Genomic DNA, 57671 nt, shown 5'->3' with positions numbered 1-57671 from the left:
AAGGACATATCCTCATTGTCAAAGTTGGTCATTAGATAATCTGAAAACCAACCTAGCGGGTCCTGTTCAAAAGGTATAAGCCTGACGCCATCACCAATCAGATAGAGTTTACGCAATGCACTGTCTGAGATTTGTTGATTACTGCTTACTTGAAGTGACTGGCGCTGGTCCTCTGACAAAAGGTTAAACCGATAAGCAGACAGCAAGCCGACTAAGTCACCTTGCAGGGCGGTATCCTTAATAACGGTTAATTCTGGAAATGCATTGAGTTTCTCTTGGAGGGTTGTTTTACTGTTGAGCACCGCTTTTTTATCTTCGCCCTTGATCACCACCGTAAAGCGCTGACTAACATCGCTAGTTAAGTTATCAATAGCTTTCTTTAAGCCAGGTTCTCTAATTTGCGTTGGGTTCAAATCATTGAGATTCGTATCGATCTGCAGGTGTTGGATATTCAATACAAATACAGCTGCAGCAAGGATAACAAAAAGGATAAACGTGCGCGGCAACAGCAGGCTTTTCATGAGTACCAATTACCTATCAGTAGCGGGGAGGAGATCGTAAAACCTGACACCATGGTGTGTCTGAGTAATGAACCTCGCATTGTTCGTAAGCGGCTCGTTTACCATCGATATCATAATGCTCAATAGCATTAATTAGTACGGTAGTGCGCTGGCCAGTAGCATCAAGAACCTCGATATTCAATGACACTTCGTTGGTCTGGTCAATCGTTTTGCTTACTACGATAGCATCGAGTCCTTTGCGAATGTATTCACTTTCGGGGCGCAATGTTACCATCTTGCTTCGCTCGCCCTGTGAAACGACAAACTCGTCAATAAAGTAGCTAGTATCACCCTTGAGTAAACGCACAAAAAAATTCGACATTATGTATCGTGTGGTACCGGTTAATTGCGTCAGTACGCCATCGGCATCAGCCCTGAAGTTATTGCTACTGTTTACATAGAGAATGGCTTCATTAAAAGGCGTTTGGGTGTGCCAGACCAAGCCAAGATCACAGGAGTAGTAAAAGTCGCCGATTGAAGTGAGAGGTACCGGCACGCCTTGAATTTTCTTCTGTTGTGAAAAATGCCCAGAGAAATGGCAGTTAGATGGGACTATCTCCGCCAGCAACGCTGCTTCATCAGGCTGGCGAGGCGAGGCCTGTAAAAAACGTGGAAACAAACCGCATAGCAGCACATAGAGAATAACCCCCAGCCAAATTTTATTCATGCTTTTTTAGCCATGCATTAATAGTTTCGATCAGAAATGGAGGAGACTCAAACTGGGTGATTTGGTCTGGCATCGCGACTGCAAATTGGGTGGTTTTGGCTTTGGTGTATATTTCACCACTTGCCCTGTCTTTAATTGTATAGCTTATTTTGAGGCGGTTCTCCCACTCTGTCAGCCATGATTCGATAACCACTTTTTGCTCAAATAAAAGTGGCTTAACGTATTTAACCTGAATATCAACTATTGGAAAGAAGAAACCGTGTTCTTCCATCACACTGTAAGGACAGCCAATTTCCGACAATAATGCACAACGGGACATTTCAATATATTTCGGATAATTGCCATGCCATACAACCCGGTACGCATCAACGTCAAAAAAAGGAATATCAATATTCAGGCTTACTTTTTTCATGATTTTTACGCCTTAACTGATAGTTCGGCTAATACGTCAACAACGTCCTCAATGGTGCGAACCTGTTTGAACTGTGCAGGGGTAAGCTCCACTTTGGTAGTCTTTTTTAGATCAATTAACAAGTCTACGGCATCAATACTATCGATATCTAAATCTTCGAAAAGCTTTGCTTCAGGTACCACCTCAGACGGCTCAAGATCAAATAGTTCAACTAGGGTTTCACGCACTTGGGTAAGGATAATTTCTTTTTCTGTGTTCATATTATTTCACTAATTCTTATTTTTCAGAGGAATGTTTGTATCTGAAACCGCAACAAGCTGACGTTCGTAATAACTTTCCAGATAACTTGTGAGTTGCCTGTATTGTTTCGGCCTTGGCAGGCTTGTGTCAATACAATCTTCAAGGGTAATCAGATTTTTCGAGACTAACTTAAATTTCGGACCTCCAGAGGGAATATTGTACCACTTATCGCCTTTTTTAAGTGCCCTTGGGTTGCATTCAATCACAATGGGCAGAATAGCCGCATTAACAGCAACGGCCATATTAGCTGCACCGCGTTTAAACCTAATAACGTTATCTTCCTTTGTGCGAGTGCCCTCAGGAAAAATCAGAATATTTTCTCCTGCTTTCAGCTTGGCGGCTGCCATTGGCAGCACTTGCTCAGCGTTATTGGGGATGTAGCCCGCCTGGCGAACCACTGCGCCGGTAAAAATGCTTTCCCACACCGCACTTTTCACAAAGCAGCACATCTGCTCATTGACCGCCAGTAACAATACGACGTCGATAAGTGACGGATGGTTGGCAATCACTATATGCCCAGTGCGAGCTTGCTTCATTGAGTTCACGTCAAAGGAGTATCGAATCAAACCAAAAAAGCGCATGATCCTAATAAACGTTAGACAACCTTTATGGACGCTCCAACGAATCATATGTTGCCTTTTGGCGGCTGGGATAAAAGGCAGTGGGCTAAGCAAACGGAAAAAAATGCCCACAATCAAAGCGCCAAGTCCAAACAGAAAGTAACAAAATGCGGCGGAACTAACTTGCCACACTTTAAGCAAGCGGTTGAGTTGCGTCATCAGGCCCTTCCGTTGCAATGCTGGCAAATTGTCAAATACAAAAACATTCTACTTCGACCAGTAATTCTTTGCGGCATATGTCTGCAATGGTAATCAGCATTGCAACGCTCGGATATCGGGCTTCCAGCCAGTCCCTTACGAATGGCACATCCTCAGGGTGGCGGACGTAAACTTTAAAAGTTGATAATGAAAGATTTTCAGGGTTAGCGCTAGAGAGCAGATGCTCGATATTACTTTGTGTAACCTCTAATTGCTTTTCAAGGTCATTTACCCCGAGCGTCTGATGACCAACAATACTCGCTGTACCAGAAATAAATAGATAATGCTTATTATTAAGTGTTATCGAGGTTGCGCGAGCAAATGATGGACTGCTTACACCATACTGTCGCGGATATTCATACGCATTAATTTGCTGATTATTTTTGAAATGCCGTGGTGTAACTTTACTTGCAAACATATAAATGACAGCACCATCTGAATGATGACCTAACGCTGAGGCTGCTGGGAAATTCTCAGGAGTTAAGCCAGCGTTCTCAAACGCCCTGAGGCGACCCGTACAGAATTTTTTGTACAGCTCCTCATCACCGGTTCCTTCATTAATAGCGGGTAAATAATTCCAAAAACGGAAAGGATAAGTAAATCCATGATCAGTCATAACTGACAATATTGATTCATATGCGTTTTGTGTGTTTCTCTCAATATTTTTGCAATCGTTTTTGCTGAGCCAGTGCGCGACGCAAATAATCTCATTGTTTTTTGACCAATGTGTTTTTTCTGTCTGACCTCGAACGGTAGAGGTTGAAGATATCCACTGCTCGTTCGTTGACATAAAAGTAGCGTCTTCGAGTCCAGTAGTAATCATTCTTGGTTCAAATGGTTGGCACTGCTTAGCTGAAGGTATTATGGATAACGTGGAGTCGTCAGCAACTAATTGTTCTACTGACGCGGCGTTGAATTGATGTTTTAGCATGACAAAACGAAATGTGGTATTACCTCTACAAAGAGCAATTTCCAGCTAATAAATGAAGAAACCATCCTGGTATATATGAGGTCTACTCTCGATTTAGTCAGCAGAAATTTCGCAATTATCGAGCAACCATTCCTTGATTCAATGTTAGGTTTTAGTTTTGTAGTAGTTTAAACTAGCGCCTTTGGAAAATAAAGCGAATACGGTAATGGTTACTCAACTGTTCGCTATTTAGGAACACTTTTTAAATTATAATTTCATGTCAAATACATTTCCCTTAGTTTCACGCCGACCAAATGATCACATTGCCTACTTGACTCACCCAATTGAAGTGATTGGATTAGAGCACCGCTTAATCAGTACAACTCAATTTGTTACGCACGTCTATCAAGTTGCAGAGTGTTTGCCAACTGGCAAATATGCAATTAACCTTTGCGAAAATCGCTATCTTTTTTTAGTGGGATTTTGCGCAGCAATTTTGCGCGGCGATGTTAATTTACTGCCCCCGAATAAAAATACCGCTACACAAAAAGAACTCAGTGAAGATTATTACGGATGCTATATCATCCACGATGGAAGCGATGCTGTGAGGGGCATGCCTGCCATTAATATTCTGAGTGTTTCTTTCGCATCAGATGTCCACCCTCAATGTTCTGTACCAATGATTGCCAATGATCAGCTCGCCTGTATAAGCTTTACATCGGGGTCTACGGGAAAGTCCAAGCCTAACCTTAAGTACTGGCATACCTTGCATCGCAGTAGCGCCATTAATTATAAGTTCATGATGCCGGATAGTCCCGCGACGGTCTATCAACTGGCGACCGTGCCCGCACAACACATGTGGGGACTTGAGACGTCTATATTGCTGTCAATGTTCAGTGATATCTGTATGAGCGATGCAAAACCGCTTTTTCCTCAAGATATTCTGGCGGGTCTTGAGATGCTCCCCGAACCCAAAATGTTGATTTCCACGCCGGTCCATTTGCGGGCACTGTGTGCCAGTGTTGAGTCTGCCAAGCCTTTACATTCCGTATTATGTGCCACTTCGCCACTCACGGCTGAGCTTGCAAAAGAAATTGAAGAAGCCTTTTCGGCACCGCTAAGAGAAGTGTATGGATGCAGTGAAGTCGGCTCGATGGCGGTGCGTCAGACCGCCGTTGATAATAACTGGTTGAAGTTTGATGAATTATTTTTTGGGCAGCAGGCAGGCACAACAACTGTTACTGCAGAACACCTGCCGGAAGCCACTGTTTTACAAGATGTTATAAAGTTTCAGACTGATAATCGCTTTGTGCTAGCCGGAAGAACGTCAGATTTGGTGAAAATTGCCGGAAAACGGGGCTCGTTATTTGCTATTAATCAGACATTATTACGCTATAAAGGACTAGAAGATGGCATTGTATTCTATCCACAGGAAGCAAATCAGGTTACACGACTGGTTGCTATTGTGGCGTTGAAAGAGGGTGTTGAAAAAGCCGAATTGCTAGCGTTCTTAAAGCAGCACTTGGACAGCGCGTTTGTGCCACGCCCGGTTTATGTGGTGGATGTTTTACCGCGGGAGCCTAACGGGAAATTGCTAAGAAAAAATGTTGATGCGCTCCATGCATCGCTAAGAAAATCGCGCATTTGAAGTAATATAGTTTAGCTTTACAGGGAGACTTATTTTCCCTGTAAAGCTAAAGCGAAGTTATATGCGCTTTATAATGAGAGAGGTGTTAATGCCACCAAAGGCAAGATTGTTACTCATAAAGTAATCAGTGGTTATCTCTCTGCACTCGTGCTGGATATAGTCTAATGGTGCGCATTCTGGGTCAATGTTATCCAGATTAAGCGTTGGCGCAAAACACTTGTCCTTCATCATGTTAATCGTTGCCCATACTTCAAATGAGCCACAAGCGCCCAGAGTGTGTCCGGTGAAACTCTTAAGCGAACTTACGGGTTTTGCCCCTAAAACTTGATAAGTTGCCTGACTTTCAACAATATCGCCGTGTTGAGTAGCTGTACCATGTGCAGACACGTAGCCTATTTGCTGAGGCGTTACCTCAGCATCTTCCATAGCTTCTATCATTACCCGGGTAACGGTTTCTAGGTTTGGTTTTACCAAGAAGGTGCCATCGGTGTTAGTGGCATAACCGCTCACTTCTGCCAGAATGTTTGCGCCTCTGGCTTTAGCGTGTTCGTACGATTCAAGGATCAGAGTACAGGCTCCTTCGCCCAAAACTAAGCCGTCACGGTCTCGGTCATAGGGGCGGGGGGTTGCCTCTGGTGTGTCATTTTTAGTACTTGCCGCAAACAGCGTATCAAATACGGCGGCTTGTGAAGGACATAATTCCTCAGCTCCACCAGCGATCATGACATCCTGTTTGCCAAAACGAATTGCTTCGTAAGCGTACCCAATGGCCTGGCTACCCGCAGTACATGCGCTCGATGTGGTATGCATACGCCCCTGGGTACCGAAGTATACGCTGATATTGACCGCAGCAGTGTGAGTCATCATACGCAAATAAGTACTGCTGTTAATGCGCGACGTTGACATGTTTTCAAGCATGGGCGCGAATTCTAATGCTGCCTGGCTGCTACCTGTCGCTGAGCCATAGGCAACTCCGGTGGCCTTTGAGCGAATGACAGGATCATCAAGCAGGTTTGCATCAGCAAGTGCTCGTTCGGTGGCCAGAACGCCCAACTGTGCAACTCTTCCCATGCTACGCTTTCTTTTCTTAGTATAGTGCGAGGGCAACTCGAAATTGTGCACAGGCGCAGCGAGGTAAGTGCCCAGACCTTCATATTTTTGCCAGTCTGGCATATAACAAACGGCAGATTTGTTAGACTCGATAGTGGCTTTGACTTGTGCCCAGTCATCGCCCAGCGCAGAAACAACGCCTGCACCAGTAATGACGACACGTCTGAAATTATGGTTACTCAAAGTACATCCTTTTTATATCTGACGGCGAAATACCGATAAACTGGCTGTCGCCAGACACTTTATTGTTTGTGAAGTTTTGTCGTAATTTTCGATGAAGCAGTCAAACGTTGCAAGCCCGTCACCGACTATCGCTTTTTCTTCGCAACGCACCGAATATTCACCTTTTTCAAAGTAACTGCACTCAGCTTTATAAGCGCGGGTCCCTAGAAGAAAGCCTAAATGGGGCGATACCAGCCCCTTTTGCAACTGATGACCGGCAATCAACGCAGCTGTTTGCCCCATATATTCAAGGCCTATCCAGGAAGGCACACCATGACCAGGTTCAAAAAAAGATGAATCCTCATCAACCAGTACTAACGATGAAGAAGACCTTTCATCGACCTTGAGCACTTTATTAATGAGTAACATAGGCGGTCGATGAGGTATTAGTTCAAACAATCGACTGTCAAAGCGTGAATCAAGCAAAACTAAACCCCTTCCTGTTTGTGGCCGGTTAACTGTGAATAATCAGTGCCGGGTTGCCAGAAGTCATAAAAATTAAAAAACTGGTATGGTGACGCAGAGCAGTGCTCCTCCAATTTATCGGCAAACTTCTGGGCATAATCGGTAAGGTCCTGCTGCCTTGTTTTGCGATTGATTTCCAGTTTGTCACACAGTTCAAAGACATCGAACAAGACTTTTTGGTTAACGTTAGGGCTGCGATAAGCAAACATCAGTTTAACCGGGCAGGCCAGCGCTTTTGCCAGCATATACGGGCCAATTGGCAGCGGCGCTGGGGCGCCCAGAAAGTTAATATTGACGGTACGGTTTATGCCACTCAGTGGAATTCTGTCTCCGGCTATAAATATCCATTCGCCAGCGTCGACTTTCTCCTTGAGCATCATAATTGTTGTGACATCGAACTCATCAACCTGAAAGACATTCATACGAGAAGCATCATTCTGGCTTTGCATCATCCTCACAAAGTTGCCTGCATGTTTGTCGTAAAGCAGAATGTTGATGACTTTATTGTGGTGGTTATAACGGTGCATAAAGCCCCGGCAAAACTCGAGATTGCCAAAGTGTGAGCCTATAATGAGTTGACCGCGTGAATCATTTAAAAGTTTATCAACGGTTTTCGGAGAGGCCAGAACAAAGTCACTTTGTTTAATTTCATCCAGCCAGCCGAGTAGCTTATCTAAGATAACTTCAGCAAAATGGTGAAAATGCAACAGCACATGATAGTAGCCCGGTTTCTTCGGCCACGCTTGTGGCTTGCATTGATAATGGGCTCTCAGATATTTAAGCGAAGCTTTGCGCTGATCTGGCCGACAGAGCACAAAGTACAGTGCTACAGGATACATGATCAGGGTAAATATCCAACGGCCGAACAAGCGGTAGAGAAAGTACACAAATCGCATGCCTGCTAGGGTGCCCGCTTCTTTGGTTTGTGACCAGTGATCCTGGTTGATATCGTTATTTTTTCCCACCACTGTCATGACTTACCAAGTAATGAACTCAGGCGGACATAAAGCAACTTGGGCAGGCGGACCAACATGCCAAACATCAGTCTGACGTGAAGTCTGATAAGCATCAGGTTGTCTTTTAGGTAGTGAAAATGCGACACGGTATTTTCGTGATAAATGACTTTGGTCTGAATAAAGTGAAGATCAATTCCTGTCCACACAGCCTTAACTAATAATTCAGGGTCAAAATCCATGCGCGGGCCGAGATAGTAATTATCAAATACGCGCTCAATCTGCTTTATCGGATACACGCGAAATCCACATAACCCGTCTTTAATTTTAAACGACAAAGTCTCTAGGGCGACCCAGAAATCTGTGATTTTGCGTCCGTATTTGCGGGCAAACGGCGCAGTTTCATCAAAGTAAGGCTGACCAGAGATAAATGAATCAGGATGCTGATTACTGTAATCAAGCAGTTTTTGCGCGTCATTAATATTGTGTTGACCGTCGGCATCGAGTTGCAATACATGGCTAAACCCCATGGCACTGGCATGGTAACAACCTGTAATCACTGAAGCACCTTTGCCGCGATTAGTCTGGTGTTGCACTAAATGAAAGTCGGGATATTCGGCCAGCAGCTTTTTCACTGTTCCAACACTCTGCTCGCCGCTGCCATCGTCAACAACAATACATGGCAGCTTGAGAGATGCTAGCGCCGGAAGAAATTTTTCAAATAACACTTCGTGTTTATAATGTGGAACGATTATGCAGTATCTCATGACGGAATAAACTTAAAACTGCCCGTAGAAAACGAGTCAGTTTCGTTAAAAAAAGTAAATTTGATGCTATGTTTTGCCGTGTTGAAACTTAATTCAAGCTGCATGGCGGTATCCGGCATCACCATGGTTTTAAATTTTATATTAGACAGTTGTTGAAAGGCATAATCCTGAACAAACAGTGCCCGGGCAATTTTACCTGCCCAATCAACCTGTACAACGCCTGGCAGTACTTTTTGTTCAGGGAAGTGGCCGTCAAACCATTTTAATTTATCTGGGACACACAATGTAATTAATACAGTATTATTAGCCGAATCAACGCTGAAGATTTGTGGCCCTTCAGAGGGCTTAAACAAGGCGTCTAAAGCCTTCGCTTGGTTACTCATTGACAATATTATGCTTCTTTTTATAGTAATTTCGGTACACCAACTCAATCACAACGAGTCCGGCAATGAGCAGGTAGGATAGTAACCCATTATATAAGGTCCATACAGCCAGACTGGCAAACCACACAGTCCAGGCCGCCACTGCACCATTAAACAACAACAGCACCCCCCATACTATGCAGAGTTTATGTAAGTAGCCTCGAGCTTGTGTTGGTGGCTGTTTGCCTCCGGCAGCGGCAAACCGTTCAATAAGGTTGCGTTTGTCATTTAGTGAAAAGAGAAATGCTAGGCCCATGCTAAGGCTCATCATCACAGGGTAGCATTTCAGCAATGTTTCACTTTCGAGAATGATAATAGCGCTGCAGAAAACTGCGATTACCGCGGTGATAAGCCAGTCGCTGCTTTGGCGCTTTGTTCCCGTCACTACAAGGCGAAATATTGCCAGTAACAACAACACCACACCAAACCAACCCGGCTCAATCGAATCGATGTTTAAGTACACTAAAAATGGATAAGCGAGGGTAGCCAGAAAAATTAACCCTGGTAGTAAATCTCTTGCGCTACGCGGTACACCACTGCTCATCAGGCTAGTACGCTTAACCTGTAATCACCCAGAATAGCCCTTTCTTCCTCATTGATATCCATTGATGCATTGTCACTTAGCATGTCTTCAAAATACGGCACCACTTTTTCCATTATGGCGATGTTCTTTGACAGTGTTTTGGCTACATCAACATTCGGCTTTTTCAGAATATCATTCAGCTCGACTAAACAAGGCACTAGGAACTGATCCATAAATACCCCTTTAGCTGGCAGGACCAAACGCTTTTTGGCACGTTCACTAAGCAGTCTTTGCATTCTTTGATTAAGCATTTGCGTTTTCATGAGATCCGGCGTGATTCTGCGCATGGTTTCAATATTGCCAATAGCATCGGTAAAGAAGAGCAGGGCGAAAACCCCCCAGTAATAGGTGTAATCCCAAACCAGTTTAACCGACATCATTTTGCGATCGCCAAAGCCACCATACTGATCTTTGTAAAGAGACAGCGTATTAGTAAAAAAGGAGTCGTAAAACTTGTGGAACAAAACACTTTCAAAGCGGATGTCCTGATCGTTAAAGTCGCGCTCGATAAGATGCGTAATAAACGTATTGTTCAGTGCAATAAAGTCGCTACCCGGTGAGTAGAATGGATCGGCGAATGCGCCGGCTTCCCCGGTCATTGCCCAGCCCTGATCACTAAACATCTGTTTACAGCCGTAGGAATAACCCTGCATCACTTTAAAGTCGAGCAACTCAGCACCCTGAATAGCTTTGACGCATAGCGGATGCTCTTTTTCGAGCCAAGCCATTGTGTCTTCAAATGATTCAATACCACTTTCAGCTAGGGCCTGATCATCCATAACAATGCCAAAGCTGGTGGCACCGGAAGCCAGTGGAATTATCCAAATCCAGTAACCCGGCCCCATCAAATGGTTGGTACTAAGCCAACGTTTGCCTGGTTCACTAACGCGGCTCTGCCAGGCCGGATCCGTAGACCACTCATCAATGATAACGCGCCTGTCAATTCGGAAAAATACCGCGTTGCCCCTATGGCCTGTTGAGCTTTGCAATTGTAACTTATTTCTCAGCAGGGCCTGACGACCGGCGGCGTCTATCAGCCAGCGAGCAGTGAAAGAAAAGGCTCCGTTGTTTTGGGTACATTCAATGGTGTGTTGTTTATCACCAAGTGATATGTCACCCAGCATGGCGCCGTCAACAATATTCACCCCTTTACTGGTGAGCAGTTCATGAAGGTAGTTTTCTAATGTACCGCGCTCAATCTGATAAGCCGGTATACCGAAAAGTTCACTTACCCCGAGCTCATCGTACTCGCTGTAATCGCCATCCACGTTGCCAAAAAATAGCCGTAGTCCGTATTTACGCAAATGCTTTTCTTTAAAGTGAGCGTCGAGGCCCAACACGTCTGTAAAGTAATGGGCGCCAATCTCTACCGTCGATTCGCCGACCTTTGCGGTGGTATCGTGGACGGGAAAAGTATTCTTTTCGATGATTGTAATGCTTAACGATGGCGTGCGGTTCAGTATTTGCAGAGCCAGGCTCATTCCGGCCAGCCCAGCGCCCGCGATGATGATATCCGTATTAATGTGTTTCATAACTTACCTACGTACGGGTGAAAGAAATTGACGTGCCCTGACTCAGGGGCATGGTCACTGACTTGCTGCCGTTTGAAGTTGTTATTAATTCTGCCAGACATAAGATCTTAGCGCTTGGATTGTCTGCGTACATTGAAGTGATGTAATCACTGTTGCTTTGTAGGGCTGGCCAGGCAAGTTGGTCTGCTGCGGTTACCTCAGCGGTAACCTCAATGCCATCTATTTCTGCGTCCGCAGGTAAAATAACCAACGAAAATGCGAAAGTCTCCTGATTACTCAGAATTGGCCTAAGGACTTCTGCTACCGGTGCATCGTAGAAAGTAACAAGCATCGGTTTGTGTTCAGTAACACACTGAATGAAGGCTTCAAGTAACGTTAAAGGGACTGATTCCTCATATCCCGCGACAGAGTTGGCTGCACTCATAGTGCCGGTGCTGATTGTCCAGTAACCTGCCGGCGCATTATGAACAGAGTTATGGAATTTAGTTGGTGATAATTCCTTATATTCAGACGCTAGGGTTTTGCACATGTAGTCGGTGAGTTCTGTATCACCAAGTCCTGATGCAAATACGCATGTAAGGGTATTCGGTTCAAGGCCGGCCGATTGGGTTGCCTGACATGAGCTCTCTACCGCAAGACGCACAGGTAATGGTGCCCGGCGACGTTCATTAGCAGGAATGATAGAAGGTTTAGGGCCTTTGTTTTTTGTTTCTGGTAATGGTTCGCCACCAAGTAATTGCTGCAGTGATTCCCAACTATTAAAGTAGCTGCCCCAGGCGCCGGCGCCTACGATTTTGCATTTTAGTTCTTTTGCTTGCATTTTATTCTGACCTGCTAAACAAGAGCGTGCAATTGTTGCCGCCAAAACCAAAAGAGTTAGTCATAACGTGCTGGCACACTTTATGTTCATCAGAAGCCTTAATTGAAAGAGATAAGGCTTCATCAAGGGTTTCGAGGTTTTTGGAGCCTGGAATGATATTGGTATTCAGGGTATCCATGGCTATGATTGCTTCGGTTATACCAGCCGCGCCGAGGGTATGTCCCATCCATGCTTTGGTTGACGAGCATCGGGTTGTATTCGGAAATAATTCAGAAATTAACTGCCCTTCGATCAGGTCGTTAGCACGACTTGAAGTACCATGTAAGTTGATATAATCAATTTCAGCAGCCTCTCGATTTGCCTGTTTTAATGCCTGAGTCATTGATAGTCTGGCTCCTAATCCTTCAGGGTGAGGATGCGACATGTGATAAGCGTCTGAACTCTCACCGTAGCCTGTCAGATTGATACCACTACCGTTACTGCTTTCTGAGGACCTTTGTAAAACGGCAAAGCCTGAAGCTTCACCAAGGTTGATACCATCACGGTACTGGTCGAAGGGCTTACATGGATTAGGAGACAGTAACTGCAGGGAATTAAAACCATGCAGTACACTTAAACACAATGTATCCACGCCACCTACCAACACGGCATCAACAATACCAGTTTCCAGCCACCGAGCTCCAGTCGCAAAGACTTTCGCTGAGGATGAGCAAGCTGTATTAATAGTGAGTGAGGGGCCGGTAATCCCTGTCAGGTGAGCCATAAACAAACTGAGAGCATGTGGATTATGAACCAAAGGCTGTTTAAATTGCTCAGTTAAGTTGCCCGACTCATCCAATTTTGTATAAGCCATTTCAGTACGGTCGATGCTTGAGGTACTTGAGCCCATGACCAGCCCCACTCTGGCTGCACCAAATTTACCAATTAGTCCTGAGACGGTCTGGCGGATAGTACCTTGTTCGAAACCCAGTGCAGCCAGCGCATTGTTGCGACTCTGCCAACGGCCTAAATCACTCACGTTGTTGACCTGTTCGACAACACCTATCCAAGTATCTAGATCTGAACCGGGAAGATTATTTTTAACAAGTCCACTTTCGTGATTTTTAAGAGAGGTTCTTAGCGTCTTGAGGTTTAAACCTGCTGCTGAGCAGGTTTCGTAGTCGATTATGTGTATTTTCATTTTCTCGTGGGTCTACGTTGGCACAGGAATTAACCTTTAACCATATTAGACTTCTTATTATTTTTTATTTTCAACAAACGCAGTTAAGCTTCTCAGTGTGGCAAACGCTTCGCGAGTACCCTCGTCTTCTGCTTTAATTTGAACGCCATACTCCTTAGAAATTGCCAGAGAGATTTCGAGTGCATCTATAGAATCTAATCCAAGTCCGTCACCGAACAGCTGCTCTTCCGGATCGATCTCTTCTGCGTCCATGTCTTCAAGATTTAAGGCCTCTACCAATAGCTGAGCCATTGTTAGTTCGGATTCTGTTTGTGTAGCCATAGTTGATACTGTCCTTACTATGATCGCTTTAAAGTGAAAAGACGGTAGTTTAAACTAATGTTACAGTAAAAACTATTCTAACGGATTGTATGTTCTCCGATTTATCTCTTTCAACTACCGCTAATGGTTTAGGCTTCAATGAGGTGATTCTCAAATATCTGAGTATCAAGCAAGTTTTGAGTAGCCATACCATCAGCAGTTTACGCGAATTACTTAGCGATGAGGAGCGTTATAGGGTGACAACTCTTCGTTCGGAAAGTCGCCGTGATTCTTTTATTGTAAGTCGTGCGGCGCTCCGTCTAATGCTAAGCAGTCTCATGAAAGAGACGAATCCAGAAGCCATTAGTTTTTCATTCAATGCAAATGGAAAGCCTGCGCTTAACCATGTTTCCAGCCTGCTTCAGTTTAATCTGTCACATTCGCATGATTACATTGTTATTGCTATCTCTAGAAATCTTCCTATTGGAGTAGACATTGAGTTGATGAAAGCCCGCTTGACAATGAGAAAAATTGCGGAAAACTATTTTCATCGCTGTGAACAAAAAGCTATTGATTACGCGCTTAAAGCCGAAGGAAACTCTGCCGCTTTGCGTTTATTCTACAAAATTTGGACATTGAAGGAAGCCTTTATAAAAGCTGATGGTAAAGGTATGGCCATACCAGGAGACTGCTTTTATTTTAATAATATTTGCCAATTTGACCCTCTTATAGCGTTTGACGGCTATGCATCTGATGAACCCCAAAATTGGCATTTTGAACATCACATCATAGACGATCTCTACAGTATCGCTTTGGCATTGGATACTTCTCATAGCAAAGGCAAGCTCATAGTTTCAAAGGAGCGCTTTACTTTCTAGTAAGCTTGTCGAATAGCTAACCTTTCGATATTTTTTGATGCTAAATATATGAAATTAGTATAAATTGAAAAACAAAAGGAGTAGCCGCTCAAAAGGAGTTTGTGGTGAATCAGGTAGTTCAATTAGTCAAAGCGGCTATAAAAAAAGCGGATGAACCAATGCTAGTGAATTGGTTTACCGATAATAAAAATATGGCGTTGCCCCAAGTTGAGTCTACTCGTTACTTTACCTTTTCCGATTATCGCACTCGTTTAAAAGCTTTTAACGAATTGCATGACTGGCACGAAGATTATCTTCATCCTTGCTTTCCGCAAATGTTGGGATTATCACAGCACATTTGCGCTTTATCGCATCCAAATTCACCATTTTCTCTTATTGGCTTAGTCCATATTGAAAATGAAATTAGGCAATATCAGCCACTCACTTGCAAAGATCTATCTTTACACTGTTACTTTGACAATATAGTGCCACATCCTTATGGCGTTCAAGTTGACATAATTATTCTAGTTAGCCAAGAGGGAGCGCGCTGTCAGACAGTGCGTAGCAGTTATCTATACAGGCTGCCTTCTATTGACGCTATTAATACAACGGAAAAATCAGAATTAATCGATACTCAAGTGGAATGGTCACCACTAATTGAGCATTCTAAATTACATTTTGAATCTGGAATTGGGCGTAGGTATGCTCAAATTAGTGGCGATTACAATCCTATTCACTTAGCGAAATGGAGCGCAAGACTAGTGGGTTTCAAAAATGTTATGGCTCATGGCAATTATGTCTTGGCATTGGCTTTATCCAAGCTGAATTATAATTGGCGTTTACCGACTGAACGAGTCGCTATCAGCAGCCATTTCAAGCGTCCAATCATTCTGCCTTCAACCGCAATCCTAAATGCGACTATGTTACCGTTGAACTTTGAAAAGTCAGTGAGATTTGAGTTGGCTAATACATCAGCCTCACGCCGAAAACGCTCAATGATGTTTGGGGAGGTAAAAGCTATTAGCGACAAGTAAATTTTCAAAGCAATACTAAAAATTTTAAAAACAAATATTTTCATAATTTTATACAAGGGAAGAAGATGATAAAAAAAATCGGATTAGTTGGCATTCTAATTGTGGCATTTGGCCTTGGTGGTTGCGCGGGTTTAGCGAATATGAAGGAAGTGCAGTTTCAAAATATGCCAGATGAGAACAAAGCTACCGTAAACTTCGTACGTCGTTCTATCCTTATGGGAGATGGTGTAAAAAGTGAAGTTTGGGACAGTGAAAATCTAGTGGGAACGCTCGCTGCTGGTCGTCTATTGCAATACCAGACTGAACCAGGAGAACATACACTTATGATCAACTTTCAAGGACATTGGGCAGTGGCGCAAGGTGTATTAGAAGCAGGCAAAAATTATTATTTAAAATTAAATATGACAGGTTGGGGACCAATTATAATTGGAGCAGCTGAGGCCAGCGATCCAAGAATTGAAGAGTGGAACGAAATGACCACTGTAATTAAAGACGACGTTAATTCTAAGCAAGTTCCACAGAAATACGTAGAAGAAGCAAAGAAAGTCCTAACCCGTATAGAAAATGGTAACGCTAACGTAACTAAAATCACTGAGCAACATGCATACTGATAGTGCATACCAATTTTAAAGTTACTCTTTTAGTACTGCGTTAAAACATGTTGCAACACAATTTGCGCAGGAGTTAACTTACCTGATTGGCAAGTTAACTCCTATTTTAATAAAAAGGAATCAAGATCTCGATACATAAAAGTAAGCTGCGTGTCAGTAATATTCAAACTGGGACGAATTGATAAGCCAATTCAAACTTAAACTATGGGTTGTTTAGCCTAAACACCACAAATATTATGGTTGTTACGCGACAGCTAACGTTAAAACTATTCAAAACAACTTTTACCTCACTTTTAGGTAGTCAATATATAATACTCAGTAAAACTGTTGTGACTGCTGCAAAATTATATCAATTTTTTCGCTTCTACAGCACTGTTAGTGATAGTGTTGTGTTTACCAATTGAACTCAAGACACATTTCAGCAGTCTAGATTAGCGCATAATCCGAATCAAAAGTCCCTAACTGATAAGAGTAAAAAGCAGAAAGGTCCCATCTTTCGTTACTTATAGCTTTTTAAAATAAAGATTTCGAACCCGACCATTAGATATCCTAAAACCATTCACTGCGCCGCTATCATCACGTTCAAACGAGATATCGCCTACTTGTGATCTGAAAAAGTCACCTTTTACTGGCGCAATATGATGATCGCTAAGACGATAATGAGAAATTTTGAGCTGATCGTTGTCCGGCGAAAAATGATAAGTAGAAGAAAGTTCAGGGCTGTAGTAACTGCCTGCAAATTGAGATAACCAGGTTTCAGTCACTTTAATTGGCGTGTAAGCAACTGACACATAGGTGTCTATGTTGTCTACTCGCACTGTCATTAGGTTTTGCTCGCCATCTTCAGTAAACTCAACGAAAATTTCGCCCTCTACATTTAGCATTTTGAAGGTGTTTTCACTCACGGGAGCGAGGGGGCTCGTATCGTCTTTGCCTCGTGAATACATGAGTCTACCATTGTCTAAATAGATCTCTCTTGAATAGGCGTCTGGCTCATTCCAATAGTGACCCACATATGTATTTAATATGTCTTCACTTAACTCAACTTTGCTAAGTTCAAAAGAATTAGGTGTTTGTTTTGGTGACATTGACTCCATAAACGCGTCAGCAATAGCATTCTGAGTGGGAGGGGTATCTATTTCTAGAAAGCGTTCAGCAATTTGCAGAGCCAATTCCCAAGGTCTTGCATCAGCGCCATTGTTCAATATAGCAATTGCTAAATTCTGCTCAGGAAATCGAGCTAAATATGAACGAAATCCTGCATCTCCGCCGCTGTGCTGAATATACTTGATGCCGTTGTAGTAACTAATGAATTGTCCGTATGCACCACCAAATGTGTCGCCGTTATTTAATGTGGCAAGCGTATTCATTTGTTTGATAATTGAAGGGCTGCCTACAGTAGGAGCGGCGAAGTTTTCCGACCATTTAAGAAGGTCTTCTGCGGTGGTAAACAAACTGGTTGCGCCGACATTTGCATAGTTCAACACACTTTTTTGATAGCCATTGTCAATTGGCTCGTAGGAATAAGCCCTGTTGCTAACAATTTTTTGATGGTCGTCATAAAATAAGCTGTTTCTCATATTTAATGGCGTGAACAGTCTTTCTTGTGTGAATTGTGCAAAGGACTTACCGCTAACTCGAGCAACAACCTCTGCTAATAGTGTGAACCCAGTATTCGAATAAAGGAACTCTTCTCCGGGTTTGAAGTTTAGTTCTTTTTGTTTCGCTACCATTTTTAATACATGTTCGGTAGTGATCACATCATCTAAACGCCAGCCAGCCATACGCAACAAATTCCATTGATCTCGCATGCCGCTGGTGTGCGATGCTAAGTGTCGTAAGGTTATGGTTTCACCAAAATCAGGTACTTCAGGTATATATTGTCGTATGTCGTCGTCAAAATTTAACTTACCTTCTTCAGCGAGTAACAAAATGGCAAAAACGGTAAATTGCTTCGATACAGATGCAACGTGAAACATGGTGTCTGGCGTAACAGGTATATCGTATTCGAGGTTTGCACTGCCATAACCTTTTGAGAAGACAACCTCTCCATCTTGTAATACGGCAACCGAGGCTCCCGGCTTGTCAATATCATCAAATTGGGCAAAGAGTTTGTCGAACTTTGAGGTTTGTTTCGCAGCGGCATCATCAGGCATTGTAGACTTTGACGAAGGTTGGCAGGCAGATATAGAGATGAGTAGTGATAAGCTAATAACTATTTTAACAGCAAGATGAGACACAATAACGATTCCTTGTTAACTCTTGTTTTTCGATATTCCCTGACGACGAGCCTTGAAAAAGTGAAAGCCGTTCAAAAGCAAATAGTAGAGTAAAACTGTTTTGGGCTATCGGCAATTATATTTTCTATGGACGTCTCACCTGTTGTACTCACTTCCTCAAAGCTTCTGCGTTCTAAAGAAAAGTGTTTAGCAAAGCTCAATACAGGCTATTTTTCAGAGTGATTTTTTGCGCTTGCGTTTATTTAACACCGCATCGCCGTCTTCTTTTGAAAGCAAGATGCTGTCTGTAATGCTAACCAATGCCAGTATTGCCATAAATACCATGGCGATGGTGAATGTTGTTATATCTGGCGTATCGGCAGATTGACCGAGGATTAACGAAGCCACCGCTATGGCCAGTGCCGACAGTGTTATTCCCAGCCCGCGATTCATTTGCATCAATATTGCCCCAAGGGTATTTGCATCGCGCATCTTATCTGGGGGAACGTCTGCAAAAGCGATGGTATTTAGCAAAGTGAGGTGCATTGAACGGGTAATGCCATTGATGAATAGCAGGGCTGCAATGTTAAAGGACGAGGTGTTAGCATCAATCATGGCCAAGGCGACAAAACCTAGCGCAATGAGTAATCCGTTAACAATCAATACCGGTTTAAAGCCAAAGGTATTCATAATCCATGTTGTAGCAGGTTTAATAGCAAGGTTACCTGCAAACAGCCACAGCAAGATAGAGCCAGCCTCTACAGGTGTATAGCCCAAGCCTAGTTGCAGCATTAGGGGAATAAGAAAAGGCGCACTGCCTAGCGCAATACGTACAACAGAACCGCCATACACTGATAAGCGAAAGGTGCGATGCTGCATTGCATCAAATGAGAAAAGCGGATTGTTTGCCCTTTTTATGTGCCACATGGCAAGGAGCATACCCACAAAACCCACCGAAATAATGGTGGCACTTGCTAATAGTCTGTCACCGTTACTGGCTAAAAACTCAATACCAGCCATAAAAAGTGCAAACCCTACGCCGGTGAGCAGAAAGCCTTTTACATCGAATGTGCTTACTTCGCCTTTTGTATTTTGAAGTAAATATGCTGAGGCAATAATCGCAATTAAGCCCAAAGGAATATTCATATAGAAAATCCATTGCCAACTGAAATGGGTGGCAATATAGCCCCCTAATACGGGGCCGAGTAACGGCGCACTCAGCGCAGGCCAGGTAATTATGGCTACCGTTTTAACTAACTTTTCTTTTGGCAGGTCACGAAGTACCACTAACCGCCCAACGGGCACCATCATTGCCCCGCCAATTCCTTGTAGTATTCTCGATAGGGTAAATTCAACCAAAGTGGTGCTTAAACCACATAGCACAGAGGCAAGGGCAAATACCCCAATGGCAGCAATAAAAATGGTTCTAGCACCAAAGCGGTCGGCCACATAGCCACTGAGGGGGATGAACAGGGTAACCGCAACTAGGTATGCCGATACACCAATTGAAAGATGCGCAGCGGGGATCCCAAAATCTGCGGCAATAACTGGGAGCGCCGTGGTGATAACCGTGGCGTCCAGAATTTCCATAAAGAGCGCCCCCGCCACGAGAAGGGCAGTGGCAGCGTCTCTATTGATTAATTTCAAAGGCGCGCACAACTCTCGCTACGCCAGTCACATTACGAGCAATGTCTACCGCAGCGGTGGCTTCTAGGATAGATAATCTGCCCATAAGAAATACTTCAGAGTCTTGTACTACTACCCTTACTTGTAATGCGGGTACACGCTCGTCAGCAACCAGCTTTGTTCTCACTTTGGATGCGAGCCAAATGTCGTTGGCTTGAGTACCTGCACCTATTGGAGTAGCAACGCGCACTTGGTTGTGTATTTTCTTTAAATAATCCACGTTTTGGGCGCGTTCAACCGCTTCGTTAATGAGCGCTTGATTTGGCGCTTGACCGGTGAGCAGCGCTACGCCGTTGTAAACATCAACCTGTAGGTTAGCTTGTTCTTTCAACGCGTCGCTTTTAGACCATTGAAACGCTACCGCATTGTCGGCATTTTGATCGTCAAGCTGGGTGCCCACGGTTCGCCGGTCGTTAGCTACCTTTGCCGCAACAGCGCCTGCAGCGCCAACCGCCACTACACAACCTTGTAAGGTCATGGAAAAAGTAATCGCTAGAATGCTTACGCATTTTGTCATTGGCTTCATAAATTAATAATTACTCGTCACCGTGATCAGCTGGGAATAAGCTATCGTCAATGCACTCGCATAAATTGTGAATGACCAGCAAATGCACTTCTTGAATTCGTGCAGTACGGTTTGACGGTACGCGAATTTCTACATCGTGCTCACTCAAAAATCCGGCCATTTCTCCACCGTCTTTACCAGTCAATGCAACTATCGTCATGTCGCGCGACAGTGCGGCTTCCATGGCGGCGGTAACGTTACGCGAGTTTCCACTGGTAGAAATAGCAAGCAGGATATCGCCGGGTTGGCCTAGCGCACGTACTTGCTTGGCAAAGATTTCATCGTAGCTGTAATCGTTGGCAATAGACGTAATTGTTGAGGTGTCGGTACTCAATGCTATAGCAGGCAGGCTAGGGCGATCTCTTTCGTAACGATTTAGCATTTCAGAAGAAAAGTGCTGTGCATCGCCAGCCGAACCGCCATTACCGCAGCTAAGCACTTTATTTCCACGAATAAGCGCTTCAACCATCATGCTCGCTGCTTTTTCAATCGACTCTGGCAAAATTTCAGAGGCAGCAATTTTGGTTTGAATACTTTCAGTAAAGTTAGCTTTAATTTGTTCAATCATACTTCTTCTCTTTTTAAGCGAGCTGCTGATAGAAAATCTTCAGCGCTGGTGGGTGCGTATGAGGCGCTTCGAATGCTAAGGCTGGCATTAGCCAATATTTTTTAGCCATTGAAGACGATTACCGTCGATAGCAATAACGTCGATCCGCAATGAGGTAGACGTTGAATTGAGACCATTATCTAACAAATAGAACTCAAACGCAGCTTGAATTCGCTGCAGTTTTTGTGCGGTAACGAATTCTGCTGCATTGCCAAATTTCGTACTCTTACGATACTTGACCTCAACACACACTATGGTATCGCCGTCTTGCATAACAATATCTAATTCGCCTCGGCGGGTGCGATAGTTTTGACAGCGTAAGGTGAGGCCTTGTTCCAACAAAAAATTGCAGGCTTGTTGCTCTGCTGCATTCCCTTGCACTAGCGACATAATGATCCTCTATTCTGTGAGCATTTCCACTTTTTCATTGCGAATAATAGCTCTGGGTTGCTGTCGTTCTACTTCGCCATTTTCGTTAAGTGACAGCGAGCCTGTAAGCCCATCGTGATTTAAATATTGTAGCGTGTTTAATATACCAAGCTGGGGGAGTAGCTCATATGCGTCATACCCAAAGGCGAATAAACGCTTTTGCATGGTACTTTGTGCTGCAAAGGCTTGGTCTACGGTTTGGGCTAAACCTTGCCATTTATGCTGCGGCATTAACCAGGGCATATCGATAAAGTGAATGTTTTTCAAATCTCGCCACTGGTTTTTGCCGCTGTCGTAATCCATAGAGCGAGATGAGGCATAAACGGGTATGGGCTGCCCATCAAGAGGGTTAAGGCTTGCTTCAATAATCGGGTTGAGTAATTCAGTGTCTTGTGGTGATGCAAAAGCGATAATCGCGTCTATGTCTCGTCTGCTACGAGGCATGTTGTACACTTCGTCATTAGTCATGTACTCAATTTGATTAATTCGTTCGTTGCTTTGCGCCACATCTAGCGCTGAAGTAATGCCTTCTCTCAGCGAGTTGCTATCATTAAATGTTACCGACGTAATGTTGGTGCGGCGTTTGCCTTCTGCCTTGTTCAGCGTTTCCCAATGGGCTTTAAATGTGTCGTCCATACGCATGTAAAGAGAGCTCTGCTCTGCAATAACAATAGGGGCCCTGAAACCTTTGTTAAATATAAGCTCTGCAAGCTGTTTGGCTTCATCTTCTGGTGCTAGACCAAAGAAGTTAGCTGCGATAGGTTGCGCTACAGACGTTTTCTCAGATAAACCTTGCTCTGCAGATAAGGGGGGCATCGCGCTTTTTTGTTCTGATAGCGAGCCGGCTGCAGCGTTCCCCGAAGCATCCTGCTGTGCAAGCAACTCAATGGTTCTATCAAGCTCGCCCATTGCCTGCTGGAAATTATCAAACCGATTTAGGGCTAATACGTTTACCCCAATAGGTAGGGCAGGCACTATGCGTTCAACGTTATCTTTAAGTAGCGGGCCAATAACAAATTTTGCTTCTCCGATGGCACTTACAATACCCTCGACATCTTTGTCTGTGGTATCGACAAAGCTAAGCTGAGGCAAGTCGCGCTCGCTCTGATTATCTTCAATGCTCTGATAATACGCAGCCATGATGCCGTTTTTAATGGTGTTTCCCGTTGCGCCAAGGCGCCCAGATAGTGGGAGCAACACGGCAATGCTGTCGATACTTGGGCGAGAAAGCTGGGTAGCGCTATCTACATTTTTAGGGAAAGCCTTGCCTAGACTGTGACCTGCGTACACACGTTTGAAATTACGTAGGTTAGCAGCAAGCTGTTCAGGGTTAGACCGATATTCTTGCGTTAATTTTCTTAAGCTAACAAAGGGAGAAAGAGCGGGATACTGCGAGCTTACGTCGTCAAGTGATGAGAGGGACATTGACGTTACCCATGCCCAAACTTGCTCTACTTTTTGTTCGTCAGAGAGGTCGGTTTTCAGCAGGCTGTTTGCTGCGGCAGCATAATTGCCTTCGCGGATAAATAACTGTGTCTGGAGGCGTGCTTTTTCGACAGCAAATTGGCTTTGGTCAGGCACTGCCTCAAGCATAGTCAGTAGGGTTTGAGGCGACGCGTCAGGGCTGTTCACATACACTTTTGCCATAAGCAGTGCGTAAGCAGGTTGGTTAGCAGTAGATACGCCGTCTTGCTTCACTTCATAAAGCACTTGTTGGGCTAACAGGGGCTTTTGATTTGCGATATACAGCTCAGCAGCTTCTAGAAGTAAAGTATCTCTTCGCTCTTTATTGCGAGTTTCAAGCCACGCCTTTTTTGCCTCAACAAGCTTGTGTTCAGGTGTAATCTCTTTTTGGATAACAGGTTGCTCGATAGGCGATTTTACATTTTTTGAGACACTAACCGCTTTTTTGGGCGTACTCGTGCAGCCAACTAACAATAACGGTGAAAGCAGTAATGAGGTTACCGCAAAACGCGTGATGTGTTTTCCAGTGGTTCCGGTATGGCGCACAGTTTCATTCCTTTTACTTCGATATGGGCTCAGTTTATCTCAACCAGTGTGAAAATCTACGCTTGACGGCATAAACTGGACTATTGGCATGTTACACTTACCGCATTATCACGTTTCTATTATTATTTATGACTAACTCTGCCAATTCTATGAATGACGTTGCTACGCTATACATTGTACCCACCCCCATCGGAAACTTAAACGATATAAGCGCTCGTGCTATCGAGGTACTTGGCAGTGTGAGTTGGATTGCGGCAGAAGACACCCGCCATAGCTCAAGATTACTTCAGCACTTGAGTATTACTACCAAAACATTATCGCTGCACGATCATAACGAAGATAAGCGTGCAGCCATGTTATGCGAGCGATTAAAAGGTGGCGAGGCGGTTGCATTGATCAGTGATGCAGGAACACCGCTTATAAGCGACCCTGGCTTTATCTTGGTACGTCGCTGCCGCGAGCAGGGCATTCCTGTTTGCGCATTGCCAGGCCCCTGCGCCGCCATTACTGCACTAAGCGCGTCAGGCTTACCTACAGATAAGTTTATCTTTGAAGGGTTTTTGCCAGTAAAAGCACAGGCCAGAGAGAGTGCGGTTTCTGCGCTACTCGATAGACCTTACACCAGTGTGTTCTACGAAGCGCCGCGCAGAATTTTAGACACAGTAATGCTTATTCAGCGCGTGCTCGGGGAAAGGCATATTGTGGTGGCGAAAGAGCTGACCAAAACATTCGAAACTTATGTAAGCGGCAGTGCCCAAGATGTTATTGATTACCTAACATCCGAAGCAGCTCACCAAAAAGGCGAATTTGTGGTGATGATTGGTCCAGCTCACATTAGTGAACAGGAAATTCCCTTTGAGGCAATGTCATTGCTGCACACCCTTTGTGAACATATTCCACTGAAAAAAGCGGCTGCAGTAGTTGCAGGCCACTATGGATTAAAGAAAAACGCACTTTATCAAGCGGGGTTGGACGCAAAAGAATAAACCAGAGGTGAAAAGGGCTAGCACTGATCTTAACTGTCTTTTAGTTGTTACCAATTAAGAGAATGTTAAACAGCAGCAAATGGAGGCGTAAATGAAAAAAACTCTGAAAATCACCATGGCAGAAGGCAAGTGGCTGGTAGATGTTTTCTCAAAGGCCAATGATTCGGGAGTGTTCGATTTAATTCACCCTAATACCAGCGCTGAAGTATCGTTTAATGAAGGCGAGATGTATGGTTTTCGTTATAGTGTAAGCGGAAAACAAGGTAACTCATTTACCATCGAGCTGGATGATATCGTGCTAGTGGAAGGGGAAATAGATGAAAGCGAAACCGCAAAAGGGAGCGGTGTTATATAAGCGCTATCGATAAAGTCCGGCCAAAATGTCGGTAGTTAACACCGACACGTTTGCTGGCCTTTGACTTACGACAATTAAACGATGAGGTATGCAATGCCGTTACCCCTTTCGCTTCTAGATTTGGCGCCTATTTCAGAAGGCCAGAGTATAAGTAATGCACTGAGTAATTCGCGAGAGCTAGCTCAACAAGCAGAGCGCAGTGGATATCAACGGGTTTGGTTGGCAGAGCATCACGGTATGTATGGCGTGGCAAGTTCTGCTACTGCAGTAGTACTAGGGAATATTGCTAATGCGACCAATCATATTCGAGTTGGAGCGGGTGGTGTGATGTTGCCCAACCATTCGCCTCTGGTCATTGCTGAGCAATTTGGCACATTAGAGACTTTGTATCCTGGGCGTATTGATTTAGGACTTGGGCGAGCTCCAGGTACCGATATGGCTACCGCTAAAGCATTACGTAGAAACCTTAGTAATTCAAGTGCTATAGACACCTATCCTGACGATATTAAAGAGCTTCAGCGTTATTTAAGTACTCCTGAACCCGCCCAAAACATTGTTGCGGTGCCAGGCGCTAATACGCATATTCCTTTGTGGCTATTGGGCTCTAGTTTATACAGTGCGCAGCTTGCCGCATCGTTTGGACTTCGCTATTCATTTGCCTCACATTTTGCACCAGACCAGCTTTTTGATGCTTTGCATCTTTATCGTTCTACGTTTACTCCGTCCGAAAAATTAGAAAAACCTTATGTTATGGCAGGGGTAATGGCGGTAGTAGCCGATACCGATGAGGAAGCGCAATACCTTTTCACTTCGGTTCAACAACAGTTTATGAATATGCGCCGAGGGCTTAATAAGCCTTTTGCTAAACCAACAGACGACTTATCTACAATGTGTACGCCTACTGACCATGCAATGCTGTCTCATGTATTGCAGTATGCGCTGGTCGGCTCAAAAAACACAGTGACTGAGCAGCTTGCACAGTTTGTAGGGAAAACTGAGGTTGATGAGCTGATTGTTTCAATGCCCATCCATAATTTAGACGCTAGGTTAAAGAGTGTGTCGCTGCTAGCTGAGATAATGCATTAGAAATGCTGGACTGACGTGTAATTAAAACGGTTTCGATTACATCGAAATTCGTAGATAAAGGCCAGCATGGTAGAACACAAAAAACACTAAGAAAAAGTCGGCCGATGTAGGCCGACTGTTCTTAGATTTATTGGCTTAAGACAAGCGCCCTTTAAAGTCTTCGTACGTGAAACTTCGAACTAATTCAAACTCACCGTTCGAGCGCAATATGCCAATGGACGGATGGTCAACACCATTAAAAAACGTGGTTTTTACCATGGTGTAGTGCATCATATCTTCAAACTGAACACGGCTTCCTGCTACGAGAGGTTCATCGAAGGAGTAGGTGTCTATAACATCTCCAGCGAGACACGAGTTGCCGCCAAGCTTATAATTGTGGGCTTTTTCATTTGGTAATGCCGCATTTAATACGGTAGGTCGATAGGGCATCTCTAACACATCTGGCATGTGCGCAGTTGCCGAGATATCCAATATGGCAATATCACCTTCGTTATTTACCACATCCACCACTTCCGATAGTAAAGGGCCTGTTTGCCACGCTACCGCAGAGCCCGGCTCTAGAATAATATCAAGGTGGGGGTAACGCTCTTTAAATGCCGACAATGTGTTGATTAAGTGCTCAACGTCATAGCCTTCACTTGTCATTAAATGACCGCCGCCTAAATTCAACCATTTCAATTGATGTAGCCATTTGCCAAATCGTTTTTCAATGGCCTGCAAAGTACGCTCTGTGGCAAAAGAATCACATTCGCATAAATTGTGGCAGTGAAAACCTTCAATTCCATCAAGGCTGATACCCTCTAACTCATCCGCTCTTATCCCTAATCGCGAACCGGGTGCAGCGGGGTCGTAAAGTGGTGTATCTGCTTCTTGATGCTCTGGATTAATTCTCAAACCAAGTGATACGTTTTTAAGCGCCTCACGGTGGGTATGCCATTGGCTGAGGCTGTTAAACGATAAATGATGTACCAGTGAAGCCAGTGCTTTTGCATCCTCGGCTTTATAAGCAGGGGAATAGGCATGAACCTCTTTGCCCATTTCGGCTGCTAACTTTGCCTCCCACACTGAGCTTGCGGTGGCACCCTGAAGATATTGTTTGACGATATCGAAGCAAGACCACATGGAAAAGCCTTTGAGAGCTAAAATAATTCGCACGCCTGATTCGTCTTGAACCCGCTTCATCAGAGTTAGGTTACGAATTAATTTTGCTTCCTCAAGAACATAACAGGGTGAGGGAATATCAGTGCGTTGGGTAAGGTCGGTCAAGGTGTTCACGCTCCGGTCAATAACGTAAAAAAGGGGCACTTAACATAGCGCCCCTCGTAAATATCAATAAGTATTTGTTTAAAGCAATCTACTTAGTAAATGGGCTGCTATCGCACTCTAGTACATGCCACGGCAGTCCGTGTTCATTAAGCATATCCATAAACGGGTCTGGATCAAACTGTTCCATATTCCACACACCGGCTTCTTTCCACGTGCCGTTTAGCATAAGTGCAGCACCAATCATCGCAGGAACGCCCGTGGTGTAAGATACCGCCTGAGCACCCACTTCCTCATTACACTTAGCGTGTTCGCAGTTATTGTAGATAAAGATGGTCTTTTCTTTGCCATCTTTTACACCTGTAATGTAAGTTCCAATACAGGTCATGCCTACATAACCTTCTGCAAGCGAGCCTGGGTTAGGTAATACAGCTTTTAGAAACTCTAAGGGCACAACTTGTTGGCCTTGAAATTCGATAGGCTCAATGCTCGTCATACCGATACCTTCAAGCACGCGAAGGTGGTTAAGGTAAGCTTCACCAAACGTCATCCAAAAACGGGCACGTTTAAGGGTTGGGAAGTGTTTAACCAACGACTCAAGCTCTTCGTGGAACATAAGGTACGAAGCGCGCTCGCCTATATTTTGATAATCAAGGTCTTCTCGAACGCTAAGCGGGTCGGTTTCTTTCCACTCACCATTCTCCCAAAATTTACCACGCTGAGTAATTTCGCGGATATTGATTTCTGGATTGAAGTTAGTCGCGAATGCTTGCCCGTGATCGCCGCCATTACAATCGACGATATCAAGGTAGTGAATTTCATCAAAGTAGTGTTTTGCTGCATACGCAGTAAAAACGTTGGTAACACCTGGATCAAACCCACTTCCAAGGAGTGCCATGATTCCGGCATTTTTAAACTTGTCTTGGTACGCCCACTGCCATGAGTACTCAAATTTTGCTACGTCTTTCGGTTCATAGTTTGCGGTATCAAGATAATGAGTGTTGGTTGCCAAACACGCATCCATGATAGGTAAATCTTGATATGGCAATGCCAAGTTAATCACTAGGTCTGGTTTAACTTCATTTATCAATGCTTCCACTTCTTTAGCATTATCAGCATCTAAAGCAAAAACGCCTTTCACGCGGTCTTCGCCAACTTCTTTCTGAAGCGCTTCGCATTTAGACACCGTGCGGCTTGCTAAGAATATTTCATCAAAATGTTGTGGCAAACGAGCACACTTTTTAACCGTTACTGAGGCAACGCCGCCAGCACCAATGATAAGAACGCGAGACATAGTTTTAATCCCTAAATTTTACGAGTAAATTTTTGCTGAATGCTAGCAGACACCGACAATTTGGCAAGCAAAGTCAGTGTCTGAAAGTATAAATAGTATAAATTTTCCTGCTAACGATAGAAAACGTTATGCACGTTTTAACTATCGCAGGGTTTACAAGCTTGTTTGTCAAGCTTCGGTCGTGCATAGATTTCAGTTAGGGCGCCGCAGTATTAATGGGCGGCGATACCACCACAGAACCGTCAACCTTATAATAAGGATAAAGAAGCAATCGTTCTTCCTGATCAGGCGACGATGTCACTACCGCTATGGCATCAACATTTTTACTGTTCTGTGTATTGATAGTAGCAGCATAGACTAAAACGCTGTAACTGTTGGTATCTGTGGTTGTGTCGATGATCCTCCACTGAAGTTGCTCGATAAGCTGTGATTCACGCTTACTCTCGGTGGTTTCATCTGCAAATATACAACCGTTTTTACCGTCTTGGTTTATAGCCGCAAAAGGGTAAAACACGTCGCTGTTTAGCAGCATTAGCCTACATATGGAAAGTGATTTGGAAACAAGTTCTTTTAAAGGGGTTGGCAATGTAACTGGTCGGTCGATCATGTTGTATCTCCTCAAAGTTAGCGTTGCTTGCGATGCTATAGTTAAGACTCTATAGGTCATCGCTATTATTTTACGATTGCTGTTTTTAGATACCCTGTACTTTTTTTCCTTTCATCATTGATTACGGTGTATTGGACTCATAGGTTTACTATCACTAAAGAGATGAGCACTGTGCAATGTGCTTAGCGAGCACCCTGAAGTCCGCCGGTGTGTAAGACAATAATCTTACTACCTGATTTAAATGTGCCCTTTTTAAGCATATCTTTCAATGCGAAAAATACTTTTCCGGAATAAACAGGCTCAATATTAAAGGGCATGGCGTCGTTAAAGTGCTCACAAAACGCCTTTAAGTAGGGCGGCGCCTTTGCATATCCACCGCAATGGTATTCATGGTTAATATGCCAGTTACTGTTTGTTTTTCTCTCTTCGTCATTGTTCGCAGGCGCTTTTGCTGCAAATTCTTTTGGCATAAGTTTTTTTGTCAAAATTTCTTTTGTCAAAAGGTCGGCGGGTAAGAATTGGTTAACTAAGGATTCCAAGTAATCTTGGCCTTTAAGCACGCCAATACCAATAGCATGCTGGTTTGGCCTTAACGCACTGACAATACCTGCCATTGTGGCACCACTGGCTGCGGGGGCAACAATAGTGTCAAACTCGGTATTGTGATTGGCAGCGAGCGCTTCAGCAATCTCATAAACTAGCTCTGCAACCCCTCCGATTGCCTGTTCTTGGCTTCCCCCTTCTGGGATGATAATGGCAGGGGAAAAGCGCTCTTTTAGTGAGTTGAGGTATTCGGCAGAGTCACGTTTTTTATAGGTTATTCGGTCAACATACTCAATATCGACGTTCCATGAAATTAGGTCGCTAATCATTGGTGTTGGTGTAGCAGAATAGTCACCACGAATTATGGCTGTAAGCGGAATGCCGAGGGTATGACATACATATCCGAGTGCATACAGATGATTTGAAAAGCCACCACCAAAACTGATGAGTCTGACAGAGCCTTTGGCGGTGAATGAAGAGCCTTCAGCGTAAAGAGAGCCCTCAGCGTTGAAGGAGCTTTCAGCGTAAAGAGAGCCCCCCTCAGCATTTTGAGGTAGTTCTTCCTCAAGTTCAGCGCCGTCTAGGTGTTGCTCTGCGTATTCGTAAATAAACTGCTTCAGTTTCCGCCACTTATTACCAGACACCACGGGATGTATTTTGTCGTCGCGCTTTACAAAAATAGTCACATCCTCGGCACCAGGCCAGTCAGGTGTGAACAATTCTAAAGGTGAAGGCTGGGTAAGTGTTTGCTCAAGCGCTGTTAGTTTATTCACAGGGATGGTGGCCACAATTGATCATTCATTATCTGCTCGCAGTATAACTAATACGACCACAAATCAAAAAGTATGGAAATGTTAAAGGCGTCAGTTCGTCAAATGGGGCGACTAAAATTAACGCTGGACAGTCATACAGGGAAAAATGATGAAACCTAAATTAATAATGAAAGCTAAATTGATGACGAAAGCTGAATCAATGACGAAAGCTAAATTAGCGTGTATCAAACACGCAACCTCAAATAAATCGCAGGTAGAGAAGATCTCGCTGTTGAGTTCTTTAGCAAATAAGTTTCGCGCTGTCGTGAAACGGGCTGCTTTTTTAAGTTTAACAATGATGAGTATTTCTTTGATGAGCGTATCTTTTGCATCAAATGCTGCTTTGCCTTCGCCAGTATCCGAAAGTGTCCCCAATGCAGAAGTTGTGGGCAAAGATATGTTTACTTATTACCTATTCGACGTTTACGAGGCTACCTTGTTCGCTCCCAAGGGAGAATATGAGAAAGGAAAGCCTATTGCCTTAACGCTAAAATACCAACGTTCGCTAGACGGTAAGAAAATAGCTGAACGTTCTATCGATGAGATGAAAAAGCAGGCAAAGCTTGATTCAGATAAAGCTAAGCGCTGGTTACAAAACATGGTAGATATTTTCCCGGATGTAAAAGAGGGAGATGTATTAACAGGCGTAGCCACTGAAGAGGGCAACGCCTTATTCTATTTCAACGGCGAAAATGCTGGGGAAGTTAAAGACCCAGAGTTTACGCAAAAGTTTTTTGATATTTGGTTAGGTGAGGATACCTCAGAGCCTAAGTTTAGAAGAGCGCTGCTAGGTATCAAGTAAATAGCGTAGCTTAAATACTATTTTGAATTTTAGCATTAGAGTAGAAAACAGGATAATTATGAAATCATTAAAACGCGCTGCGTATGCACTAGCAGGGTTGGGAATAAGCGCAGTAACACTCAGTGGTTGTTCGGTGTCGGTGGAAGGTAAAGACTATACCTCTGTACAACCAGCATTTAACATCGAGCAGTTTTTTGATGGTGATGTGAAAGCGTGGGGCATCGTTCAAAATCGCTCCGGAGAAGTTGTGCAGCGTTTTAAAGTGGATATTGATGGTTCTATTGACGGTAACACGTTAACACTCGATGAAAGCTTCGATTATGGTGTTGGTGAAGGCCCAATGTCCCGCACGTGGAAAATTGTTAAACAAAGCGACGGCACCTTCGTTGGAAACGCTGGCGACATAGACGGCCCTGCTGCAGGCACCTCTTACGGTAATGCTTTCAACTTCCATTACCAGATGGATTTACCCGTAGACGATACCAGTTATTCTGTGACCTTTGACGATTGGTTTTGGGCGTTTGACGAGACAACCATGATGAATCGCTCTTATATCCGCAAGTTCGGGATTGTTATGGCAGAAGTGACTATATTTATGCAAAAGCAAGAGTAATTGCAGCGTCATGCTCGTGGTACACATTGCATTGACTTATTGTAATAGCACTTGAAAAACATTCAAGCGAAGGGGAGTAGCGTCTAACTCTTTTTGAAAATTAACGCTACTCAACTGTCCCCTTTTCAGTGATATCTGGCTGTTCGCTGATTATTTGATCGCCAACGGCCTGCTCAGCTAACTTTTCCCTCTCAGCTTTAGAAACATAAACTGGCTTACTACTTTTATGAAGTTTAGCGTTCGCCTTTTTGTCTTTTTTCTGGAGTTTCTTGATGATTTTTTTGCGACGGTTCAAAACCAATTCCCTCGAACTGACAACTGAATTTGCACATTATATCGTGTTGATAAGCACTCGTGCCAGACGCATGTGGCCAGTCACGGTTAATTGAGGGCGAAAGCCGTATATGAGTAGTCTAACCGCCTAGCGCTTGAAGCTAAGCACCACGCCCAAGCCCGTTCCATTCATGAGCGGGTCGTGTACAAACCACACTCGGCCTTCGTGTAGCTTAACAATGGCAGAGACAAGAGACAGCCCCAAGCCGTTGCCTTTACTTGTTCTGCTGCCATCTGCTCGATAAAAACGACGTTCTAAGCTTTCCAGCTCATGCTCCCCTACGCCCATTCCTGCGTCGTTGATGGATATGACGTGGTGAGTTTTCGTCGACGTTAATTGCACTACCACACGGCTTCCATCGGGAGAGTACTTTAAGGCATTATCAAGCACGTTCGCTACAGCTTGAAACAGCAAATTGGGGTCTGCAATCATTGTGATTGGCTGCAAGGAGCTTGTAAGCGTTATATTCCTATCTTCCGCTAGCGGGTGGTAAAGGTCTACAACATCTTCAACGATTGCAAGAACATCGGTTTCGCAAAACCCTTCTTTTTTGTTGGTGGTTTCTAGCCCGCTTATTCTAAGCAAACTATTGAACATATTGAGCAGGTTATCTGCTTCGTGGGTTGTTTCATCACGCAGTTTTTCGTCGTCTATTTGCTCTAATGTATTGCGTAATCGTGCTAAAGGGGTACGAAGATCGTGTGCAATACTGTCAGTTACCGTCTTGATATTGTTCACTGAGCTTTCTATGGTATCTAACATTTGATTGAATACCGCTGACAAGCTGCTTAAATCATCCCAGTTACTATCTATTTCTAGACGTTCTTCTAAACTTCCCGTTTTTATTATTTTATCTGCGGTTTGGGACATTCGATTAATACGATTTACCACATAAACTGCAATGGCAAAGCTGAGTACGCTCAACATTGAAAGCAGCACCACTATAATCCAGCTAAACGCTCTGCCAAACCATTGGGCGCTATATAAGTCGTCAATTCCACGACCTACAATTAACGTGTGTTCGCCTAAGCTCACTTCCCGAACTAATGCTTGTCGAAGGGTTTTGCGTTCGCCGCTATCCGGCAGCGAAATAACAATTTCGGCCGTGTTAAAGTTTGCGTGCTCGTGACGCTCTAAGATAAGGGGAATACTGGCAAGGTTTCCGGTGACAAACTGTTCTTTTTGACTTAATACCACAAAAGAGCGAACCGACCTGCTAGATTCGTTGGACAAGGAAGCTGAGTTGTTCGCCATTGTGGAGCGAGAAAACTCTCCACTGTCGATGGCTTCTTTTACAGCATCAATACCTAAAGAACGGTGTATCTGAGAAAGGGCGGCAATTTTTGCGTTAATTGCCGCTGTAGATTCTGTTATGAAAAGATCACTGCTTGTTAACCGCCAGAAATAAACAATGAGAATAATTGCTACGCTGGCTAGTGTGGTAAGCAGCGCGCCAACACGAAAGCTAGAACTTCTCGTGAAGTCGCGAATTGCAATCATGTAGCGCTATCGGCGATACGGTACCCCGTACCCCTTACTGTTTCAATCAGTGGAACATTGAATGCTTTGTCCACCTTTTGACGCAAGCGGCTGATATGCACGTCGATCACGTTGGTCTGAGGGTCAAAGTGATAATTCCATACCTGCTCGAGCAACATACTTCGAGTCACTACTTTGCCTTTGTGACGAAGCAAGCACTCGAGTAATTGAAACTCTTTGGACTGTAAATCTATTTCTTGATCGCCGCACAATACTTTGCGGTTAACGAGGTCGAGGGTTAAATCGCCAACTTTGATGAGCGTTTTGTCATCGCCTTCTTTGCCGCGACCTGCTAGTCCCTCAATACGGGCAAGCAACTCCTCGAAAGCAAAGGGTTTGGTCAAATAGTCGTTTGCGCCAGTGCGAAGGCCGCGTACTTTATCCTCCACCTGACTTTTTGCGCTAAGTAACAAAACTGGGGTGTTATTGTCAGCTTCTCTCAGTTTTTCTAACACTGTGAAGCCGTCGTATTCCGGAAGCATTACGTCGAGTATCACAACATCGAGTTCATTTGATGTTGCTTCCCTATAGCCTGATGCTCCGTCACCCGCAGTAATACATTCATGGCCTTCGCCCAACAGTCCATTTACGATGTGCGAGGCTACCTTTGGATCATCTTCTACAAGTAACACTTTCATGATTACACTTCTACTTTTAGGTTAAAACGATACGTAAGGCCGCTATTGGCTTACGGTGTCTTTTACGTGTCAGTAGATAAAAAGCGATCACTTTTCCCCCAGGTGAGTGATAAATAATCCGCCAAGTTAAGCCAGTTTTGCAAAGTCTGTGTTACCGGATTATGACCCGTTAATGCATAACTGTGTGCGACTGTATGCATTAATCGCGGGGAAAACGCTTACTCGCTGCGTAGGGAGTGAAGTGTTGTACATCGCCACGCTCACACTTCATCTGCACATCGCGCCAGTATTCTTGGGTCATTAGGTCGCCATGAAGGCTTTTTAAGATATCTTTAAATTTGCGTTTGCCCACAATGAAATGTTCAAACTGCTCCGGAAAGACGTCGCTTGGCCCCACTGAAAGGGTGTCAATTGCATAGGGATCGTCAGATTTAGGTAAGGCGCGGAAGTTTCGCTCATTCATCAAACAAATTTCGTCGTAGTCATAAAATATGACCCGACCGTGGCGAGTGATCCCAAAATTTTTATGCAGCATATCGCCTGGGAAAATATTGGCCATTGCAATTTGTTTTATACACATTCCAAGTTCATCTAGTGCGTTCGTTATTTTGTCATCATCGGTTTCTTGCTGAAGATATAGATTGAGCGGCGTCATCTTACGCTCAATGTACATATGCTTTATAACGAGTTCATTCTCAGTAAATTCCAAACTGGAAGCACACGTCTCTTTGAGCTCTTCAATCAATTCTGGTGCTATCCGGTCAAGTGGAAATCGAAAGTTCACGTATTCATGGGTATCGGCCATTCTGCCAACACGGTCCGACATCTTCACGAGTTTGTAGCAGTCTTTCACGTGCTGGCGAGTGATTTTTTTACTCTCTGCAAATTCATCTTTTATAATTTTGAACACAACCCCATAAGAGGGAAGGTGAAACACCATCATGACTAAACCGCGTATCCCAGGCGCCGCTTCAAAGTGGTCTTCTGAGGTTTCTAAATGAGAAAGGAAATTGCGATAAAATACGGTTTTACCGTGTTTGTAATGGCCTAGCGCCATGTACAATTCAAAGTTCTTTTTATTCGGCAGCAGTTCTTGTAGAAAAGCGACAACTTCTGCTGGATTTTGTGTGTCGGCCATAAAATAACTGCGCGCAAAGCCGAAGATAACGCTTAAATCTTTCCTGTCTGTAAGTAATGCATCTACAAACATATTTGGCGCGTTGTAACGACGCATAGCAATGACAAAGGGCAGGGTTTCGTCCGGCATACAAATCCTGCCGATTAAATATGCCGCTTTTCCTCTAAAAAACGTAGGTTTAAGTATTTCTACAGCCTGCACACTGGCGAGTTGCGAAGTAGTGAGGCGAGCGCGAAGCGCGTCTTCTAGGTGCTGCAGGTCTCGCTCGAAATCTTGAAAGGGGATATTGTATCGGTAGGTTTTAAAAATAGCTTCGTACATCTCTCTCACGGTGGTGGTGGTGTCGAAACTATTGATCACTTTGTCTCTATCCTGGCCGGGCAAAAAGCAGCGGCTAGGGAGCACATACATCATGTCATCATCAATTTTTCGATGTTTGAATATGCGGCCAATTACCGAATTGAAGAAGGTCTCAGCAAGTTCAAATTGAGGGTGCCCTTCCAACTGAACGGCAAATATTTTCTTTAACTCTTGCCAAAACGCATCATCTTTTTTGTGCACCGACGTTAAGTGATAAATCTCAGCAACGGCATCAGATAAACTTTGTTCATATATATTGATGCGCTCTCTCGATGCTAATTGGGTTTCTTTCCAGTTGCCTTTTTCAAACCGCTGTTGCGCACCTCGAGTAATTCGAGTGAACCACCGGTAGCTTTTGTCGAAATGAGATAACACCAAATAGGCAGCCTTTTTGGCCAAGCTTGTTTCTTGGGGCGATAGGGTATTTTGCATTACTAGGTTCCTTAGAAATAACAAGCATTACTTGCCTATTTCGACGTCTTCGAACTTCTCAAATGATGTGCACTTACAGCACGCTATCTGTTTGAGGTCAACGTTGGCAATAGAACGCAGACAACAGGTTGAGGCGCGAAATACATCGCATGTTTATTGCCAAAATAATGCAGATGATACACGGATGCCACTTGTTTCAACGGTAAGTTGTCGATAATCAGCGACTTATTTTGTTTTCTTATACTTTAGTTTAGGATAAATTTAGTGGTTCAAAAAAAGCAGTATAGAGTTATCCATGAGTTTCAATGTCCTAATTTGCGATGATTCACCGTTGGCGCGTAAGATAATGAAAAAAAGTCTGCCTGCTGGTTTTGTTGAAAATGCTTACGAGGTGTCAAACGGCGTAGATGCCCTTGAGGTATTGGCCCATCACTCTATCGATTTGATGTTACTCGATCTGACCATGCCTATACTTGGTGGAATAAGTGTTTTAGGGGAAATTAAGCGAAGGGGTCTGGAGACTTTCGTTATTGTTGTGTCAGGCGATATTCAGCCAGTGATACACAGAAAAGTCGCTTCGTTAGGCGCTCTTGATTTTGTTCAAAAACCACTGCAGCCCGCGCGTCTACAGTCAGTGCTAAGGGAGTTTGGCTTCGTTACCACCGGTGAAGAAGAAGCCCTAGCTGGCTAGCTTTTGAGGATTTGGCTACGCCGCCTCACAGACCGCTGCTAAAATGTACAGCAAAGATCAACGCGCCCTAGTGTGAGCGCCCGCTAACATTGACTATTTACGATGGGTTATCAAACCAATGCCGCGTTTTATTTGCAAACCAGACTAGTGACAGCATCACGGGAACCTCTACCAACACGCCTACCACCGTAGCCAACGCAGCACCACTGTGTAAACCAAACATTGAGATGGCCACTGCTACTGCCAGTTCAAAAAAGTTCGACGTCCCAATCATACACGCCGGAGCGGCGACGTTGTGCGGAAGGTTGATTTGCTTCGCGACAAAATAAGCAATAGCAAAAATGCCATACGTTTGGATAAGCAGAGGTACGGCAATAAGCGCGATATTCTGAGGCTGAGATAGTATGGTTTTTGCCTGCAGGCCAAACAATATTATGATGGTAAGCAGTAAGCCACAAACGGAGAATGGCTTAAAGTTATTAACCAGCTTGGTAACAGCCTCCGGCCCTTTCGTTTCAATACGTTTTCGAGTGAGAAAGCCTGCTATGAGTGGTAGTACTACGTATAACGCCACCGAGAGTAATAGAGTATTCCACGGAACGGTAATATCAGTAACACCAAGCAGCAGGGCAGTCAGCGGTGCAAACGCAATCACCATGATCAAGTCATTGATGGACACTTGCACTAGCGTGTAATTAGCATCGCCTTTAGTGAGGTGGCTCCATACAAAAACCATAGCCGTACAGGGTGCAACACCCAATAAAATCATGCCTGCAATGTATTCAGTTGCCGTTTGAGGGTCTACCATATCGGCAAAAATAACTCTAAAAAACAGCCAGCCAAGTAGGGCCATGCTAAAGGGCTTTATTAGCCAATTAATCGCTAGCGTTAATACTAAGCCTTTGGGCTTTTTACCCACGTCTTTGATTGAGCTAAAGTCGATTTGTACCATCATTGGATAAATCATTAACCAAATAAGCACTGCTACCACTAAATTTACATGGGCATATTCTAATGCTGCTACTGACTCAAAAAATTGCGGCACGGCGTAGCCAAATCCCACGCCAAGCGCAATGCATAGCCCAACCCATACAGAAAGGTATCGTTCAAAAAAGCCCATATCACGCTCCTTCCAGTGTTGCGCTCTCAATCATTAGCGTGCCCCTAATTTTACGAGTGCGTTTTTAAGTTGCTCTCGTGAAAACGATTCGTCGGATAATGACCGCTTAGCGAGTTCAGCAAGTGCGGCAACGCGCTGCTCAATGATATCGATAGTGTGGTAGAACGCTAAGGCTTTATCTTCGTCACTGCCTTCTAACTTAGATGGATCTTCAAGACCCCAGTGCATTTTCAATGACTTACCGAAATATACCGGGCAGCTTTCGCCGGCAGCAGAGTCGCACACAGTAATAACAAGGTCTGCTTCATAATCTTCAAACTCATCCCAAGACTGACTTTTAAGACCCTCTGTGCGATAACCCTTTTCCGCCAAATATTGTAACGATAGAGGGTGAACTTCACCAACGGGCTGGCTGCCTGCACTTTGTGCTTGTAGAGGACCTGAAGCGGCGTTGGTAATCGCTTCACATAATACGCTGCGACAGCGGTTATGAGTACAGATATAAAGAATTTTCATGGTAAACCTTCTAATAGGTTGAAAATAAATGAGAAATTAAACGTGTTGTAAGATTAGGCGTCGCATCCCACTGACTGGCAGCACGCTAGATTTTCCTTAGCTTCGCTAATGTACTCTTCGTTTTCTTGGGCGGTGTTGGTAATGATGTTTTTTGCCCACATAGGTAGGGCAGGATTAAGACTGTAATAAACCCACTTACCTCTGCGTTCATCAACCACTAGCTCACATTTGCGTAAATCGGCAAGGTGTCGAGATATCTTAGGTTGACTCAGTTTTAGTGCATCGGTTAAGTCACACACGCAGAGTTCATCTGCAAAGCTCAATAGCAGCAATGTTTTAAGACGGCTGTCTTGTGATAGGCATTTGAAAAAGCTAAGCGGTGAGAAGTCACATGTTGCTGTCATAATTGTTCATATACGTTATTTCATATGTTTTTTATGGTATATGGAATTCCGTATATATCAAAACATATTTGAATTTTCATATGTGATGATGCAGTGGATGGGGAGAATGGGTTATTTTGCTCTAAGCCAGGGGTATGGCTAAGCTGCATATGCGGCTTAGCCATTGGCTATCGCTGAGCTAAAGGCGGTTATTAGCTTTCGGTTTTTGGAATAGCCGCATCAAAAGACATCGCGTTATCCGTTCTATTTATTGCATTGTAGTGAGCAATTACGCCTTCCATAAAGGCATACCAAGTTGGATTAGGTTGCCAAATGGCTAATAAGTCCTTTTTGGCCATATTTTCGTCCTCACCGAGCACGTTCACTCTGTAAAGGTAAGTAAATGAGGCGCCGCGCCAGTTTAATTTGCAGTGGGTAAGCACTTTTTCAGAACCTTTATCTACCCGCTGCATAAACGCAGAGTAGTTTAAAAAATCACTGAGCACCGGCTTTTCCCATTCAACGGGAACGTTGAAGTAGCTTAATCCCAACTCAGCAGTATTCATAATCTCCTGAGAGCGATCGCCTGGGATCAGGTCGACAACATAGGCAACGCCATCTTCTTTTAGCAGCGCTAAATGGGCTTTAGCAGGTAATCCAGAGGAGACCATGAAGTCGTTATTGTTTTGTAAGTTGGTCAACGACGTTAAACTATTAACTTGCTGATTTTCTTCACTCTGCTGTTGAGCTGTAGCCATGGCGGGTGGGTTAGTCCCTAAGGACGCTAAAGCAAATAAAGACACTGCCAACATCGACGCTTTTTGAAACGGTAGCCTCTGCAAAGACGGAGCTGATAAATAAGACATCGTTTTTTTAACTGTAACCAAGTTCATAAACTTTCCTACACGATTAATGCGTTATCAATACTATGGCATGAATACGCAGTAACAGCTAAAAACGTGATTAAAATCTCTTTTTCAATTCGTAACACATTGTGAAAATCAGTGGTTATTTTGCCTAGTGTTGTGCAATAAAAAAGCCCACCTTGTTAGCAAGACGGGGTTTTTTTAGCGGTTATTTTAAAAGCATCATATTCTTATGAGCTATTTATCTATATGAACTGCTTATTCCTATGATCTACTTATCCATATGAACAACTGAGCGAATGCTTTCGCCTTTGTGCATAAGGTCAAACGCCTCATTGATTTCGTCTAGTCCCATAGTGTGTGTGATAAATTCCTGTAGACCGAACTCACCGTTAAGGTATTGTTCTACGATGCCAGGCAGCTGCGAGCGACCTTTCACGCCACCAAAGGCAGAACCACGCCACACTCGACCGGTAACGAGTTGAAATGGTCGGGTTGAAATTTCTTGTCCAGCGCCAGCTACACCGATAATTACCGACTCTCCCCAACCTTTGTGGCAGCACTCTAGTGCAGAGCGCATTACATCCACATTACCGATACATTCAAACGAGTAGTCTACACCACCATCGGTAAGCTCGACGATAACGTCTTGAATGGGCTTGTCGTAATCTTTCGGATTCACCATATCGGTAGCACCCAGTTGCTTCGCAAGCTCAAATTTACTTTCGTTAATATCGATGCCAATAATGCGTTTTGCACCCGCCATACGCGCGCCGATAATTGCTGACAACCCAATACCACCTAACCCGAAGATAGCTACCGTGTCGCCTTCTTGTACTTTTGCTGTATTTAACACCGCGCCCATGCCGGTAGTAACACCGCAACCAAGTAGGCATACCTCTTCAAGTGGAGCACTCTTATTGACTTTTGCCAAAGAGATATCGGGTAAAACAGTGAATTCAGAAAATGTAGAGCAACCCATGTAGTGATAAATTGGCTCGCCGTCTTTTGAGAAGCGGCTAGTGCCGTCAGGCATTAAGCCTTTGCCTTGCGTGGCGCGCACTGCTTGGCATAAATTTGTTTTGCCAGAAGTACAAAATTTACATTCGCCGCACTCTGCGGTGTAAAGAGGAATAACGTGGTCGCCCACTTCTACACTTGTTACCCCTTCGCCTACCATCTCTACAATACCGCCACCTTCATGGCCAAGTACCGATGGAAAAACGCCTTCTGGATCTTCACCTGACAAGGTAAATGCGTCGGTGTGACATACGCCAGTCGCTTTTATACGAACTAATACTTCGCCTTTTTTAGGCAACTCGACATCTATCTCTTCCATTTTGAGTGGCTCGCCAGGTCCCCATGCCACTGCTGCTTTGGATTTAATATGCGTTTGACCTGCTTTTAATGAATCTTTAAACGAGCTCATACTTACTCCTGTCATTACAATTCGAGTTTGTGATATTTGATAAGACGAGTATAGGAGAGGCAGGACGATTGATAAATACAGATTTAGTAAATCACTATTTCTTATTTGTAATAATAATGAAAGCGTCATAGGCTTTAAGCTGTTAGGTACTTTATTTTGCCCAACCAAGGCTGGGTCAAAATCGAGCCAAAAGTCAGCCAAAATTGAGGGAGGGGTCAAGTTAGTCGCTGAGTAAGAGAATTATTGAAGTACAGGGGGAAACGCTCGATAGAACGTTTGCTTTTAAAGGAATGGTTTGAAAAGAGTAAATTAAAAAGGATGGTTTTAAAAAATTGAATAGGTTGATACATGAGGCACAGTTGTGAAAAATCTAGATGGTATTGTTGAATTCTGTAATGTCGCTAACGTGGGTAATTTTACCGGCGCGGCAAACAAGCTAGATACTTCAGTGGCACAAATCAGTCGAAAAGTTGCTGCACTAGAGAAGCGACTTGGGGTAAAGCTACTGCAGAGAACAACGCGCAGTGTATCGCTAACCGAGGCGGGTTCGCTTTATTTTGAGCAAACTAATCCGGCGTTAACCATGCTCGAAAACGCACAGCTAACGGTAAGTGCGCTGCAACAATCTCCACAGGGGCTCATTAAGTTGACCGCGCCAGTAGCTTTTGGTGAAGCATTCATAGCGCCCTTATTGAACAAATTTCTAGCTACCTATTCCGGCATCAGTGTGCAGTGCACGTTTTCCAACGAGAAATTGGATATTATTGAGCAGGGACTCGACTTAGCAATACGTATCGGCAAACTTGAAGACTCCTCGCTGATTGCTAAAAAGTTGGCTACACGCCAGTTGTACGTGTGCGGCAGTCGAGAATACCTCAAAAGCACATCGATGCCAGAAACGCTTGAAGACTTAAAGCAACACAGTTTGCTGGTAGGTTCTCAGCCCCAATGGCGCTTTCTTATTAATCAACAGGTTCACACCCTAAATGTAAATGGTCGCGTGCGGTATAATAGTGGCAATGCACTTAAAGCTGCTGCACTTAATGGACTGGGGTTAACACAGCTTCCCGGCTTTTACGTGAGAGATGCCATCACCGAGGGGCGTCTCATAGAGGTCTTACCAGATTATAAAGATAAGCAAGAAGCCATCTGGGCAGTGTTCCCCTCTAACCGCAATGTGGCACCTAAAATTAGACTTCTTGTCGATTTTTTGTCCGAAAACCTTGCAGATGACAGCTAATGATAACCATAATCGGCTTTTTATATTCAAAAAAGAAACGTTTTGTCTAGAGTGTTGCGTTTTATGCAATACAGTGTGGTGAAAACTGCGGTTGACAGATAGACGTCTATACGGCAAATTGAACCCATGAAACAGATTCTAGCGATTCGCACCATGACCATGTTAATTACCACCTCAAGTAGGGCGGTCGGTGACTAGTGCGAATAAGCAAAAGACAACGAAAGCCCGCCTCAAACAGAGCGGGTTTTTTTTTATATACGTTTTAGCATGCGCAACCTTAAGGAGTAGCATATGAAAGTCTTAAAGTTTGGAGGGTCTTCTCTAGCCGATGCACCGCGATATTTACGCGTTACAGAGATTAGCATGGATACTCACCAGACCGACGGTGCTGCCGTTGTTCTCTCGGCCCCAAAAGGCGTAACGAATGCGCTCTCATTATTGTGCGAACAAGCAGCCGGTGGCGAAGATTTTCAGCCGCTTCTTGATAAGCTAAACGACACAGTGACCGGTATCGCTAATAGCTTAAATGATGAATTAAACGGGTTTGAATACAACCGAGTTATCGCTTTTATCGACAGCCAGCTTGCAGTATTGAAAAAACATCTACAGGGCATTAGTTTGCTAGGTGTAGCGCCTGATAATGTGGCCGCGGGCATTTTAAGTATTGGTGAGTATATATCGGTAACGCTTTTTGGTGCCATTCTTACTGCAAAGGGCGTGACTAATCGAATTATTGACCCCGTAAAATATATTCTGGCTGATGGCGAGTACTTAGATAGCATTGCCGATGTGTCGCTTAGTAAGGCACGATTTACTGACGTTCCTGTTGATGGCAGTGAGTTTCTTATCATGCCAGGGTTTGTAGCCGCAAACGAAGAAGGGCAAAAAGTCACCCTAGGTCGAAATGGTTCTGATTACTCTGCGGCTATTCTAGCCGCGTGTATCGACGCAAGCTGCTGCGAAATTTGGACTGATGTAGACGGCGTTTACAATGCGGATCCGAATCAGGTTGAGGGCGCAGTACTACTTGATAAACTCACCTATCAAGAAGCCATGGAGTTATCCTATTTCGGCGCAAAAGTTCTGCACCCAAAAACAATAGGCCCTATTGCTCAGCATCATATACCGTGCCTTATTCGAAATACCCTTAATCCGGCGGCTCCTGGAACGCTTATCAGCAATGAGAAAAGCGAGAAATGGACATCGGTTAAAGGCATATCGCAGCTTGATAATGTCACTATGTTTAACGTGGCGGGACCTGGCCTTAAAGGCATGGTGGGAATGGCAAGTCGCGTATTCGAAGTTATGTCGAACGCCAATATCTCAATCAGCCTTATTACCCAGTCGTCTTCTGAATACTCCATTAGCTTTTGTATACAGAGTAAAGACGCTAATAAAGCACTAAACTTGCTTGAAGATGCGTTTGCGCTAGAGTTACAAAATCAATTACTTGACCCAATTGAAGTGCGCAACGATCTTGCCATCGTAACGCTAGTGGGCGACGGTATGCGTCAAACCAAGGGGCTTGCGGCTCGTTTCTTTAATTCACTAGCGCAAGCACGAGTGAATAATGTAGCAATAGCGCAGGGTTCATCTGAACGCTCTATCTCTACCGTTATCGAAACTAAGCGAGCGAAAAAGGCGGTGAAGATTATTCATCAAAACTTTTTTTCTAACAGACATACTATCGATGTATTCCTTGTAGGCTGCGGTAATGTGGGTAGCGAACTGTTAGCACAAATTGCGAAACAGCAGCCTTCGCTGCTTGCTCGCAACATACAGCTACGCGTATACGGTATGGCAAATAGCCGCAAGTTATTACTTAATAGCCAAGGTATTGACTTAAACGGTGATTGGAAAGCAGCACTAGAGTCTGCCCGCGAAGGATTGAGTGTTGAACGCCTAGATCAGTTTGTGAATGACAATAGTTTAGTTAACCCAGTAATTGTGGATTGCACTAGTCATGAAGCTATTGCCAATCAATATGTAGACATGATGGAAAGCGGGTTCCACGTGGTAACGCCAAACAAAAAGGCGAATACCTCAGCCATGGAATATTACCGCAAGCTTAAAAAAACGGCTCAAGCGACCAACCGTCAATACCTTTATGAAACGACCGTAGGGGCTGGCCTACCGGTTATCGATAACCTTCAAAAGCTATTTAGCGCTGGCGATGTGCTACATCGTTTTGAGGGCATACTTTCTGGCAGTTTATCCTATGTTTTTGGGAAACTGGACGAAGGTATGACGCTTTCTCAGGCTACTGAAACCGCTAAGCAAAACGGCTTTACTGAGCCAGACCCCCGTGACGACTTAAGTGGTATGGATGTAGCACGCAAGCTTTTAATTATGGCCCGTGAAGCAGACCTTGCGTTAGAGCTGTCTGACATTGAGATTGAATCTGTTTTGCCGCCAGGCTTTGCAGAAAAATGCTCGGTTGATGAGTTTATGACTCAACTACCAGACCTTGATGAGGCGTTTGCAGCGCGTGTTGAAGATGCTAAATCAGAAGGCAAAGTACTGCGTTACATTGGCAGCATAGAAGATGGCAAGTGCAAGGTAAGTATTGAAGCAGTATCACCAAGCAATCCACTGTCTCAAGTGAAAGATGGCGAAAATGCATTGGCCATCAATAGCGATTATTACAATCCTATTCCTTATGTAATACGCGGCTACGGCGCCGGCGGTACAGTAACTGCGGCCGGTGTGTTTGCAGATATTCTACGAACGATGCCTTGGAAACAAATGGCGTACTAAGCGTATAGAGAAGTGATAAGCAGGAATACGAATATGAAAGCAATACGTGCCTATGCGCCGGCCTCAATTGGTAATGTTAGTTTGGGCTTTGATGTCCTTGGTGCTGCACTTGCGCCGGTGGATGGCACAAGACTCGGTGATGAGGTAGAAGTTAAAGAAGCGGCGCATTTTTCACTTGAAACCATTGGTGCTTTTGCGCACAAACTACCCGGTGATGCCGACAGCAATATAGTGACAAAATGCTATCATTATTTTTGCGAAAAAATGTTGAATGACGACAAAGCGGTATCACCTGTCGCTATTACGCTGCATAAAAACCTGCCCATAGGTAGTGGATTGGGCTCAAGCGCGAGCTCAATTGTGGCTGCCTTTGCCGCTTTAAATGCGTTCTTTGACAATCCTTTCGACAACGATACCTTGTTAACGATGATGGGGGAGTTAGAGGGGCAGATTAGCGGCAGTATTCATTACGATAATGTGGCGCCGTGCTTTCTTGGCGGTATGACGTTAATGACCGGCTCACCATCGCCGGTAACGTTATCGCTGCCGCTTAATGACCAGTGGTACTATGCTATTTGTTATTCTGGTATCAGTGTATCGACGGCGGCGGCTAGAGATATATTGCCCAAGCAGGTGGACATGGCTACTGCACTGACCTTCGGTCGTCAGCTAGGCGTGTTTGTTCACGCATTGCATTCAAAAGCATTCTCTCTGGCGGCCTCAGTAATGAAAGATGTGATTGCTGAACCGTACAGAAAATCATTGTTGCCAGGTTTTGATGAAGCGCGTGCATTCAGTGAGCGTGAAGGCGCATTAGCGTTTGGAATTTCGGGGTCTGGACCTACTGTATTTGCGGTATGTAATAGCCAAACTCAAGCTGAAAAAATTGCAGCTTACTTAGATAAAAATTATGTGCAAAATGACGATGGTTTTAGCCATGTATGTCAAATTCCAAAGCTCGGGACGCTAGTATCAAAGGCCTGATACAATAGCGCAAAGCTTAAACCCAAAAAGGGCAAACAGTCTCAAAGATGACTGACACAAAGCCTGCATGGGCGTGGTAAGAATTAAAGAAGGTAAATAAAAGTGGAATTGGTAAATTTAAAAGATTCATCAGATACGGCAAGCTTTGCAGAAGCGGTAAAACGCGGCTTGGGCAAAAATCAGGGACTGTATTTTCCAGAGAAAATTCCAGCCTTATCCGATATTGATGGACTATTGGAAAAGCCCTTTGTTGAACGCAGCATTGAAGTACTTCGTACCCTTATTGGTGATGAATTAGCTGAAGGCGAGCTAAATGCCATCGTTGAGACGGCCTTCTCATTTGGCGCACCGGTTGAGCAAGTCAATGACAATGTTTATTCACTTGAGCTTTTCCACGGCCCTACGCTGGCATTTAAAGATTTCGGCGGGCGCTTTATGGCGCAAACATTATCTCGTATCAGTGAAGGTAAGCCGATAACTATTTTAACCGCAACATCAGGTGATACTGGTGCTGCCGTAGCTCATGCATTCCACGGTATTGAAAATATTAACGTGGTTATTCTTTTTCCAAAGGGAAAAATCAGCAAGCTACAAGAAAAGCTATTCACTACGTTAGGCGGCAATATTCACACGGTTGCTATTGAAGCCGATTTTGATGCTTGCCAATCCTTGGTTAAATCGGCATTTGACGACCCTGATGTACGCGAAGGCCTGCACCTAAACTCTGCTAATTCAATCAACATCAGCCGTTTATTGGCTCAAGTGTGCTACTACTTTGAGGCGATAAGCCAGTTACCAAAAGAAAAGCGTGACCAGGTCGTTATTTCAGTACCTAGCGGTAACTTTGGTAACTTAACTGCAGGTATGATTGCTAAAGCGATGGGTCTGCCCATTAAGCGCTTTATTGCTGCGACAAACCTCAATGATACCGTTCCACGTTATTTGAAGACGGGAGAATGGGATCCTAATCCAACAGTGGCGACTATCTCCAATGCCATGGACGTAAGTCAGCCAAATAATTGGCCCCGCATTGAAGCGCTTATCGAGCGTGGTTATATCGACAAAGCGTGCTTAAAGGGCGAGATGGTTGACGAAGAGTACACTCAGCTTGCTATGCGTCAATTAGCACAGCAGGGCTACACGAGTGAGCCTCATGCGGCTATTGCTTATCGCGCAGTGAGTCACGATTTGGAGGAGGGCGAAATTGGCCTTTTCCTAGGTACTGCTCACCCTGCGAAATTCCGCGAGACGGTAGAAAACGTGTTAGGAAACCCGATTAGCTTACCTAAGCCCCTTGCTGATGTGGCGGGAGAAGATAGCTTAGCCGTAGATTTGCCGGCAACGTATGAGGCATTGAAGCAGCATATGATGAGTCTGTTAAAACCATGATGACGTGGACAGAGGCATTAGCACAAGAAAAGGCAACTCCCTATTTCCGAGAGCTAATGTTGCATGTTCAGGCAGAAAGGGAGGCGGGTAAGGTTATCTACCCGCCAAAAGAAGATGTGTTCAACGCCTTTGCCATGACGGCGTTAAAGGACATTCGTGTGGTTATACTGGGTCAAGATCCCTATCACGGTCCAAATCAGGCACACGGGCTGTGCTTTTCTGTTCTGCCAGGCGTTAAAATTCCACCGTCTCTTAGAAATATTTATAAAGAATTGGCCGACGATATAGACGGGTTCACTATTCCAAACCACGGCACATTGTCGCCTTGGGCCGAACAAGGGGTATTGTTATTAAACACGGTACTTACGGTTGAGCAGGGCAAAGCGCATAGCCATGCAAAGCTAGGGTGGGAGACCTTTACCGATAAAGTGATAGAGGTTGTAAACCAGCATTGTTCGAATGTGGTTTTTTTGCTGTGGGGCAGTCACGCTCAAAAGAAAGGCAATACGATTAATCGTGAAAAACATCATGTTTTACACGCGCCGCATCCTTCTCCGCTGTCAGCACACAGAGGCTTTTTTGGTAGTAAACCTTTCAGCCAAACAAACCAGCTACTTATTGAATTGGGCAAGACGCCTATTCAATGGCAGGTCTGAATACAAAAAAGCTAGGTATGTAGAAAGAAAAAAGCCGCCTGATGATTCAGGCGGCTTTTCATTATCTTTCTAGTGTTTCGAGTTCGTACTCAAAACCACAGTCTAACTCAGCGAGTTCTTTTTCCAACTTGTAGCGATCTTGTAGCGCCTCGATTTCTCTCCACTTTCTTTTTTTGCTTTTTGTTTTTGCTGGACTTGCTTCGATGTCTAACATGGCAAATAGATCTGATTTATCCATTGGGATCTCCTTTGTACACCACTACAACTAATACAGAGCAATTTAGTAAATTCCTTCTGTACGTTTTTTATCACAGCCACCTTCAGAATAAAATAGTTTTATTTACTTTTTATTAACAAGGCGTTGCATTTATATGACATTAGTTAGGGAAACAAGACCTGTTATCAGCGAGTAAATCCAGTTAGCTTTAGATGTTGACTCAAAAGCAGGCCAAAAAAAACGACCGGGATTAGCCGGTCGTTCAGTTTGTTATTTGCACCAAGGTGAAGTGAATTACTACTCCATACTTTCCTTATTTTGGTGCATTCGCTGCTCTGAAGCGGGCAATCAATTGTTGCGTTGAAGCGTCAAAGTTGTCTTTGTCTGCTTCGCCTTGAATGCCTGCAAGCACTTGGTTTCCAAGTGCTTTCCCTAACTCTACGCCCCATTGGTCGAATGAGTTAAGGTTCCAGATAACGCCCTGAACGAATACCTTATGTTCATACATTGCAACCAACGCGCCAAGAGTTTTAGGCGTAAGGCTATCAAACAAAAAAGTATTGCTTGGTTTATTACCCGGCATGGTTTTATGAGCAGCTAAACGCTTGCGCTCTGCGTCGTCAAGGCCCTTACCTTCAAGGTCTGCATAGCATGCTTCAAAGGTTTTACCCTGCATCAGTGCTTGGGTTTGACCAAAGCAGTTAGAGGCCAACATGGCATGATGAGTGTCATCTTGATTGGGCACGTTAAGCGGCAGCATAAAATCAGCTGGAATGATGCCAGAGCCTTGGTGGATAAGCTGGTGAAAACTGTGCTGACCGTTAGTGCCTTCACTTCCCCAAATAATTGGCCCTGTAGGGTAGTCTACGCTTTCACCTGTTTGCGTCACCTCTTTACCATTACTCTCCATGTCCAGCTGTTGTACATAGGCTGGAAGGCCACGCAAGTAATGATAGTAAGGAAGAAGAACATGAGACTGTGCATCAAAGAAATTGCGATACCAAACGCCAAGAAGGCCTAATAGTACCGGCATGTTCTCTTCAAGAGGCGCGGTGGTGAAATGGGTATCCATTTCAAAGGCGCCTTCAAGCAGTGCTTTGTAGTTATCAAACCCAAGTGCCAATGAAATAGGAAGACCAATGGCAGACCACAATGAATAGCGCCCGCCAACCCAGTCCCACATTGGGAAGATGTTGTCCTCACTAATTCCGAAATCGGTAGCCGCTTTAACGTTTGAAGATACCGCAACAAAGTGTTTAGCTATGTCTTGCTGCGTGCCGCCTGATTTTAAGAACCATTCTTTTGCCGTGAGGGTATTTTGTAGCGTTTCTTGCGTCGTAAATGACTTAGAAGACATGACAACAAGGGTTTCTTCAAAATTAACGCTTGAGAGCACGTCGTGAATGTGACAGCCATCAACGTTAGCAACGAAGTGCACCTTAACGGCATCAACAGTGTGAGGCTTAAGCGCCTCAGTCATGATCTTAGGGCCTAAGAACGAGCCGCCGATACCAATGGCAACAATATGTTTAACGGGCTTGCCGGTGTAACCTTTGTGCTCGCCGCTGTGAACCGACTCGGTGAAGGCTTTCATTTTTTTAAGTGTTGCATGCACTTCAGGCATGACATCTTCACCGTCAACCATTACTGGGCGATCAGAGAAGTTGCGCAGTGCTGTATGCAACACAGCACGGCCTTCGGTGGTATTAATGTGTTCACCTTCGAACATGCTTGTTCGAATTGTTTCTAAATTACATGCACGGGCTAACTCAAAAAGTGATGAAAGTGCATCATCGTTTACGCGGTTTTTAGAATAATCTAGGTAAATGCCGCATGCGTTTAGCGTCATTTTGTCTGCGCGTTCACTGTCAGACGCAAACCAGTCTCGCATGTGTGCGCTTTTAACCGTCTCGGCTATCTTACTTAACTTTTTCCACTCGGGGAGTGATGTTAATACGCTCATCGTAGTTTGGTCCTTACGCATTCAGTTTTTCGCGCAGCAGAGTCTCAAGCTTATCTTGGTCTGCAGCAAAGTTACGGATACCTTCAGATAATTTTTCTGTTGCCATTGCGTCTTGGTTCATGTCCCAACGGAATTCGCTTTCAGTTAAGCGCGGACCAGGCGTTTGTGTAGCGCCATTGTCTTTTAGCATAACTTCCAACCCACCAGGCTCGTTAGCTAGCTCTTCTAGTAACGCTGGGCTAATGGTTAGGCGATCGCAGCCAGCAAGGGCTTGAATTTCACCGATGTTGCGGAAGCTTGCGCCCATAACGACAGTCTTGTAACCGTGATCTTTGTAATAGTTATAAATGCTTGTTACTGATACTACCCCTGGGTCTTCACTGGCAGCGTAAGACTCTTTGCCCGTAGATTTCTTGTACCAATCTAGAATACGACCCACAAAAGGAGATATGAGATAAGCGCCAGCCTCAGCACATGCTCTTGCCTGTGCGAAACTAAATAACAAAGTAAGGTTGCACTGAATACCTTGTTTTTCTAAAACCTCAGCCGCTTGAATGCCTTCCCAAGTCGATGCAATTTTAATAAGAATGCGTGACTTATCGATACCCGCGTCTTTATAAAGCTGAACTAGGCGTTCTGCTTTTTCGATAGTGGCCGCAGTGTCGAAAGATAATCGAGCATCCACTTCGGTAGAAATGCGACCAGGAATAGTGCCTGAAATTTCTTTACCAATAGCGACCGCGAGTTTGTCTGACGCATCAATAAGCTGCTGGTCGGCATCGTTAGACTGCAATTTAGCCCAGGCTACGGCGTCGTCAATCAAGCTTGCATACTGTGGTAAGCCAGCCGCTTTTAACAATAAAGACGGATTAGTAGTAGCGTCGACAGGCTGGTATTTTTTTATAGCGTCAATGTCACCGGTGTCGGCAACAACGGTAGTGATATCACGTAACGATGCTAGCTGATTGCTCATAATTCTCTCTATTAGTCATTCAAAATTTGTTCAATTTGTCAGGAAGACAAGCTGAATAAAAGGGTTCATTTTTCTGCGAGTAGTGAATTAACGTTTGATTACGTTAATGAAATTCTTATGGAACATAGTTATACCAAAATCATGTGACAAATTATAGCTTACAGAAGCTAATTTACACCTAATCGGATTTCTCTGTTAAGCCAATTTGCATGTTTGTTGCGGGGTATTATTTTTTCACAATCAGGTGGTGATATACTCAAGTTTATAAGAGCTAGTCTGTAGAAACCTAAGGAGTTGACATGTTAGTGGTAGTTTCCCCAGCAAAGAATCTTGATTTCGAAACTGAAATTCCAGTGAGTACGTTTACTCAGCCAACCATGATGGACGATACAAAGCGTCTTATGGATGTATGTCGTACCTTGTCGCCAGCAGACTTATCGTCACTAATGAAAATTAGCGATAAGTTAGCAACCTTAAACGCCAATCGTTTCGCTGAATTTTCTACTCCTTTTGATAAAAACAATGCCCGTCAGGCCATGTATGCGTTTAACGGCGACGTTTACACCGGGCTTGATGCATATACCCTCAGTGATGAATCGGTAGCGTTTGCGCAAGATCATTTGAGAATATTATCAGGGCTTTACGGACTGCTGCGTCCCCTCGATTTAATGCAGGCATATCGACTGGAAATGGGGACAAAACTCGCCAACTCTGAAGGTAAGGACTTATATGCGTTTTGGGGCGACCGCATTACGAAAGTACTTAATGAAGCCCTCAGTGCTCAAGGTGACAATGTTCTTATTAATTTGGCGTCCAATGAATATTTCAAAGCAGTAAAGAAAAAAGAATTAGACGGCATGGTGATTACCCCTACGTTTAAAGACTGCAAAAATGGCCAATATAAGATCATTAGCTTTTTTGCTAAAAAAGCGCGAGGCCTCATGGCCCGTTATATTATTGAGAACAAAGTGGATGACGTAGAGGGATTAAAAGTCTTTGATACTGATGGTTACCAGTTTAGCGAAGAGCAAAGCTCGTCAACTGAGCTTGTCTTCTTGCGCAACCAAGAAGCGTAACTCAAGAAGAGTAAACAAGAAGCGTAACCTTGAAGCTAAACCAGAAGACTTAATACTTAGCCGGCACGCCAGATCGCGTGTCGGTCTTACTGTCTGCGTACATCCGATTATTTTTATACTGATACCTCTACCAACAAACTCTCTTTCGTACAGATACCTAGTCTTTCAAGCCAGCTTTCTTCTTAAACAACACCGTTCGTCTATATTGCGTAACAATTGATATGAACACATAAATAGCACTTTGCGTTGATAAGACCTAAAGTAGGCTTTAATCAATTGAGTTTGTAGTTTGCGGAGGCAGGGGCCAGATGCACTGTTCTCGGCAAAACCTAATTAAAAATAAAACGACAAAGGAAAGAGTATGATTATCAAAAAGATGCTGTTGATTAGCAGTGCAGTAGCGCTGGCGCTAGGGACATCAGTTGCTATCGCAAATTCTCATAATGACGCTTTAAAAGAGCCAACCGTTATGCAAGAAGCTCAGAATGAGCATGAAAAACTCTTTGCGCTTTTTGCAGCATCCGATGAGCGTAATTTAGCGCTGAACCCCGTAATGGCCATATTCCGCGGTGATATGCGACGTGCAGATCGCTTGGGCGATTTTTTAACTGATGCTCATGATTTAGCAAGCCGTACCAATACACAGCTCAATTTATCGGAACTTGCGCAGATTGATAGAAGCAAGCTAGATGATACTGATAAATTGGCTTATGACGTTTTTAAGTACAATCAAGAGCGCGCACTTGAGATGTCCTCTCCTGAGATAAGCGCCTTAACCGAAGTACGTCCTGTTAATCACTTCAGTGGGTTCCATACATTTTATCCATCATTTGCAAGCGGTAAGGGCGCAGCTCCTTTTAAAACCGTTGAAGACTACGAGAACAACTTATCACGCCACAAAGACTATATTGCCATTTCAGACCGAGCTATAGGGCGTTTTCGAGAGGGAATGGAATCTGGCGTGTTAGAAACTACGCTTACCATAGACCGCGTTATTAAGCAGTTTGATACGCAGCTAGCAATACCGCTTAAAAAATCGCAGTTTTGGGGGCCTATGACGATGCTTCCAGATTCATTTTCTGATGAAGAAAAGTCTCGCTTAACGAGTGAATATGAAAAGGCTACGCAAGACATTTACGATGCAACCACACGTATGCGCGACTTTCTTCAAACTGAGTACTTACCTGTTGCTCGTGAAACCATCGGTTTGAGCGACATGAAAGGCGGAGCAAAGCTTTATGAGCTTATGGTAGAAGGCTCGACTACGCTACCTTTGACTCCTGAGGAACTGCATGAACTTGGTCTTAGAGAAGTTAAGCGCGTTAAAAACGACATGCTAGCAATAAAAGACGAAGTTGAATTTGACGGCACGTTAAACGAGCTGTTTGATTTCGTGCGCACAGACCCGCAGTTTAAGCCTGAAAGTCGTGAAGCACTGACCCAAAGTTACTATCGTATTGGCAAAGAGGTAGACAAGAAAATTGGTGAGTATTTCTCATTATTGCCAAAGTCAGAGCTAGAGATAAAGCCTTACGATCCGGCTATTGAGCAATTTAGCGCCGGTGGTTCTTATCAACCGGGGACGCCAGATGGGTCACGTCCAGGAACGTTTTTCTTTAACGCCTATGATTTACCTAGCCGTTTAACTACCGGGAACGTGACGCTATATCTTCACGAGGGAGCACCGGGCCATCACTTCCAAATAAGTCTTGCTCAAGAAAATGACTCACTGCCGTCGTTTATGCGCTTTAGCTTTTTACCCGCTTTCGGCGAGGGATGGGCGCTATACTCTGAAACGCTAGGATACGAAATGGGCTTTTTCGATGATCCGTGGAACCGTTACGGCACATTGCAAGATGAGCAGTTAAGAGCCATGCGCTTGGTGGTTGATACTGGTATTCACGCGAAGGGCTGGAGCAGAGAAAAAGCCATCGACTTTATGCTTGATAACTCTGGCATGACGCGCACTGAGGTAGTGGCAGAGGTTGAGCGTTATATTGCTATTCCTTCACAAGCCTTATCTTACAAGGTTGGCGCATTAAAAATACAAGAATTGCGCGCACGAGCTGAACAGGCCCTTGGCAAGAATTTTGATATTCGAGAATTCCATGCGCAGGTATTAAACACAGGTGGCATTCCGCTGGCTATTCTTGAACAAAAAATAGACCGCTGGATAGCCAGTCAAAAAAGCTAGCCCCTTAAAAAAGCACGCACAAAGCCAGCCTTTGCTATCTCCAGCTTTTGCTATATAGGGCGTGTTGATCTTTGCTGTACATTTTTGCAGCGGTCTGTGAGCTATTTAGACAAGGCGAACGGTTGAAGGTCTAGCGGGCTAAATCGAAACCATTCAACGCAGGATAAATAGCTCACAGGCGCTGCCCGAAGGGGGCGTCATGGAAGCATTTTACTCTTTGGCCCCGCTTTTTTACTTGGGCCCTTTGACTTAGCCCACTAGGCCTACAGGACTGTTTCGCGATTAAAATGCTTCCATTTAGCCCAAAACTCGTACAGCAAAAATCAACACGCCCTCGTGAAAGCTGGTTTTTTGATCTCACTTCCTCTATTCTAAAATTCAGCCCGCTAGGACTGGAAAGTAAAATATGGGGAACGCTATGAAGCAAAATAATGGATTTTTCGCGTCTTTAGCCGCTATTGGCTTTGCCTGTGTAGCGTTAAGCCTTTCTGGATGTCAAAGCACCTCACAGCAAGTGAGTAGTAGCGATGATGTTCCTAGCAATCTGTCTTCTTCACTCAACTGGCAAAGCGACAAATTTAGCCAAACCAATGTTATTAAGCCCCATGAGATATTGGTGCTCACACCCAACCAAAAAGCGGAATTTTTATCCTTTTTCAATAGCGACGAACAGCAAGACGTATCCCCCAATTTTCGTATATCCAACTTTTTAGAGAAATGGGCTACGGATTTTAGCTACGCAGGAGACACATTTACTGCAACAGAAGCGTTTGAAAAAAGGTCGGGAAATTGCCTGACGCTGGCAATATTAACCACTGCACTCGCTAACGTTGTTGGGTTAGATGTGTATTATAAGAAGGTGTTCACGCCGCCAATTTACCAGCGCCACAATCATGTTTTGACCACCTCTGCCCATGTTAAAACCATTGTGCTTGGCCCTGAGGCGGAAGAGAAAAAGCTTGGCGTTGTATTTTTTCGCAGCCGAACCGTTATAGATTATTTCCCGTCATCGCTTAACGACACAGGAGAATACGTAGCTTTTAACGATTTTATTTCTATGTATTATCAAAACAAAGCGGCAAAGGCGATGGCAGTTAATAACTCGTCGCTAGTCTACAGTTTACTCTCAAGGGCAATGCGCCAAACCCCGCTCAATTCAGAAACCCTTAACGCTTTGGCGGTGTTTTATCGTCAGAATATGCTGCATAAAAAAGCGCGAGACATATATGAATTTGCGATTGAGAATAACGTTGAATCTATACACACCTTATCGAACTACGCCGTGCTGTTATCCGAGGTAGGGGATACTGCGACGTTAGCGAAAATAGAAAGTAAGCTATTGGACGTTGAAGAGAACAATCCCTATCAATGGTACGACCAAGGCGTTAAATACTTGAATCAAGGCGAAACAAGAAGGGCGGTTGCCCTTTTCAACAAGTCGATAAAAACCGGGCCGTACCTGAGTGAAGGTTATATGGGGTTAGCAAAAGCATACTTTTTACTTGGCGATATAGAACGTGCAGAGTCTAAGCTTAAAAAAGCAAAGGAACTCGCCTTTGGTGAAAAGGAAAGAGGATTATACGCTGCAAAGCTTGATGCCCTGCAGCGTGTTAATAAATTTACCGATTAAATAGCAAAGTAATTTTATTACTTATACGACCAAAAACGCTTAGATTTTCGCAGCCAATTCGGCGCCCTGACGAATGGCTCTTTTAGCATCAAGTTCTGCTGCTACGTCGGCGCCACCTATGATGTGTACCGTAAATCCAGCTTCTTCAAGAGGGGCTTTTAATGGTGTGAACGGTTCTTGGCCGGCACATACAATCACGTTATCAACCTCCAGTAGTTTTGGTTTGTCGTTAATAACAACATGAAGCCCTTTGTCATCAATTTTTTCGTAAGATACGCCATTAATCATTTGCACGTTGTGAAGTTTCAGAGACTGACGAAGGATCCAGCCAGTTGTTTTGCCTAAGCCCTTACCTACTTTTGTGGTTTTACGCTGAAGTAAAAACACTTCGCGCGTCGTGGGTGTGAGCTCTTTTTCCTTGAGTGCGCCGCCGGCAGTATAGCTTTTATCAATACCCCAGTGATTGAGCCACTTGTCTTTATTCTCAGACAGATCTGCATCTTCAACTAGGTATTCAGCGACATCAAATCCAATGCCTCCGGCACCGATCACCGCTACGCGTTTGCCCACTTCCATATGGTCCCGCAATACGTCTAGGTAACCCAATACTTTAGGGTGGTCGTGGCCTTCAATAGTTAAGCTTCTCGGTTTAATACCGGTGGCTAAGATAACCTCATTGAAATTTCCATCCTTTAATGTCTCTGTGTTAGCAAGAGTATTTAAATGAATAGTGACATTAGCTCGCGTTAATTGGTGTTTAAAGTAACGAAGGGTCTCATAAAATTCTTCTTTTCCCGGTATTTGCTTAGCGTAATTAAATTGACCACCAATCTCATTAGCTTGGTCGAATAGATGTACATCATGCCCGCGGTCGGCGGCGTACATCGCAAAAGACAGGCCTGCTGGTCCTGCACCAATAACCGCCAGTTTTTTCTTGTTAGCGGTTGGTGAGAAAGTGAGTTCGGTTTCATAACACATATGAGCCTCCGGGCTGTCAATGAAAAAAGATAGCCCTTTGACCGCTATTTCAAGATCAATACCGTTGCCTTTTTAGAACTCGTTTACTTCGTCTGTCATGGTTGATGTTAGGCAAATTGC

The 57671-nt window shown here is 44.2% G+C and carries 56 protein-coding genes and 1 pseudogene (1 of these 57 running past the window's edge); 18 read left to right on the top strand and 39 right to left on the bottom strand.

What is annotated here, in order from left to right; all coding sequences use genetic code 11:
* The 6 genes in view from O9X84_RS06380 to O9X84_RS06355 are tightly spaced (at most 31 nt apart) and all read right to left on the bottom strand, a layout consistent with a single transcriptional unit that may run on beyond the window.
* A protein-coding gene (locus O9X84_RS06380) for an MMPL family transporter (protein ID WP_269518820.1) crosses the window boundary here: on the bottom strand, window positions 1–521 show its 5' end (the start). It extends 1792 nt beyond the left edge of the window; the window shows 521 of its 2313 coding nt (coding positions 1–521); the start codon lies at window positions 519–521; the stop codon falls past the left edge of the window.
* A 16-nt stretch (window positions 522–537) separates the two neighbouring features.
* Window positions 538–1227 (bottom strand): LolA family protein, encoded by a 690-nt coding sequence (locus O9X84_RS06375; RefSeq protein ID WP_269518818.1) that lies wholly within the window; start codon window positions 1225–1227, stop codon window positions 538–540.
* Window positions 1220–1639, bottom strand: a complete 420-nt coding sequence (locus tag O9X84_RS06370; RefSeq protein WP_269518816.1) for an acyl-CoA thioesterase — start codon at window positions 1637–1639, stop codon at window positions 1220–1222. The genes O9X84_RS06375 and O9X84_RS06370 overlap by 8 nt, the downstream gene beginning before the upstream one ends.
* A gap of 5 nt (window positions 1640–1644) precedes the next feature.
* Window positions 1645–1899, bottom strand: a complete 255-nt coding sequence (locus O9X84_RS06365; RefSeq protein WP_269518815.1) for an acyl carrier protein — start codon at window positions 1897–1899, stop codon at window positions 1645–1647.
* Window positions 1900–1908: 9 nt separating this feature from the next.
* Window positions 1909–2718 (bottom strand): lysophospholipid acyltransferase family protein, encoded by an 810-nt coding sequence (locus O9X84_RS06360; RefSeq protein WP_269518814.1) that lies wholly within the window; start codon window positions 2716–2718, stop codon window positions 1909–1911.
* A 31-nt stretch (window positions 2719–2749) separates the two neighbouring features.
* On the bottom strand, window positions 2750–3688 hold the full coding sequence (locus O9X84_RS06355; RefSeq protein ID WP_269518813.1) for a chorismate transformation enzyme, FkbO/Hyg5 family: 939 nt from the start codon (window positions 3686–3688) through the stop codon (window positions 2750–2752).
* A gap of 256 nt (window positions 3689–3944) precedes the next feature.
* Here O9X84_RS06355 and O9X84_RS06350 point away from each other — a divergent pair, with 256 nt between their 5' ends.
* Entirely contained in the window at window positions 3945–5315 is a 1371-nt protein-coding gene (locus O9X84_RS06350) for an AMP-binding protein (RefSeq protein ID WP_269518812.1), read from the top strand.
* Window positions 5316–5372: 57 nt separating this feature from the next.
* On the opposite strand, the gene O9X84_RS06345 is transcribed toward O9X84_RS06350, so the two are convergent.
* Genes O9X84_RS06345 through O9X84_RS06300 form a run of 10 tightly spaced genes read right to left on the bottom strand, consistent with a single transcriptional unit; the run spans window position 5373 to window position 13690 of the window.
* Complete coding sequence (locus tag O9X84_RS06345) at window positions 5373–6608, bottom strand: beta-ketoacyl-ACP synthase (RefSeq protein WP_269518811.1); 1236 nt, start codon at window positions 6606–6608, stop codon at window positions 5373–5375.
* Window positions 6609–6620: 12 nt separating this feature from the next.
* A complete protein-coding gene (locus tag O9X84_RS06340) occupies window positions 6621–7073 on the bottom strand; it encodes an ApeP family dehydratase (protein ID WP_269518810.1) in 453 nt (150 codons plus the stop codon).
* Window positions 7074–7075: 2 nt separating this feature from the next.
* Entirely contained in the window at window positions 7076–8086 is a 1011-nt protein-coding gene (locus tag O9X84_RS06335; RefSeq protein ID WP_269518808.1) for an LpxL/LpxP family acyltransferase, read from the bottom strand.
* A complete protein-coding gene (locus tag O9X84_RS06330) occupies window positions 8083–8832 on the bottom strand; it encodes a glycosyltransferase family 2 protein (RefSeq protein WP_269518807.1) in 750 nt (249 codons plus the stop codon). Before O9X84_RS06330 ends, O9X84_RS06335 begins: the two co-directional genes overlap by 4 nt.
* A complete protein-coding gene (locus O9X84_RS06325) occupies window positions 8829–9215 on the bottom strand; it encodes an ApeI family dehydratase (RefSeq protein ID WP_269518806.1) in 387 nt (128 codons plus the stop codon). Before O9X84_RS06325 ends, O9X84_RS06330 begins: the two co-directional genes overlap by 4 nt.
* The gene (locus tag O9X84_RS06320; RefSeq protein ID WP_269518805.1) at window positions 9208–9798 is read right to left on the bottom strand and encodes a hypothetical protein; all 591 of its coding nucleotides are present in this window, start codon (window positions 9796–9798) and stop codon (window positions 9208–9210) included. Before O9X84_RS06320 ends, O9X84_RS06325 begins: the two co-directional genes overlap by 8 nt.
* Window positions 9798–11369: an NAD(P)/FAD-dependent oxidoreductase gene (locus O9X84_RS06315; RefSeq protein WP_269518804.1), complete on the bottom strand. Its 1572-nt coding sequence runs from the start codon at window positions 11367–11369 to the stop codon at window positions 9798–9800. Before O9X84_RS06315 ends, O9X84_RS06320 begins: the two co-directional genes overlap by 1 nt.
* Window positions 11370–11376: 7 nt before the next feature.
* Entirely contained in the window at window positions 11377–12189 is an 813-nt protein-coding gene (locus O9X84_RS06310; protein ID WP_269518803.1) for a beta-ketoacyl synthase chain length factor, read from the bottom strand.
* A gap of 1 nt (window position 12190) precedes the next feature.
* Window positions 12191–13369 carry a beta-ketoacyl-ACP synthase gene (locus tag O9X84_RS06305; protein ID WP_269518802.1) on the bottom strand — a complete coding sequence of 393 codons (1179 nt, stop codon included), beginning with the start codon at window positions 13367–13369 and terminating at the stop codon, window positions 12191–12193.
* Between the two features lie 57 nt (window positions 13370–13426).
* Complete coding sequence (locus O9X84_RS06300) at window positions 13427–13690, bottom strand: phosphopantetheine-binding protein (RefSeq protein WP_269518801.1); 264 nt, start codon at window positions 13688–13690, stop codon at window positions 13427–13429.
* Window positions 13691–13779: 89 nt separating this feature from the next.
* On the opposite strand from O9X84_RS06300, the gene O9X84_RS06295 reads away from it, so the two are divergent.
* The 3 genes from O9X84_RS06295 (at window position 13780) to O9X84_RS06285 (ending at window position 16171) form a co-directional block, all read left to right on the top strand.
* The gene (locus tag O9X84_RS06295) at window positions 13780–14547 is read left to right on the top strand and encodes a 4'-phosphopantetheinyl transferase family protein (protein ID WP_269518800.1); all 768 of its coding nucleotides are present in this window, start codon (window positions 13780–13782) and stop codon (window positions 14545–14547) included.
* Between the two features lie 104 nt (window positions 14548–14651).
* Complete coding sequence (locus tag O9X84_RS06290) at window positions 14652–15560, top strand: MaoC/PaaZ C-terminal domain-containing protein (protein ID WP_269518799.1); 909 nt, start codon at window positions 14652–14654, stop codon at window positions 15558–15560.
* 65 nt (window positions 15561–15625) lie between these two features.
* Entirely contained in the window at window positions 15626–16171 is a 546-nt protein-coding gene (locus O9X84_RS06285) for a hypothetical protein (RefSeq protein WP_269518798.1), read from the top strand.
* Window positions 16172–16674: 503 nt separating this feature from the next.
* Here the strand turns inward: O9X84_RS06285 and O9X84_RS06280 are convergent.
* The 6 genes from O9X84_RS06280 to O9X84_RS06255 all read right to left on the bottom strand — a co-directional run bounded on the left by O9X84_RS06280 (window position 16675) and on the right by O9X84_RS06255 (window position 23687).
* Window positions 16675–18411, bottom strand: coding sequence for a serine hydrolase domain-containing protein (locus tag O9X84_RS06280; RefSeq protein WP_269518797.1), 1737 nt, complete (start codon window positions 18409–18411; stop codon window positions 16675–16677).
* A 213-nt stretch (window positions 18412–18624) separates the two neighbouring features.
* A complete protein-coding gene (locus O9X84_RS06275) occupies window positions 18625–19980 on the bottom strand; it encodes an MFS transporter (protein WP_269518796.1) in 1356 nt (451 codons plus the stop codon).
* 40 nt (window positions 19981–20020) lie between these two features.
* Window positions 20021–20593 carry a BON domain-containing protein gene (locus O9X84_RS06270; RefSeq protein WP_269518795.1) on the bottom strand — a complete coding sequence of 191 codons (573 nt, stop codon included), beginning with the start codon at window positions 20591–20593 and terminating at the stop codon, window positions 20021–20023.
* A 19-nt stretch (window positions 20594–20612) separates the two neighbouring features.
* Window positions 20613–21209, bottom strand: coding sequence for a phosphoheptose isomerase (locus O9X84_RS06265; RefSeq protein ID WP_032097399.1), 597 nt, complete (start codon window positions 21207–21209; stop codon window positions 20613–20615).
* Between the two features lie 87 nt (window positions 21210–21296).
* Window positions 21297–21638, bottom strand: coding sequence for a YraN family protein (locus O9X84_RS06260; RefSeq protein ID WP_269518794.1), 342 nt, complete (start codon window positions 21636–21638; stop codon window positions 21297–21299).
* Between the two features lie 9 nt (window positions 21639–21647).
* On the bottom strand, window positions 21648–23687 hold the full coding sequence (locus O9X84_RS06255) for a penicillin-binding protein activator (protein ID WP_269518792.1): 2040 nt from the start codon (window positions 23685–23687) through the stop codon (window positions 21648–21650).
* A gap of 149 nt (window positions 23688–23836) precedes the next feature.
* On the opposite strand from O9X84_RS06255, the gene rsmI reads away from it, so the two are divergent.
* The 3 genes from rsmI (at window position 23837) to O9X84_RS06240 (ending at window position 26114) form a co-directional block, all read left to right on the top strand.
* Entirely contained in the window at window positions 23837–24673 is an 837-nt protein-coding gene (gene rsmI / locus O9X84_RS06250) for a 16S rRNA (cytidine(1402)-2'-O)-methyltransferase (RefSeq protein WP_269518791.1), read from the top strand.
* Window positions 24674–24764: 91 nt separating this feature from the next.
* Window positions 24765–25028, top strand: coding sequence for a hypothetical protein (locus tag O9X84_RS06245; protein WP_269518790.1), 264 nt, complete (start codon window positions 24765–24767; stop codon window positions 25026–25028).
* A gap of 93 nt (window positions 25029–25121) precedes the next feature.
* Window positions 25122–26114, top strand: a complete 993-nt coding sequence (locus O9X84_RS06240) for an LLM class flavin-dependent oxidoreductase (RefSeq protein WP_269518789.1) — start codon at window positions 25122–25124, stop codon at window positions 26112–26114.
* A 135-nt stretch (window positions 26115–26249) separates the two neighbouring features.
* Here the strand turns inward: O9X84_RS06240 and nspC are convergent, their stop codons facing one another.
* The 4 genes from nspC to O9X84_RS06220 form a co-directional block, all read right to left on the bottom strand.
* Entirely contained in the window at window positions 26250–27401 is a 1152-nt protein-coding gene (nspC, locus tag O9X84_RS06235) for a carboxynorspermidine decarboxylase (protein ID WP_269518980.1), read from the bottom strand.
* Between the two features lie 67 nt (window positions 27402–27468).
* Window positions 27469–28671 (bottom strand): saccharopine dehydrogenase family protein, encoded by a 1203-nt coding sequence (locus tag O9X84_RS06230; RefSeq protein WP_269518788.1) that lies wholly within the window; start codon window positions 28669–28671, stop codon window positions 27469–27471.
* 196 nt (window positions 28672–28867) lie between these two features.
* Window positions 28868–29278, bottom strand: a complete 411-nt coding sequence (locus tag O9X84_RS06225) for a hypothetical protein (protein ID WP_269518787.1) — start codon at window positions 29276–29278, stop codon at window positions 28868–28870.
* A 182-nt stretch (window positions 29279–29460) separates the two neighbouring features.
* Window positions 29461–30609: a 1-aminocyclopropane-1-carboxylate deaminase/D-cysteine desulfhydrase gene (locus tag O9X84_RS06220; protein WP_269518786.1), complete on the bottom strand. Its 1149-nt coding sequence runs from the start codon at window positions 30607–30609 to the stop codon at window positions 29461–29463.
* Window positions 30610–30742: 133 nt separating this feature from the next.
* On the opposite strand from O9X84_RS06220, the gene O9X84_RS06215 reads away from it, so the two are divergent.
* Window positions 30743–31435 carry a chalcone isomerase family protein gene (locus tag O9X84_RS06215; protein ID WP_269518784.1) on the top strand — a complete coding sequence of 231 codons (693 nt, stop codon included), beginning with the start codon at window positions 30743–30745 and terminating at the stop codon, window positions 31433–31435.
* A gap of 58 nt (window positions 31436–31493) precedes the next feature.
* A complete protein-coding gene (locus tag O9X84_RS06210; protein WP_032097406.1) occupies window positions 31494–32048 on the top strand; it encodes a DUF3833 domain-containing protein in 555 nt (184 codons plus the stop codon).
* Window positions 32049–32154: 106 nt separating this feature from the next.
* Here the strand turns inward: O9X84_RS06210 and O9X84_RS06205 are convergent, their stop codons facing one another.
* From O9X84_RS06205 to aceK, 4 genes are all read right to left on the bottom strand, one after another.
* Window positions 32155–32343, bottom strand: coding sequence for a DUF2986 domain-containing protein (locus tag O9X84_RS06205; RefSeq protein ID WP_269518783.1), 189 nt, complete (start codon window positions 32341–32343; stop codon window positions 32155–32157).
* 126 nt (window positions 32344–32469) lie between these two features.
* Window positions 32470–33882 (bottom strand): sensor histidine kinase, encoded by a 1413-nt coding sequence (locus tag O9X84_RS06200; RefSeq protein WP_269518782.1) that lies wholly within the window; start codon window positions 33880–33882, stop codon window positions 32470–32472.
* Complete coding sequence (locus tag O9X84_RS06195) at window positions 33879–34559, bottom strand: response regulator transcription factor (protein WP_269518781.1); 681 nt, start codon at window positions 34557–34559, stop codon at window positions 33879–33881. The genes O9X84_RS06200 and O9X84_RS06195 overlap by 4 nt, the downstream gene beginning before the upstream one ends.
* 199 nt (window positions 34560–34758) lie before the next feature.
* The gene (gene aceK, locus O9X84_RS06190) at window positions 34759–36489 is read right to left on the bottom strand and encodes a bifunctional isocitrate dehydrogenase kinase/phosphatase (RefSeq protein ID WP_269518780.1); all 1731 of its coding nucleotides are present in this window, start codon (window positions 36487–36489) and stop codon (window positions 34759–34761) included.
* Between the two features lie 295 nt (window positions 36490–36784).
* On the opposite strand from aceK, the gene O9X84_RS06185 reads away from it, so the two are divergent.
* A complete protein-coding gene (locus tag O9X84_RS06185) occupies window positions 36785–37180 on the top strand; it encodes a response regulator (protein ID WP_269518779.1) in 396 nt (131 codons plus the stop codon).
* Window positions 37181–37277: 97 nt separating this feature from the next.
* Here O9X84_RS06185 and arsB read toward each other — a convergent pair whose 3' ends face one another.
* From arsB to O9X84_RS06160, 5 genes are all read right to left on the bottom strand, one after another.
* Complete coding sequence (arsB, locus tag O9X84_RS06180; RefSeq protein ID WP_269518778.1) at window positions 37278–38300, bottom strand: ACR3 family arsenite efflux transporter; 1023 nt, start codon at window positions 38298–38300, stop codon at window positions 37278–37280.
* A 33-nt stretch (window positions 38301–38333) separates the two neighbouring features.
* Window positions 38334–38816, bottom strand: a complete 483-nt coding sequence (locus O9X84_RS06175; protein WP_269518775.1) for an arsenate reductase ArsC — start codon at window positions 38814–38816, stop codon at window positions 38334–38336.
* Window positions 38817–38869: 53 nt separating this feature from the next.
* Complete coding sequence (locus O9X84_RS06170; protein WP_269518773.1) at window positions 38870–39220, bottom strand: metalloregulator ArsR/SmtB family transcription factor; 351 nt, start codon at window positions 39218–39220, stop codon at window positions 38870–38872.
* Between the two features lie 191 nt (window positions 39221–39411).
* Entirely contained in the window at window positions 39412–40092 is a 681-nt protein-coding gene (locus tag O9X84_RS06165) for a hypothetical protein (RefSeq protein WP_269518772.1), read from the bottom strand.
* A gap of 244 nt (window positions 40093–40336) precedes the next feature.
* On the bottom strand, window positions 40337–41494 hold the full coding sequence (locus tag O9X84_RS06160) for an S-(hydroxymethyl)glutathione dehydrogenase/class III alcohol dehydrogenase (protein WP_269518771.1): 1158 nt from the start codon (window positions 41492–41494) through the stop codon (window positions 40337–40339).
* A 361-nt stretch (window positions 41495–41855) separates the two neighbouring features.
* Between O9X84_RS06160 and O9X84_RS06155 the strand changes: the two genes are divergently transcribed.
* The 5 genes from O9X84_RS06155 (at window position 41856) to ung (ending at window position 48520) form a co-directional block, all read left to right on the top strand.
* The gene (locus tag O9X84_RS06155) at window positions 41856–42734 is read left to right on the top strand and encodes a LysR family transcriptional regulator (RefSeq protein ID WP_269518770.1); all 879 of its coding nucleotides are present in this window, start codon (window positions 41856–41858) and stop codon (window positions 42732–42734) included.
* A 291-nt stretch (window positions 42735–43025) separates the two neighbouring features.
* The gene (gene thrA / locus O9X84_RS06150; RefSeq protein ID WP_269518768.1) at window positions 43026–45491 is read left to right on the top strand and encodes a bifunctional aspartate kinase/homoserine dehydrogenase I; all 2466 of its coding nucleotides are present in this window, start codon (window positions 43026–43028) and stop codon (window positions 45489–45491) included.
* A 33-nt stretch (window positions 45492–45524) separates the two neighbouring features.
* Window positions 45525–46475, top strand: a complete 951-nt coding sequence (thrB, locus tag O9X84_RS06145) for a homoserine kinase (protein WP_269518767.1) — start codon at window positions 45525–45527, stop codon at window positions 46473–46475.
* Window positions 46476–46577: 102 nt separating this feature from the next.
* Window positions 46578–47864 carry a threonine synthase gene (gene thrC, locus O9X84_RS06140; RefSeq protein ID WP_269518766.1) on the top strand — a complete coding sequence of 429 codons (1287 nt, stop codon included), beginning with the start codon at window positions 46578–46580 and terminating at the stop codon, window positions 47862–47864.
* Window positions 47861–48520, top strand: coding sequence for a uracil-DNA glycosylase (gene ung, locus O9X84_RS06135; RefSeq protein ID WP_269518765.1), 660 nt, complete (start codon window positions 47861–47863; stop codon window positions 48518–48520). Before thrC ends, ung begins: the two co-directional genes overlap by 4 nt.
* Window positions 48521–48581: 61 nt before the next feature.
* On the opposite strand, the gene O9X84_RS06130 is transcribed toward ung, so the two are convergent.
* The 3 genes from O9X84_RS06130 to tal form a co-directional block, all read right to left on the bottom strand.
* The gene (locus tag O9X84_RS06130) at window positions 48582–48758 is read right to left on the bottom strand and encodes a DUF3545 family protein (protein ID WP_012519516.1); all 177 of its coding nucleotides are present in this window, start codon (window positions 48756–48758) and stop codon (window positions 48582–48584) included.
* 292 nt (window positions 48759–49050) lie between these two features.
* The gene (pgi, locus tag O9X84_RS06125) at window positions 49051–50700 is read right to left on the bottom strand and encodes a glucose-6-phosphate isomerase (protein WP_269518760.1); all 1650 of its coding nucleotides are present in this window, start codon (window positions 50698–50700) and stop codon (window positions 49051–49053) included.
* Window positions 50701–50713: 13 nt separating this feature from the next.
* On the bottom strand, window positions 50714–51673 hold the full coding sequence (gene tal, locus O9X84_RS06120; RefSeq protein WP_269518758.1) for a transaldolase: 960 nt from the start codon (window positions 51671–51673) through the stop codon (window positions 50714–50716).
* Window positions 51674–51972: 299 nt separating this feature from the next.
* Here tal and yaaA point away from each other — a divergent pair, with 299 nt between their 5' ends.
* From yaaA to O9X84_RS06105, 3 genes are all read left to right on the top strand, one after another.
* Window positions 51973–52749 carry a peroxide stress protein YaaA gene (gene yaaA / locus O9X84_RS06115; protein WP_269518757.1) on the top strand — a complete coding sequence of 259 codons (777 nt, stop codon included), beginning with the start codon at window positions 51973–51975 and terminating at the stop codon, window positions 52747–52749.
* A gap of 361 nt (window positions 52750–53110) precedes the next feature.
* Window positions 53111–54943, top strand: a complete 1833-nt coding sequence (locus O9X84_RS06110; protein WP_269518755.1) for a DUF885 domain-containing protein — start codon at window positions 53111–53113, stop codon at window positions 54941–54943.
* 418 nt (window positions 54944–55361) lie between these two features.
* Window positions 55362–56573, top strand: a complete 1212-nt coding sequence (locus O9X84_RS06105; protein ID WP_269518754.1) for a tetratricopeptide repeat protein — start codon at window positions 55362–55364, stop codon at window positions 56571–56573.
* Window positions 56574–56612: 39 nt separating this feature from the next.
* On the opposite strand, the pseudogene O9X84_RS06100 reads toward O9X84_RS06105, so the two are convergent.
* A pseudogene (locus tag O9X84_RS06100) lies at window positions 56613–57566 on the bottom strand (FAD-dependent oxidoreductase); the annotation flags it as partial.
* Window positions 57567–57671 lie beyond the last annotated feature (105 nt).

Source organism: Alteromonas sp. BMJM2 (assembly GCF_027257845.1).
In the GTDB taxonomy this organism is placed as follows: Bacteria; Pseudomonadota; Gammaproteobacteria; order Enterobacterales; family Alteromonadaceae; genus Alteromonas.
The sequence above is the reverse complement of the archived record's forward strand: the minus strand, read 5'-3'. Positions and strand labels throughout refer to the sequence as shown.

Bases quoted from the DNA above. Each gene is read 5' to 3' on its own strand.
- O9X84_RS06375 (WP_269518818.1), bottom strand. From the start codon at position 1,227: ATGAATAAAATTTGGCTGGGGGTTATTCTCTATGTGCTGCTATGCGGT.
- O9X84_RS06370 (WP_269518816.1), bottom strand. From the start codon at position 1,639: ATGAAAAAAGTAAGCCTGAATATTGATATTCCTTTTTTTGACGTTGAT.
- O9X84_RS06365 (WP_269518815.1), bottom strand. From the start codon at position 1,899: ATGAACACAGAAAAAGAAATTATCCTTACCCAAGTGCGTGAAACCCTA.
- O9X84_RS06360 (WP_269518814.1), bottom strand. From the start codon at position 2,718: ATGACGCAACTCAACCGCTTGCTTAAAGTGTGGCAAGTTAGTTCCGCC.
- O9X84_RS06355 (WP_269518813.1), bottom strand. From the start codon at position 3,688: ATGCTAAAACATCAATTCAACGCCGCGTCAGTAGAACAATTAGTTGCT.
- O9X84_RS06350 (WP_269518812.1), top strand. From the start codon at position 3,945: ATGTCAAATACATTTCCCTTAGTTTCACGCCGACCAAATGATCACATT.
- O9X84_RS06335 (WP_269518808.1), bottom strand. From the start codon at position 8,086: ATGACAGTGGTGGGAAAAAATAACGATATCAACCAGGATCACTGGTCA.
- O9X84_RS06330 (WP_269518807.1), bottom strand. From the start codon at position 8,832: ATGAGATACTGCATAATCGTTCCACATTATAAACACGAAGTGTTATTT.
- O9X84_RS06325 (WP_269518806.1), bottom strand. From the start codon at position 9,215: ATGAGTAACCAAGCGAAGGCTTTAGACGCCTTGTTTAAGCCCTCTGAA.
- O9X84_RS06320 (WP_269518805.1), bottom strand. From the start codon at position 9,798: ATGAGCAGTGGTGTACCGCGTAGCGCAAGAGATTTACTACCAGGGTTA.
- O9X84_RS06315 (WP_269518804.1), bottom strand. From the start codon at position 11,369: ATGAAACACATTAATACGGATATCATCATCGCGGGCGCTGGGCTGGCC.
- O9X84_RS06310 (WP_269518803.1), bottom strand. From the start codon at position 12,189: ATGCAAGCAAAAGAACTAAAATGCAAAATCGTAGGCGCCGGCGCCTGG.
- O9X84_RS06305 (WP_269518802.1), bottom strand. From the start codon at position 13,369: ATGAAAATACACATAATCGACTACGAAACCTGCTCAGCAGCAGGTTTA.
- O9X84_RS06300 (WP_269518801.1), bottom strand. From the start codon at position 13,690: ATGGCTACACAAACAGAATCCGAACTAACAATGGCTCAGCTATTGGTA.
- O9X84_RS06295 (WP_269518800.1), top strand. From the start codon at position 13,780: ATGTTCTCCGATTTATCTCTTTCAACTACCGCTAATGGTTTAGGCTTC.
- O9X84_RS06285 (WP_269518798.1), top strand. From the start codon at position 15,626: ATGATAAAAAAAATCGGATTAGTTGGCATTCTAATTGTGGCATTTGGC.
- O9X84_RS06275 (WP_269518796.1), bottom strand. From the start codon at position 19,980: ATGGAAATTCTGGACGCCACGGTTATCACCACGGCGCTCCCAGTTATT.
- O9X84_RS06270 (WP_269518795.1), bottom strand. From the start codon at position 20,593: ATGACAAAATGCGTAAGCATTCTAGCGATTACTTTTTCCATGACCTTA.
- O9X84_RS06265 (WP_032097399.1), bottom strand. From the start codon at position 21,209: ATGATTGAACAAATTAAAGCTAACTTTACTGAAAGTATTCAAACCAAA.
- O9X84_RS06260 (WP_269518794.1), bottom strand. From the start codon at position 21,638: ATGTCGCTAGTGCAAGGGAATGCAGCAGAGCAACAAGCCTGCAATTTT.
- rsmI (WP_269518791.1), top strand. From the start codon at position 23,837: ATGAATGACGTTGCTACGCTATACATTGTACCCACCCCCATCGGAAAC.
- O9X84_RS06245 (WP_269518790.1), top strand. From the start codon at position 24,765: ATGAAAAAAACTCTGAAAATCACCATGGCAGAAGGCAAGTGGCTGGTA.
- O9X84_RS06240 (WP_269518789.1), top strand. From the start codon at position 25,122: ATGCCGTTACCCCTTTCGCTTCTAGATTTGGCGCCTATTTCAGAAGGC.
- O9X84_RS06230 (WP_269518788.1), bottom strand. From the start codon at position 28,671: ATGTCTCGCGTTCTTATCATTGGTGCTGGCGGCGTTGCCTCAGTAACG.
- O9X84_RS06225 (WP_269518787.1), bottom strand. From the start codon at position 29,278: ATGATCGACCGACCAGTTACATTGCCAACCCCTTTAAAAGAACTTGTT.
- O9X84_RS06215 (WP_269518784.1), top strand. From the start codon at position 30,743: ATGAAACCTAAATTAATAATGAAAGCTAAATTGATGACGAAAGCTGAA.
- O9X84_RS06210 (WP_032097406.1), top strand. From the start codon at position 31,494: ATGAAATCATTAAAACGCGCTGCGTATGCACTAGCAGGGTTGGGAATA.
- O9X84_RS06200 (WP_269518782.1), bottom strand. From the start codon at position 33,882: ATGATTGCAATTCGCGACTTCACGAGAAGTTCTAGCTTTCGTGTTGGC.
- O9X84_RS06195 (WP_269518781.1), bottom strand. From the start codon at position 34,559: ATGAAAGTGTTACTTGTAGAAGATGATCCAAAGGTAGCCTCGCACATC.
- aceK (WP_269518780.1), bottom strand. From the start codon at position 36,489: ATGCAAAATACCCTATCGCCCCAAGAAACAAGCTTGGCCAAAAAGGCT.
- O9X84_RS06185 (WP_269518779.1), top strand. From the start codon at position 36,785: ATGAGTTTCAATGTCCTAATTTGCGATGATTCACCGTTGGCGCGTAAG.
- arsB (WP_269518778.1), bottom strand. From the start codon at position 38,300: ATGGGCTTTTTTGAACGATACCTTTCTGTATGGGTTGGGCTATGCATT.
- O9X84_RS06175 (WP_269518775.1), bottom strand. From the start codon at position 38,816: ATGAAAATTCTTTATATCTGTACTCATAACCGCTGTCGCAGCGTATTA.
- O9X84_RS06170 (WP_269518773.1), bottom strand. From the start codon at position 39,220: ATGACAGCAACATGTGACTTCTCACCGCTTAGCTTTTTCAAATGCCTA.
- O9X84_RS06165 (WP_269518772.1), bottom strand. From the start codon at position 40,092: ATGAACTTGGTTACAGTTAAAAAAACGATGTCTTATTTATCAGCTCCG.
- O9X84_RS06160 (WP_269518771.1), bottom strand. From the start codon at position 41,494: ATGAGCTCGTTTAAAGATTCATTAAAAGCAGGTCAAACGCATATTAAA.
- thrA (WP_269518768.1), top strand. From the start codon at position 43,026: ATGAAAGTCTTAAAGTTTGGAGGGTCTTCTCTAGCCGATGCACCGCGA.
- thrB (WP_269518767.1), top strand. From the start codon at position 45,525: ATGAAAGCAATACGTGCCTATGCGCCGGCCTCAATTGGTAATGTTAGT.
- ung (WP_269518765.1), top strand. From the start codon at position 47,861: ATGATGACGTGGACAGAGGCATTAGCACAAGAAAAGGCAACTCCCTAT.
- O9X84_RS06130 (WP_012519516.1), bottom strand. From the start codon at position 48,758: ATGGATAAATCAGATCTATTTGCCATGTTAGACATCGAAGCAAGTCCA.
- pgi (WP_269518760.1), bottom strand. From the start codon at position 50,700: ATGAGCGTATTAACATCACTCCCCGAGTGGAAAAAGTTAAGTAAGATA.
- tal (WP_269518758.1), bottom strand. From the start codon at position 51,673: ATGAGCAATCAGCTAGCATCGTTACGTGATATCACTACCGTTGTTGCC.
- yaaA (WP_269518757.1), top strand. From the start codon at position 51,973: ATGTTAGTGGTAGTTTCCCCAGCAAAGAATCTTGATTTCGAAACTGAA.
- O9X84_RS06110 (WP_269518755.1), top strand. From the start codon at position 53,111: ATGATTATCAAAAAGATGCTGTTGATTAGCAGTGCAGTAGCGCTGGCG.
- O9X84_RS06105 (WP_269518754.1), top strand. From the start codon at position 55,362: ATGAAGCAAAATAATGGATTTTTCGCGTCTTTAGCCGCTATTGGCTTT.